Origin of the sequence: Paenibacillus athensensis (assembly GCF_004514475.2) — a bacterium.
GTDB lineage: Bacteria > Bacillota > Bacilli > Paenibacillales > NBRC-103111 > Paenibacillus_AL > Paenibacillus_AL athensensis.
The window spans coordinates 230,535-286,779 of the sequence record NZ_MYFO02000003.1; the positions used below are offsets into that span (position 1 = coordinate 230,535).

The 56,245-nt window shown below is 57.5% G+C and carries 57 protein-coding genes, 1 pseudogene and 1 riboswitch (1 of these 59 running past the window's edge); of the genes and pseudogenes, 38 read left to right on the plus strand and 20 right to left on the minus strand.

Features of this window, described 5'->3' with window-relative positions:
* Positions 1 to 140: 140 nt before the first annotated feature.
* Both B5M42_RS07500 and B5M42_RS07505 read left to right on the plus strand, forming a co-directional pair.
* Positions 141 to 2,003, plus strand: a complete 1,863-nt coding sequence (locus B5M42_RS07500) for a DUF342 domain-containing protein (RefSeq protein WP_134752570.1) — start codon at positions 141 to 143, stop codon at positions 2,001 to 2,003.
* Between the two features lie 30 nt (positions 2,004 to 2,033).
* Positions 2,034 to 2,396, plus strand: coding sequence for a response regulator (locus B5M42_RS07505; RefSeq protein ID WP_134752572.1), 363 nt, complete (start codon positions 2,034 to 2,036; stop codon positions 2,394 to 2,396).
* A gap of 238 nt (positions 2,397 to 2,634) precedes the next feature.
* Here B5M42_RS07505 and B5M42_RS07510 read toward each other — a convergent pair whose 3' ends face one another.
* The 3 genes from B5M42_RS07510 to B5M42_RS07520 form a co-directional block, all read right to left on the minus strand.
* The gene (locus B5M42_RS07510) at positions 2,635 to 3,282 is read right to left on the minus strand and encodes a thiamine diphosphokinase (RefSeq protein WP_134752575.1); all 648 of its coding nucleotides are present in this window, start codon (positions 3,280 to 3,282) and stop codon (positions 2,635 to 2,637) included.
* A 305-nt stretch (positions 3,283 to 3,587) separates the two neighbouring features.
* On the minus strand, positions 3,588 to 3,821 hold the full coding sequence (locus tag B5M42_RS07515; protein WP_134752577.1) for a hypothetical protein: 234 nt from the start codon (positions 3,819 to 3,821) through the stop codon (positions 3,588 to 3,590).
* Between the two features lie 261 nt (positions 3,822 to 4,082).
* Complete coding sequence (locus B5M42_RS07520; RefSeq protein WP_134752579.1) at positions 4,083 to 4,784, minus strand: response regulator transcription factor; 702 nt, start codon at positions 4,782 to 4,784, stop codon at positions 4,083 to 4,085.
* 110 nt (positions 4,785 to 4,894) lie between these two features.
* Between B5M42_RS07520 and B5M42_RS07525 the strand changes: the two genes are divergently transcribed.
* From B5M42_RS07525 to B5M42_RS07535, 3 genes are all read left to right on the plus strand, one after another.
* Positions 4,895 to 6,943: a sensor histidine kinase gene (locus B5M42_RS07525; RefSeq protein ID WP_134752581.1), complete on the plus strand. Its 2,049-nt coding sequence runs from the start codon at positions 4,895 to 4,897 to the stop codon at positions 6,941 to 6,943.
* 356 nt (positions 6,944 to 7,299) lie between these two features.
* The gene (locus B5M42_RS07530; protein WP_134752583.1) at positions 7,300 to 8,247 is read left to right on the plus strand and encodes a sensor domain-containing diguanylate cyclase; all 948 of its coding nucleotides are present in this window, start codon (positions 7,300 to 7,302) and stop codon (positions 8,245 to 8,247) included.
* 213 nt (positions 8,248 to 8,460) lie between these two features.
* On the plus strand, positions 8,461 to 10,089 hold the full coding sequence (locus B5M42_RS07535; RefSeq protein ID WP_167689875.1) for an S-layer homology domain-containing protein: 1,629 nt from the start codon (positions 8,461 to 8,463) through the stop codon (positions 10,087 to 10,089).
* A gap of 423 nt (positions 10,090 to 10,512) precedes the next feature.
* On the opposite strand, the gene B5M42_RS07540 is transcribed toward B5M42_RS07535, so the two are convergent.
* Genes B5M42_RS07540 through B5M42_RS07560 form a run of 5 tightly spaced genes read right to left on the minus strand, consistent with a single transcriptional unit; the run spans position 10,513 to position 12,638 of the window.
* Positions 10,513 to 10,935 (minus strand): spore germination protein GerPE, encoded by a 423-nt coding sequence (locus B5M42_RS07540; RefSeq protein WP_134752587.1) that lies wholly within the window; start codon positions 10,933 to 10,935, stop codon positions 10,513 to 10,515.
* A gap of 3 nt (positions 10,936 to 10,938) precedes the next feature.
* Positions 10,939 to 11,118: a spore gernimation protein GerPD gene (locus tag B5M42_RS07545; protein ID WP_134752589.1), complete on the minus strand. Its 180-nt coding sequence runs from the start codon at positions 11,116 to 11,118 to the stop codon at positions 10,939 to 10,941.
* The gene (gene gerPC, locus B5M42_RS07550; RefSeq protein WP_230632792.1) at positions 11,115 to 12,161 is read right to left on the minus strand and encodes a spore germination protein GerPC; all 1,047 of its coding nucleotides are present in this window, start codon (positions 12,159 to 12,161) and stop codon (positions 11,115 to 11,117) included. The genes B5M42_RS07545 and gerPC overlap by 4 nt, the downstream gene beginning before the upstream one ends.
* 41 nt (positions 12,162 to 12,202) lie before the next feature.
* Entirely contained in the window at positions 12,203 to 12,412 is a 210-nt protein-coding gene (locus tag B5M42_RS07555; protein ID WP_134752593.1) for a spore germination protein GerPB, read from the minus strand.
* 1 nt (position 12,413) lies between these two features.
* Positions 12,414 to 12,638 carry a spore germination protein gene (locus tag B5M42_RS07560; RefSeq protein ID WP_134752595.1) on the minus strand — a complete coding sequence of 75 codons (225 nt, stop codon included), beginning with the start codon at positions 12,636 to 12,638 and terminating at the stop codon, positions 12,414 to 12,416.
* 125 nt (positions 12,639 to 12,763) lie between these two features.
* Between B5M42_RS07560 and B5M42_RS07565 the strand changes: the two genes are divergently transcribed.
* Positions 12,764 to 13,228: a hypothetical protein gene (locus B5M42_RS07565; protein WP_134752597.1), complete on the plus strand. Its 465-nt coding sequence runs from the start codon at positions 12,764 to 12,766 to the stop codon at positions 13,226 to 13,228.
* Between the two features lie 199 nt (positions 13,229 to 13,427).
* Here B5M42_RS07565 and B5M42_RS07570 read toward each other — a convergent pair whose 3' ends face one another.
* Together B5M42_RS07570 and B5M42_RS07575 are read right to left on the minus strand one after the other, a co-directional pair.
* Entirely contained in the window at positions 13,428 to 14,813 is a 1,386-nt protein-coding gene (locus B5M42_RS07570; protein WP_134752599.1) for a sensor histidine kinase, read from the minus strand.
* Positions 14,814 to 14,917: 104 nt separating this feature from the next.
* Positions 14,918 to 15,610, minus strand: a pseudogene (locus tag B5M42_RS07575) (response regulator transcription factor); the annotation flags it as partial.
* Positions 15,611 to 15,796: 186 nt separating this feature from the next.
* Here B5M42_RS07575 and B5M42_RS07580 point away from each other — a divergent pair.
* The 3 genes from B5M42_RS07580 to B5M42_RS07590 are packed head-to-tail and all read left to right on the plus strand — an operon-like array spanning position 15,797 to position 20,481.
* A complete protein-coding gene (locus tag B5M42_RS07580; RefSeq protein WP_167689877.1) occupies positions 15,797 to 17,368 on the plus strand; it encodes a methyl-accepting chemotaxis protein in 1,572 nt (523 codons plus the stop codon).
* Between the two features lie 28 nt (positions 17,369 to 17,396).
* Entirely contained in the window at positions 17,397 to 17,822 is a 426-nt protein-coding gene (locus tag B5M42_RS07585; protein ID WP_134752605.1) for a chemotaxis protein CheW, read from the plus strand.
* Between the two features lie 13 nt (positions 17,823 to 17,835).
* The gene (locus B5M42_RS07590) at positions 17,836 to 20,481 is read left to right on the plus strand and encodes a chemotaxis protein CheW (protein ID WP_134752607.1); all 2,646 of its coding nucleotides are present in this window, start codon (positions 17,836 to 17,838) and stop codon (positions 20,479 to 20,481) included.
* 59 nt (positions 20,482 to 20,540) lie between these two features.
* On the opposite strand, the gene B5M42_RS07595 is transcribed toward B5M42_RS07590, so the two are convergent.
* Positions 20,541 to 21,503, minus strand: coding sequence for an aldolase catalytic domain-containing protein (locus B5M42_RS07595; protein WP_134752609.1), 963 nt, complete (start codon positions 21,501 to 21,503; stop codon positions 20,541 to 20,543).
* Positions 21,504 to 21,675: 172 nt separating this feature from the next.
* Here B5M42_RS07595 and B5M42_RS07600 point away from each other — a divergent pair, with 172 nt between their 5' ends.
* The 3 genes from B5M42_RS07600 (at position 21,676) to B5M42_RS07610 (ending at position 24,555) form a co-directional block, all read left to right on the plus strand.
* Positions 21,676 to 22,095, plus strand: coding sequence for a hypothetical protein (locus tag B5M42_RS07600; RefSeq protein ID WP_134752611.1), 420 nt, complete (start codon positions 21,676 to 21,678; stop codon positions 22,093 to 22,095).
* 293 nt (positions 22,096 to 22,388) lie between these two features.
* Complete coding sequence (locus B5M42_RS07605) at positions 22,389 to 23,681, plus strand: arsenic transporter (protein ID WP_134752695.1); 1,293 nt, start codon at positions 22,389 to 22,391, stop codon at positions 23,679 to 23,681.
* Positions 23,682 to 23,796: 115 nt separating this feature from the next.
* Positions 23,797 to 24,555, plus strand: coding sequence for a hypothetical protein (locus tag B5M42_RS07610; protein ID WP_134752613.1), 759 nt, complete (start codon positions 23,797 to 23,799; stop codon positions 24,553 to 24,555).
* A gap of 116 nt (positions 24,556 to 24,671) precedes the next feature.
* Here B5M42_RS07610 and B5M42_RS07615 read toward each other — a convergent pair whose 3' ends face one another.
* Entirely contained in the window at positions 24,672 to 25,958 is a 1,287-nt protein-coding gene (locus B5M42_RS07615; protein WP_134752615.1) for a BaiN/RdsA family NAD(P)/FAD-dependent oxidoreductase, read from the minus strand.
* A 242-nt stretch (positions 25,959 to 26,200) separates the two neighbouring features.
* Entirely contained in the window at positions 26,201 to 27,295 is a 1,095-nt protein-coding gene (locus tag B5M42_RS07620; RefSeq protein WP_167689881.1) for a metallophosphoesterase family protein, read from the minus strand.
* 233 nt (positions 27,296 to 27,528) lie between these two features.
* On the opposite strand from B5M42_RS07620, the gene B5M42_RS07625 reads away from it, so the two are divergent.
* The 12 genes from B5M42_RS07625 (at position 27,529) to B5M42_RS07675 (ending at position 37,776) form a co-directional block, all read left to right on the plus strand.
* Entirely contained in the window at positions 27,529 to 28,662 is a 1,134-nt protein-coding gene (locus B5M42_RS07625; RefSeq protein WP_230632793.1) for a S1C family serine protease, read from the plus strand.
* 27 nt (positions 28,663 to 28,689) lie between these two features.
* The gene (locus B5M42_RS07630; protein ID WP_134752619.1) at positions 28,690 to 30,567 is read left to right on the plus strand and encodes a stalk domain-containing protein; all 1,878 of its coding nucleotides are present in this window, start codon (positions 28,690 to 28,692) and stop codon (positions 30,565 to 30,567) included.
* A 253-nt stretch (positions 30,568 to 30,820) separates the two neighbouring features.
* Positions 30,821 to 31,120, plus strand: a complete 300-nt coding sequence (locus B5M42_RS07635) for a LiaF transmembrane domain-containing protein (protein ID WP_134752621.1) — start codon at positions 30,821 to 30,823, stop codon at positions 31,118 to 31,120.
* Positions 31,121 to 31,157: 37 nt separating this feature from the next.
* A complete protein-coding gene (locus tag B5M42_RS07640; RefSeq protein WP_134752623.1) occupies positions 31,158 to 31,814 on the plus strand; it encodes a PspA/IM30 family protein in 657 nt (218 codons plus the stop codon).
* Positions 31,815 to 31,821: 7 nt separating this feature from the next.
* Positions 31,822 to 32,271 carry a PspC domain-containing protein gene (locus tag B5M42_RS07645; protein WP_134752625.1) on the plus strand — a complete coding sequence of 150 codons (450 nt, stop codon included), beginning with the start codon at positions 31,822 to 31,824 and terminating at the stop codon, positions 32,269 to 32,271.
* 3 nt (positions 32,272 to 32,274) lie between these two features.
* On the plus strand, positions 32,275 to 32,958 hold the full coding sequence (locus tag B5M42_RS07650) for a PspA/IM30 family protein (protein ID WP_134752627.1): 684 nt from the start codon (positions 32,275 to 32,277) through the stop codon (positions 32,956 to 32,958).
* Positions 32,959 to 33,192: 234 nt separating this feature from the next.
* Positions 33,193 to 34,137 (plus strand): polysaccharide deacetylase family protein, encoded by a 945-nt coding sequence (locus B5M42_RS07655; RefSeq protein ID WP_134752629.1) that lies wholly within the window; start codon positions 33,193 to 33,195, stop codon positions 34,135 to 34,137.
* 144 nt (positions 34,138 to 34,281) lie between these two features.
* Positions 34,282 to 34,413, plus strand: a complete 132-nt coding sequence (locus B5M42_RS25280; protein ID WP_268999110.1) for a hypothetical protein — start codon at positions 34,282 to 34,284, stop codon at positions 34,411 to 34,413.
* Between the two features lie 19 nt (positions 34,414 to 34,432).
* Entirely contained in the window at positions 34,433 to 34,906 is a 474-nt protein-coding gene (locus B5M42_RS07660; protein ID WP_134752631.1) for a DUF3905 domain-containing protein, read from the plus strand.
* Positions 34,907 to 35,014: 108 nt separating this feature from the next.
* Positions 35,015 to 35,452 (plus strand): BrxA/BrxB family bacilliredoxin, encoded by a 438-nt coding sequence (locus B5M42_RS07665; protein WP_134752633.1) that lies wholly within the window; start codon positions 35,015 to 35,017, stop codon positions 35,450 to 35,452.
* A 190-nt stretch (positions 35,453 to 35,642) separates the two neighbouring features.
* Positions 35,643 to 36,452, plus strand: a complete 810-nt coding sequence (gene nadE, locus B5M42_RS07670) for an ammonia-dependent NAD(+) synthetase (RefSeq protein WP_134752635.1) — start codon at positions 35,643 to 35,645, stop codon at positions 36,450 to 36,452.
* Between the two features lie 484 nt (positions 36,453 to 36,936).
* Positions 36,937 to 37,776 (plus strand): hypothetical protein, encoded by an 840-nt coding sequence (locus B5M42_RS07675; protein WP_134752637.1) that lies wholly within the window; start codon positions 36,937 to 36,939, stop codon positions 37,774 to 37,776.
* Between the two features lie 125 nt (positions 37,777 to 37,901).
* Here B5M42_RS07675 and bioA read toward each other — a convergent pair whose 3' ends face one another.
* Positions 37,902 to 39,263 (minus strand): adenosylmethionine--8-amino-7-oxononanoate transaminase, encoded by a 1,362-nt coding sequence (bioA, locus tag B5M42_RS07680; protein ID WP_134752639.1) that lies wholly within the window; start codon positions 39,261 to 39,263, stop codon positions 37,902 to 37,904.
* 111 nt (positions 39,264 to 39,374) lie between these two features.
* On the opposite strand from bioA, the gene acpS reads away from it, so the two are divergent.
* Positions 39,375 to 39,761 (plus strand): holo-ACP synthase, encoded by a 387-nt coding sequence (gene acpS, locus B5M42_RS07685; RefSeq protein WP_134752641.1) that lies wholly within the window; start codon positions 39,375 to 39,377, stop codon positions 39,759 to 39,761.
* A gap of 264 nt (positions 39,762 to 40,025) precedes the next feature.
* On the opposite strand, the gene B5M42_RS07690 is transcribed toward acpS, so the two are convergent.
* Both B5M42_RS07690 and B5M42_RS07695 read right to left on the minus strand, forming a co-directional pair.
* Positions 40,026 to 40,478, minus strand: a complete 453-nt coding sequence (locus B5M42_RS07690) for a c-type cytochrome (protein ID WP_167689883.1) — start codon at positions 40,476 to 40,478, stop codon at positions 40,026 to 40,028.
* 150 nt (positions 40,479 to 40,628) lie between these two features.
* Positions 40,629 to 41,198 (minus strand): hypothetical protein, encoded by a 570-nt coding sequence (locus B5M42_RS07695; protein ID WP_134752644.1) that lies wholly within the window; start codon positions 41,196 to 41,198, stop codon positions 40,629 to 40,631.
* Between the two features lie 97 nt (positions 41,199 to 41,295).
* Here B5M42_RS07695 and mutY point away from each other — a divergent pair, with 97 nt between their 5' ends.
* Positions 41,296 to 42,447, plus strand: a complete 1,152-nt coding sequence (gene mutY / locus B5M42_RS07700) for an A/G-specific adenine glycosylase (RefSeq protein ID WP_134752646.1) — start codon at positions 41,296 to 41,298, stop codon at positions 42,445 to 42,447.
* On the opposite strand, the gene B5M42_RS07705 is transcribed toward mutY, so the two are convergent.
* A complete protein-coding gene (locus B5M42_RS07705) occupies positions 42,444 to 43,127 on the minus strand; it encodes a Crp/Fnr family transcriptional regulator (protein WP_134752648.1) in 684 nt (227 codons plus the stop codon). The two genes, mutY and B5M42_RS07705, sit on opposite strands and share 4 nt — an antisense overlap.
* Before the next feature lie 27 nt (positions 43,128 to 43,154).
* Positions 43,155 to 44,276: an HD-GYP domain-containing protein gene (locus B5M42_RS07710; protein ID WP_134752650.1), complete on the minus strand. Its 1,122-nt coding sequence runs from the start codon at positions 44,274 to 44,276 to the stop codon at positions 43,155 to 43,157.
* A 296-nt stretch (positions 44,277 to 44,572) separates the two neighbouring features.
* Between B5M42_RS07710 and B5M42_RS07715 the strand changes: the two genes are divergently transcribed.
* The 4 genes from B5M42_RS07715 to nrdF all read left to right on the plus strand — a co-directional run bounded on the left by B5M42_RS07715 (position 44,573) and on the right by nrdF (position 49,208).
* Positions 44,573 to 44,764 (plus strand): hypothetical protein, encoded by a 192-nt coding sequence (locus tag B5M42_RS07715; protein WP_134752652.1) that lies wholly within the window; start codon positions 44,573 to 44,575, stop codon positions 44,762 to 44,764.
* Positions 44,765 to 45,263: 499 nt separating this feature from the next.
* Positions 45,264 to 45,458, plus strand: a riboswitch (cobalamin riboswitch).
* A gap of 147 nt (positions 45,459 to 45,605) precedes the next feature.
* Positions 45,606 to 45,965: a class Ib ribonucleoside-diphosphate reductase assembly flavoprotein NrdI gene (nrdI, locus tag B5M42_RS07720; protein WP_134752654.1), complete on the plus strand. Its 360-nt coding sequence runs from the start codon at positions 45,606 to 45,608 to the stop codon at positions 45,963 to 45,965.
* Positions 45,952 to 48,036, plus strand: a complete 2,085-nt coding sequence (gene nrdE / locus B5M42_RS07725; protein ID WP_134752656.1) for a class 1b ribonucleoside-diphosphate reductase subunit alpha — start codon at positions 45,952 to 45,954, stop codon at positions 48,034 to 48,036. The genes nrdI and nrdE overlap by 14 nt, the downstream gene beginning before the upstream one ends.
* Before the next feature lie 215 nt (positions 48,037 to 48,251).
* Positions 48,252 to 49,208: a class 1b ribonucleoside-diphosphate reductase subunit beta gene (gene nrdF / locus B5M42_RS07730; protein ID WP_134752658.1), complete on the plus strand. Its 957-nt coding sequence runs from the start codon at positions 48,252 to 48,254 to the stop codon at positions 49,206 to 49,208.
* Between the two features lie 206 nt (positions 49,209 to 49,414).
* Here nrdF and B5M42_RS07735 read toward each other — a convergent pair whose 3' ends face one another.
* The gene (locus B5M42_RS07735; protein ID WP_134752660.1) at positions 49,415 to 50,029 is read right to left on the minus strand and encodes a superoxide dismutase; all 615 of its coding nucleotides are present in this window, start codon (positions 50,027 to 50,029) and stop codon (positions 49,415 to 49,417) included.
* A 110-nt stretch (positions 50,030 to 50,139) separates the two neighbouring features.
* The gene (locus tag B5M42_RS07740; RefSeq protein WP_134752662.1) at positions 50,140 to 50,334 is read right to left on the minus strand and encodes a hypothetical protein; all 195 of its coding nucleotides are present in this window, start codon (positions 50,332 to 50,334) and stop codon (positions 50,140 to 50,142) included.
* 466 nt (positions 50,335 to 50,800) lie between these two features.
* Between B5M42_RS07740 and B5M42_RS07745 the strand changes: the two genes are divergently transcribed.
* The 8 genes from B5M42_RS07745 to B5M42_RS07780 form a co-directional block, all read left to right on the plus strand.
* Positions 50,801 to 51,232 (plus strand): GNAT family N-acetyltransferase, encoded by a 432-nt coding sequence (locus tag B5M42_RS07745; protein WP_134752664.1) that lies wholly within the window; start codon positions 50,801 to 50,803, stop codon positions 51,230 to 51,232.
* A gap of 117 nt (positions 51,233 to 51,349) precedes the next feature.
* Positions 51,350 to 51,904 (plus strand): DUF402 domain-containing protein, encoded by a 555-nt coding sequence (locus tag B5M42_RS07750; RefSeq protein ID WP_134752666.1) that lies wholly within the window; start codon positions 51,350 to 51,352, stop codon positions 51,902 to 51,904.
* Positions 51,905 to 52,504, plus strand: coding sequence for a signal peptidase I (gene lepB, locus B5M42_RS07755; RefSeq protein WP_134752668.1), 600 nt, complete (start codon positions 51,905 to 51,907; stop codon positions 52,502 to 52,504). It abuts the gene before it with no gap.
* Between the two features lie 198 nt (positions 52,505 to 52,702).
* On the plus strand, positions 52,703 to 53,896 hold the full coding sequence (gene queG, locus B5M42_RS07760; protein WP_134752670.1) for a tRNA epoxyqueuosine(34) reductase QueG: 1,194 nt from the start codon (positions 52,703 to 52,705) through the stop codon (positions 53,894 to 53,896).
* On the plus strand, positions 53,893 to 54,462 hold the full coding sequence (locus B5M42_RS07765) for a methylated-DNA--[protein]-cysteine S-methyltransferase (protein WP_134752672.1): 570 nt from the start codon (positions 53,893 to 53,895) through the stop codon (positions 54,460 to 54,462). Before queG ends, B5M42_RS07765 begins: the two co-directional genes overlap by 4 nt.
* A gap of 30 nt (positions 54,463 to 54,492) precedes the next feature.
* Positions 54,493 to 55,527, plus strand: coding sequence for an HD-GYP domain-containing protein (locus B5M42_RS07770; protein WP_134752674.1), 1,035 nt, complete (start codon positions 54,493 to 54,495; stop codon positions 55,525 to 55,527).
* 97 nt (positions 55,528 to 55,624) lie between these two features.
* Positions 55,625 to 55,837, plus strand: a complete 213-nt coding sequence (locus B5M42_RS07775) for a YneF family protein (protein WP_134752676.1) — start codon at positions 55,625 to 55,627, stop codon at positions 55,835 to 55,837.
* Between the two features lie 85 nt (positions 55,838 to 55,922).
* Positions 55,923 to 56,245, plus strand: partial view of a TetR/AcrR family transcriptional regulator gene (locus tag B5M42_RS07780; protein ID WP_134752678.1) — the 5' portion only. The gene runs 283 nt beyond the window's last position; the window shows 323 of its 606 coding nt (coding positions 1-323); the start codon lies at positions 55,923 to 55,925; the stop codon falls past the right edge of the window.

Sequence of the window (56,245 nt, forward strand, 5' to 3'; positions counted from 1 at the left end):
ATATCTTCATGTTTACGGGATTCGAGGAAGATCATGGATTTTTTTTGCGGACAAGCTAAATAAATTCGCCAATATATCCGATACAATATATGGAAATCAAGAGGCGTTTCGTGAGGAACGAAGGACAGGGGGAGTGGGCTGTGAGCAGGTATATGAACGAAGACGAACTTCTGTCATTGATTAAAAAGATGAATCTAGCGTCCGAGCTTCAAGCAGAACCTCTTGCCGCTGGTCTGGCGTCTCCAGGAACGCAGAGCAAGGTCAAGGTCGAGAACAACAAGATTATTCTGCTGGATGGAACGGCTGAAGCCGAGTTTGCTTCGCTGGAGGCTGTATATCCGGTACAGCTGCTACGTAACGGTAAGGTGTTGCATGAGCGGACATTTTTGGAGCCTGGCGATCACATCGATTGGCAGGTGGATGAGCAGCCCCTGTTTCGCATGGAGGTGACGGCGGACAAGCAGGAAGCGTACCTGCAAATCAGGGCCAAGCAGCGCTATGGCTGGCGGTTGAAGGAACAGGAAGCGAGGGCGCATCTGATCGTCGAAGCGGAGGAAGATCCGAATGTCGTGTTGGAGTCGGTCAGCTTTGCCGAGATCATGAAGCAGCTGCAGAGCAAAGGGATCGTCAAGAATCTGCGCACGTCGGCGATTTTTCAAGAGCTGCAGCAGCCGTCAGGCGAACGCATCTTGGTGGCGCAAGGAGTGCCGCCGGAGCCGAGCGAGGATGCGCGGCTGGAGCTTTATTTTTCCGAAGAAGTCACCAGTGAGCTGAAAGAGAACGAAATGACCAAGACGATCGACTTCCGCAATCATTTGCAGATTCCGTCGGTCAAGAAGGGCGATCTGATCGCGCGCAAATTCCCGGCCAAATCGGGCGTTACCGGATACGACGTCTACGGTGAGCTGATTCATCCGGCAACGCCCAAGGATATTACGCTGATCGCCAAGGACAATGTCGAGATTACCGGGGACGGCGAGGTATACGCGCAGAAGGAAGGCCGCCCGCGCATTATGGGCAATGCGTCGATCAAATATTTTGATATCTCCACCTCTTACGTGATTTCTGGCGACATTGATCTGAAAACCGGCAATATCGTTTTCTCGGGCGATGTGATTGTGTATGGCAACGTGACAGAGGGCATGATCATCGAATCGCTGGGCAATGTGTACATATTCGGCAATGTGTTTCAGGCTACGATTACAGCGACGGGCAGTATTACGGTGAAGGGCAATATTATTAAAAGTAACCTGTACTCCGGTTATTTCGGCGTTATTTTCAACCGGCTTTACGTCAGCTGCAAGGCTTTGAGCGAACAGTTGGTGATGCTTGTGCAGGCGGCCCGCCAGCTGTCGCAAATGATCGATTCCCGCGGACAGACCGTACCGCTCGGTCAAGTGCTGCTGGTGCTGATGGAAAGCAAGTTCAAGGACATTCCGCGGCTTTCGTCGGAGGCGCTGGATACGATTCGCAGTCTGCAGCGCATTTCGGCCAAGGAATTGGAGGATTTGAAGGAAAAGGTGCTGATTTTGCAAAATTCTCATGCCATCGTTGCGTTCGATTCCTATAACCCGATCTATTCGATTCAGAATCTGGTGGAGGAAACGTATTTGATGGTGGAGCGGATGCAGGAGGTCACAGCGAATATCGATGTCGATCAGGCGCATCTGGCGAATTTGAAGTCGACGGGAGACATTCTGATCCGCAAGGAAGGCGTGCTGCAAAGCCAATTATTTTGCAAGGGCAATATTATTTTCTTTGATCGCAATTCCGTATGCCGCGGCGGTCAGTTGGAGGCGCACGGCACGATTTCGGCCATGCTGGTCGGCGGGGATTACGGCAGCGAAACGATACTCAAGGCGGGCAAGCGGATCATGCTGCAGCGGATGAATTCCGGTCGTATTTGCGTAGGCAAGTACTGGAAGGAAATTCTCACGCCGATTGTTCATATGACGGCTTATCTGCAGGACCGGGGGCTGGTGGTGGAAGGACAGCAAGGCTAGACGCAGGGCGAGCCCGTGGAGGTGAGTGAAATGGCCAAGGTATTGATTGTGGACGATGCGGCGTTCTTGCGCGCTGTCATGAAATCCATCATTGTCGAAATGGGCTATGAGGTGGTCGGGGAAGCGGGCAACGGTCAGGAAGCGGTGCGGGCTTATCAGCAATTTCGGCCCGATCTGGTGACGATGGACATCACGATGCCGCAGATGGACGGGATTGAAGCGGTGCGGGCCATTATCAGCATGGACCCGAAGGCGAAAATTGTCATGTGCTCGGCGATGGGCCAGCACAAGATGGTGCTCGATGCGATTCATGCCGGGGCCAAAGATTTTATCGTCAAGCCGTTTGACCGCGGCCGTGTTATGGAGTCCATTTTGAACGTGCTCAAGCGTTGAGAGACATAAAAAGAAAAAGACAATGATCGGCGATGCCGGTGATTGTCTTTTTTTTGTAGGTGCCGCGGCTCTAGAAGTCCGGTGACAAAGTGGCCGGAGAGTCGATAGCGAGTTGGAACAGCGTCAGCGGTCGCCTTTGTAGGCGGATTTTCACCCCAAACGGGGTCATTCCATCGAAAGCTACAACAGCGAGTGGAAACCGCTATCGACCGGCGGACACTGGATTTTCACCGGACCTCTAGGCCGGATCCGTGCTTTGGATGACCAGCAGCAGCCCGCTATCCAGCTCGATCAGTCCGCTTTCGCCCAGCAGCACGTTGCTGATGCCCAGCGATTGCCCGATCCGCAGCGTAGCTTGATTCAGCGGATATTGAAAGCCGTGCAGCGTGATGCCGCGGACATCGGGGCTGAGCGGCAGCAGCGAGACGTGCGTGAAGCGCCCCCGCGTGACCGGAGTCGGCCGATCAATCAGCCGCACCTCATTGCAGGCGTCGATAATCGAGCAGGCGATGCCGTGTGCGAGTCCCTCGTGCAGCAGGTGAACGTTGGCGAGCGAGTGATCGAAGCGCGTACCGAGCGCCCCCAGCAGCACAATGGAAGCCGGACGCCGCTCCAGCGCCCAAGCGAACGCCATTTCTGTATCCGTCCAGTTTTTATCGATCGGATCGCACGCCTCTACGCAACGGCTGCCAACGCGAATCTCGGCCATTTCCTCCGCAGTCACCGAGTCAAAATCCCCCAGTGCCACATCCGGCGTCAAGCCGTGGCGCACCAGAAACAACGCTCCCCGGTCCGAGCCGACGAGCACGTCGCTGTCGGCTATTTCCCGCAAGGCCCAATCTCCAAGCGTTCCTCCGGTAACAATCACAATTCGTTGTCCGTCCATGTTCTCTCCTCCGACCCTTATTATAGCAAAATAATCTGCGCTATGCGGACGAACTTCGCAGCCGTCAGGGAAGATCGCCTTGCGCAGCAAGTGCTGTATCCATAGCGGGTGCATAGCAAAGACGCTTCCGGCTCCACGGTTCAAGGTGGTTGCGGAAGCGTCTTGGCTCGTCCAATGCGCGTGCCTGGCTTGCTTGGCCGTCGGTACTCGCCCGCCTGCTAGGAGCCAGACAGCCGCTGCGTATCAATCCTCGCGCGCTCTAGTACGCGCTGCCGTCAACAGCGGTGCGTGAACAGTAAAGCGGCTTAACCGCCTTCAACTTGCCTGCGGACCGGCTTTCTTTCGTTTTGCGAATGGTCAATCTCCGCTTCATTCATCGAAAAGCCTTTCATCTCCCAGGTCGTGCGCCCGAGGGTCTCATCGGCGGGAAACTGGTCGCCGCGTTTGAGTGTGACTTCACGGCCGGCCTCGTTGGCGTAAACGCCGTCGGTTTCTACCTTGTCGCCGGTCATCGGATTCATCGTTTGGTCGTTGGACATCGCTGCTCCTCCTTTGTATTGGCATGCATTCCATACCATTTCCCGGGAGCGGGCGAATTATGAATCCGGCGGCCGGACCGGCGTGCGCACTTTTTTTTGCCTGCGGCGTCAAACCTTGTCCAATTCAACTGTTATATACTTTAGAGGCGCTTTTGCGCGGAAAAAATTAAGGCAAGCTTGAGCGAAACTTTATAAAAGTTTGATCAAGTTTTGCTAGACTCACCCATATAGGGCTAAAGTATGAGATGCGCGCTGCTTTCCTTACGCGGAGGAGCCGTTAAATTTGTAACCCACTCCTCGAACGGTGATAATGTAGCGCGGTTCAGCGGGATTGGGTTCGATTTTTTTTCGCAAATTGCTGATGTGCACGATCAGGGTTCTGGGGTCGCCGAGGCTGTCCAGACTCCATACGAGCTCGAACAGGTGCTCGATTTTATAAACGCGATTCGGGGTTTTGGCCATGATGGACAAGAGGTCGAACTCTTTGGAGGAGAGCGAGATGGGCCGGCCGTTCACCTTCACGTTATGGCTGACCAGATCGATGATCAGTCCGGGAAACCGCAGCTGCTGCGGTTCATCCTTTTGCTGGTCGAGAAGCAGGTTGCGGCGTAAATGCGCTTTCACCCGGGCCACAAGCTGGCTCGGGCTGAACGGTTTGGTGATGTAATCGTCGCCGCCGATGCTCAATCCAAGAATGATATCGATATCCTCGCTTTTGCAGGAAATGAACAAAATCGGGGTGTTATGCGTTTTGCGCAGCTGTCGGCACACTTCAATCCCGTCGAGGCCGGGCAGCAGGATATCCAGCAAAATCAAATCAGGCTTATGTTCGCTTACGAGGTCGAATACTTGCCGGCCGTTGCCCGTGCTGATGACTTCATACCCGTCCCGGACGAGGTAGAGGGTAATCAGTTCAATAATTTCCGGCTCGTCGTCAACAACCAGTATTTTTTCCCCAGACATTCAAGGAGTCCCCCTCAGGTACGGAAACAACACTATTGTGAAAGTAAGTGATTCCCATTTTCAAGCTTGTAACCTATTATAGAACGATTCTAGTTGTAATTTCTATCCTTTTGTTTCCAGCATGTTCAAATAGTTATGACAAATCAGCCAACGCGCAGCCGGCTGTACAGGGAGGCTTAATCGAGCTGGAGCACTGGTCGTTTGCCGAGGAGGGGCCGGTTGAGCTGAGCGGGGAATGGGATTTCTACTGGCAGCAGCTGCTGGCCCCGGAGCAGCTTCAGCTGAGCGGGCCGGAGGATACGATGCGGGTGCCTCGCCTGTGGAACGGGGTTACCGCCGCTGGGAAGGAAGTGACGGGAAAAGGGTTCGCTACCTACCATATACGGATTGAGACGGAGCCGACCTGGGAATATCTGGCTGTCAGGCTGCCGGCCATTCCCTCAGCGTACCGGATGTGGGTCGACGACAGGCTGGTAGCGCTGCGCGGAGCGGTCGGAAGCTCGCGCGACAGCTCATCGCCGTGTGCGATTGCAGAAGTGGTCAATCTGCATCGGCAGGGCGGGGCTTTCACGATCACGCTGCAGGTATCGAATTTCGATTTGCAACGGGGCGGTTTGCCCGCTGCGCCGCTGCTCGGCACGGAGCAGCAGCTGCAGAGCGGATATACCCGAGAGATGATTGGGCAGCTCTTTCTGATCGGCTGTACCTTTATGATGGGGCTGTATCATTTGGGCGTATTTGCGCTACGCCGCCGCGAACGATCCATGCTTTATTTCGGGTTGTTTTGTCTGCTGGTCGGCTTTCGCGCTTTTTTCACCGGCGGTTATTTATTGCATGCGCTGTTCAGCGACATGGGCTGGCTGACGGCCTTGAAGATCGAATACCTCAGCTCCTGCTTGAGCGTCATGTGCGGCTTCTGCTTCGTTCATGCTATTTATCCGAACGAGCTGCCGCGAATGTTCGTGCGGCTGGGCTTAACGTTCACGCTGCTGGTTGGCGCGCTTATTACGGTGATGCCGGCCCACGTCTTCACGGGCTTGGATTGGCTGTTGCAAGGCTTTACAGTGCTGGCGCTGCTGGGCGTCATGTTCGCTGTCGGCAGAGCGGTGCGCCAAAAGCGCGAGGGAGCCGGCGTTACGGCTATCGGCGTTTCCCTGTATGCCGTGACGATTATCGCGGGCATTCTGGAGCACAACGAATGGCTCCAAACCGGCGATGTAACGCCGACGGGGCTCTTGCTCGTTATTTTTTTTCATTCGCTGCTGATCTGTTTTAAATTTATGAAGTCCTACGCAACGCAGGAGGAAATGAGCGAGCAGCTGCGGGAGCTGAACAGCGGGCTGGAAGCCAAGATTCAAGAGCGGACCCTCGTGCTGGAGCAATATAACCTGAGCTTGATGAAAATGAACGAGGAGCTGGCCCGGATGGAGATGTCACGCAAGCATTTGTTGACGAACATTTCTCATGATCTCGGTACGCCAATGACGCTGATTCAGGGGTATGTGGAGGCGTTGATGGACGGCGTTGTCGAGGACCCGGGGCAGCAGCGCAAATATTTGCAAATCATTCACGCCAGAGTAAGCGGCCTGCATAGACTAATTCAAGACCTGTTCCAGCTGTCCAAGCTGGAGGCGCGGCAGGTCAGCTTTACGCTGGAGCCGATGGAGGTCGGCCGTTTCATCCGGCACGTCAACGAGCGATACGAAACGGAAATTCAGGCGTCCGGCATACGCGCGGAGATCATGAAGCTCGATCTGGGCAACGCGGAGGAAGAACGTTGTGTGCGGATCGATTTGGTGCGCATGGATCAGGTGTTCACGAATATCATTGTGAATGCGATCAAATATACGCCGCAGGGAGGCGTCATTCGCATCAGCTTTACGATCGAAGGCGCGTTTCTGCAAGTGCGTATCGACGACAGCGGAATCGGCATTGCGCCGGAGGATTTGCCCTACGTGTTCGACCGGTTTTATAAAAAGGAGAAATCGCGCAATCTCAGCTCTGCCGGAACAGGACTTGGGCTGGCGATTGCCAAGGAGATTGTCGATTTTCACGGCGGTACGATCTGGATTGACAACAGCCGCGCATCGGGGACGAGTGTTTGTTTCCTGCTGCCGATTGAGCGGACGGGCGCTGTGGCAAGATTGACAGAATCTTAATCGAATCTTTATAAAATCTTTAGGTTGGAGTGCTACGCTACGCATATCCCATTTATTCCCTGTTAGCGCATGGATAGGAACCTTCAAGCAGGGTGAACAGGGCCGGGCGAAAGCGGGCAGTCTGACAGCGGCGGCGAGTCCAAGCCGCGCTCCCGAAGCCGCGCTGCGGGCCCGACGGCCAGAGTCTGCTACCGGCAAGCCGCGAGCGGAAGCGTCGGACTGCCAGTTGGGCCATGCCGTCGGGACTGAACCGTCGGGACGTCCGGACCACGCAGGGCGCCGCAAGCCGTTAGCGGGCTCTGGGCGAAGCATGTTCACTACGCTTATCCACATAAGCATGAAAGGAGGCCGTGTGATTGTATAGAGGAGAAGCGCTTCCCCTTAACAATGCGGTCGAATCGGAATCTGCCACCTTTTTCGGGCAAATTGTGCAGCAATCCTGGGAGCTGTTCAGCGTACTGGGGCTGGACGGCGAGCTACTGCACGTATCCGCTAGCTGCCAGCGGACTCTTGGTGCGATTCTGCCCACGTCCAGGGCGTTTCTGGAGCGGGTCCACGAGGAGGACCGGCAGCTGCTGCGCCAGCTGTTTTGGGCAACGGCGCAGGGCGGAGGCGGCGGTACGCTTGATTTTCGCGTCCAGCATATGAATGGCGAATGGCTGTGGCTGGAATCGCGGCTGATTGCGATTTACAGCCCGACCGGCGAGCTAAGGCAAGTGGTCTTTGTGGCGCGGGATATTACGGCGCGCAAGCAGCAGGAGGCCCGGCTGCTGAACATGGCTTATCATGATCCGCTCACGGGCTTGCCGAACCGTCGGTTGTTCCGCGAGCATTTGAATCAGGCGCTGCTGCAAGCCAAACGCAGCGGCGGCACGATGGCGCTTTTGTATTTGGACATCGACGATTTCAAGATTATTAACGATACGATGGGACACGATACGGGCGATGCTTTTTTGCAGGTGTTCGCGGAACGGGTGCGCGGCGCGCTGCGTGAAATTGATACCTGCGCCCGCATGGGCGGCGACGAATTTACGATTTTGCTTCCTGTCGTTGACGAGCCGGCTAATGTGGAGACGGTTGCTCGCCGTATTTTCCAGAGTCTTCAGCGTCCCTGGGATGTCGGAGAATACCAATTTACGGCTACGGTCAGTATGGGGATTGCCGTCTATCCGAACGACGGGAAAGATGCGGCGAGCTTGCTCAAGCATGTCGATTCGGCTTTATATCAAGTGAAAGGGCATGGCCGCAACGGCTATCAATTTTACCGGGCACAGACGTACGAGAAGCCGGACAACGCGGGCTGACGAGAACGATGAAAGACGCATGCGGGCTGCATGTTGAAATCTGAGCTGGCGGCAGGAGCGGCAAAATGCAATTCCAGACAGGATTCACGGGATCAAGGACAATCGAGACGCCGGTTGTCCTTTTTGGGCTGTACATCCAATATTTATGCTTTGATAAGCCGCGCGGAATCTAGGATGATAGAGAAACAACTAGATTTCAGCGGGGAGCGTGGGATGACGGTGAAACGGTATTGGAGCAGGGCGGCTGCCGGGCTGTTAGCGGTGGGGCTTTTGACGATTGGCGGCTTGCAGCCGACGGCGCAGGCGCAAGCGCAAGCCAAGTTTAATATGTCCTATTTGTTTTTTGGCAGTCCGCAGTCGTACGTCTCGCAGGTGGACCGTTCGGGCCAGTCGCTGGACGTGGTCGCGCCGAGTTATCTGGATTTGAATGCCGCGGGGCAACTGGTGCTGTCCGAATCGCTGCTCCCGTCGTTTACGACCGAGATGCATCAGCGGGGCATTCGCGTCGTTCCGTTTTTGAGCAATCATTGGGACCGTCAGTCCGGCGTGCTGGCGCTGGCGAATCGGGAGCAGCTTGCTGCGCAGGTGGCTGCGGCGGTTGCCGCTAACGGCTGGGACGGCGTGAATGTGGATATCGAAAATGTGACGGAAACCGAGCGGGACGCGTATACGGACTTTGTCCGGCTGCTGCGCGAGAAGCTGCCTGCGGGCAAAGAGGTCTCGGTCGCTGTGGCTGCCAATCCGACGGGCGCGACCAAAGGCTGGCTGGGCTCTTACGACTACGCCGCGCTGGCTAAGCTCAGCGATTATTTGATGCTGATGGCTTATGATGAAAGCTATCCGGGCGATCCGACGCCAGGGCCGGTGGCGAGCCTGCCGTTCGTCGAGCAGTCGGTGCAGGCAGCGCTCAAGCTGGTGCCAGCCGACAAGCTGGTGCTGGGCATTCCGTTTTACGGTCGATATTGGAACGGCATCACCGCCTCTGACGGAGCGGGTATTGCCAATACGATGGTGGACAAGCTGCTTGCGGCTTACGGCGGCACGGTCCGCTACGATGCGGCAGCGCAGTCTCCGGTCGCAACCGTGACGATTCGGCCGCAGGATGCCGGCTTGAGCGTGTATGGCAGCAAGCTGGCTCCGGGCACGTATACGATCTGGTATGACGATGAGCAGTCGATCAAAGAGAAGCTCAAGCTGGTCGCCAAATACGGGCTCAAGGGAACGGGCAGTTGGAGCTTGAATCAGGAATCGGCTTCGACCTGGAGCTATTATGATTTGTGGCTGAACGAATTGGAATTTACCGATGCCGAGGGGCATTGGGCGCAGCAGGATATTCTCGCTGCGGGCTTGAAGGGCTGGATGCTGGGGACGGCCCCCGGTCAGTTTGCGCCCGACGCGCAGCTGACGCGGGCGCAGGCCGCGGCGATTCTCGTCCGCGCGCTGGGCTTGGAGGGGGAAGCGGCTGCAGGGACTTCCCCGTATGCGGACGTGCCGGCCGAACATTGGGCGGCAAGCGATATTGCGACGGCTCAGCGGCACGGGCTGATCCAGGGGGTTGGCGCGGGGCGCTTTGCGCCGGACCGCGCGATCACGCGGGAAGAGATGAGCCAATTGCTCACCCGCGTGTTGTCTGCGTCTTCGCCGTCCGCCGGTGGCGGTGCGGCGGCGAAGACGTTTGCTGACGTGCCGGCGGACCGCTGGTCCGCCGAGGCCATTGCGGCGATGAGCCGCATGGGCCTCGTGGACGGCTTCGCCGACGGCACGTTTCGCCCCGGCGCGCCGCTGACGCGCGCCGAGATGGCCGCGCTACTCAGCCGCGCGGCCGGGCAGCTGCCCGGCTGAGCCGCAGGCAGCCGGGTTGGGCGCTGCGGGGGCGGGCGGATGCTTGTCCGCCCCCGCAGCGAAGCTGAAGCCCGCGTCGGGGGACGCGGGCTTTTTGGCGCGCGCGCCGGCGGCTGTGGCTGCGGCTGCGGCGTCTGCCGCGGCGTAGGCGTAGGGGCGCCGTGCGCGCGGTTGGGCAGCAACGAGCCGCGCCGCGCACGTTGCTGACGCTGGCAGCAGGCGTGAGTCGGCTGGCCTGCTGGGATTTGTCGCGCTGCTGGCGCAGCGTCGCGCGAACCACGATGCGCGAACGCGCGGCCAGCAAGCGCTCCGGGAGTCGCGCGCGGTGCGGAAAATTCGCTGACGGGACAGCAGCGAGGCGTCGCCTGCATGCAAGGCGCTAGTCTGCGCCGACTCCGTTTGCCCTGCACATGGCTGCCAGCTTTATGAATTTGGTGATTTTCCAAATTCAACCATTGTCAGCTTGGGCGCTTTTTCCGGATCAGGCGAAACAAACTGGCGGAAATGCTTGATGCGCGAGACCCCTTCAATACAGCGGTTGCTTCCAACATGGAGCGCAGCCGAAGAGGAGATGCCCAAAATGCGAATACCGCCGACGCGGATACAGGAGCCCCAATTGTTGACGCACATTGTAACAGGCTCGCCGGGCTGCGGCAGCGGAATGGGCCGGCGAAAAAACGGAAACGGCTCGAGATTCCCCTCTTTTCCGGAGTAATAAGGCACTTCGCGCTGCACAGCCAATGCTTGCGAAACAAGCGTAGTGCGAATATTATCGCCGATATGTATCGCTGCGGCCGAAGAGACGTCGTTCAAATAAATCCAGTCGACGATCGACATCCTTGCCATAGCTTACGTCTCCGCCGGGAACAACACCAGCGGACTGATGATGACCGATTCGGGCGGTGTATCGAACGCCGAGGTCAGGGTTATCGTTTCCGTATCGCCGATCAAAAATACGGAGGAGCTGGACACCCCGATAATGCGCACTGCGCCGACCTGAAGCTGTTTGTTTTCCACATACATATTCATGGACGATCTCCTTTCTGAATAGGGAGCTGGGCCAAATACGCATCGAGAGCTGTGCGTATGTCGGCCTTGGTTTTTTCAACAATCCACTGCTGCGCGGCAAGGTCCCGACCGCCCCCGCCTTGCTGCTGCACATAGTGGCGGATGCGCCCGTCAATTTGTCCGCGGATATCGTCAACAAGCATGTCGCGATAGCCTTCATCCAGCGGAAAATGATACCTGGCCTCAAAGCCGAGCAAATCGTCTCGGACCTCCTGCTGCAAATAGCGGCTGATTGTGGCTTTAACCTCGCGTTCCAGCTCACTCCACGGATGAGCCGTGCCCGCCGCCGCGCCTGAGCCGCCGTTGGGTCCCGCTGAGCCCGCCGCCGCGCCCGAGCCGCTGTTGCGTCCCGCTGAGCCCGCCGCCGCGGAGCCGCCGTTGGTTCCCGCTGAGCCTGCCGCCGCGCCCGAGCCGCCGTTGGTTCCCGCTGAGCCCACCGCCGCGCCTGAGCCGCCGTTGGTTCCCGCTGAGCCTGCCGCCGCGCCCGAGCCGCCGTTGGTTCCCGCTGAGCTCGCCGCCGCGCCCGAGCCGCCGCTGTGCCCCTGCGCGCTCGCCACCGCGCCCGAGCCGCCGTGCCCCGCCGCGCCCGCACTGCCGGGCCGTGGCGGCGCATACCAGCCCTCCATGCCGGGCGGCATGCGCGTACCCGGGCCGATGCCCTCCTCGCCGGCTTCGGGCACGGCTTCCTCGGTATCAACCGGCGTCTCGCTGCCCGGCCCGGGGCCGGGAGCGAGAGGCGCTCCATTCACCGTGGCGTCCGCGATATCCTCCAGCGCTCCGGGATTGATGCCGATCGATAGCGTGCCTTCCAGCTTCTCTACCTTCAGTTGATCAAATTTATATTCGATCCGGTCGATCTGGATCGTTTTTTGCTTTTGCACGGCCGCCAGCTCGCCCTGCAGCTGACCGACCTGTTTTTCCAATTGCTCGATCCGCCGCTGTTGTGCGCCCAAAAAAGCATACAGCTGCTGAAACCACATCTCCCACGTCGTCACCATGTGCATCGGTCACCTTCCTTCCGGTAGCATAAGCCGGCCCGGGCCGGTTACGTCGGCGGCGGCAACGGCACGAGCGATACAGGGTTGACAGAGCTGCCGCCGAGCGCCGGCGCAGATTCCACGAATCCGCCGGTATTATAAAGATTGGAAAGCGAGCGGATCGCTCCGGTGCTGCCGATCTGCAGCACGGACGAGTTGGCTACCGAGTCGACCCGCAATTGTTGAATCATAATCGTCTGATGGACGGTCCAATTCATCTCAAATCACCACCCCGCTTGCGTTGGCTTCCAGCAAATCGGCGTCATTCGTTACCGTTGTGCTGTAGGTGTTGTATATGCGCGGAAAATCCCCCGTATTAAAGGAGCCTGCGCCTGAAAACGTTTTGGACGTACTGGTGGGGGAGAGAATGACGGAATCGCCGAAATGCACGATCGAGCTGGGCCCCACACTCAATATTTTGACATTCCCTACGATGGCCGGCATAATCTTCTCCTTTTTCAGCGTGCTCCTGTTCAGTATATGTGGTTATATGCCTAGAAGTGCTTCTTCTTGCGGGATTTGCGTGTCACAACCGGGCCAATGCACATATACTGGTCGGAGGAAGCGAGGTGATGGGCTTGAGCGGCTTTCATAATCGCCAGCCTTGGCTCAAATGGGAGCAGATTGAGAAGTTTCTCGGACAAAAGCTGCCGTTCGGCGTCAAGGGGCAGAACCTTTTGGACAATATGAGCTGGATCGAGGGCTACGTGCAGGATATGTTAAAAAAAGCCATGCCTCAAGGGACGGTTTCTTCCCATCAGGCAAGCGCCGTCGAGGTCGTCGAAACTCACGATCATATTATTGTGCAGGCAAAGCTTGGCAAAGAGGAGAATCCGCGCGCCATGCAGGTATTCGTCAAATCGAACGCGGTCAAAATTACCGGCTACCTCAACGGAGAACGGCAAATCGTCAAGCTGCCCGCCCTGGTGCTGCCGAGAACGGCCAAAGCCCGCTATAAACAGCGGATGCTTCAGGTGCAGATCCGCAAGCGGGGATTACAGGAAGGCTATCAGGAAACCTACATCCGGTATTGATACGCAAGGGTGTGAAGGCTGGAGAGGATAGGCCGGCTTTATCAGTAAATCGGCAAGCAAGCGGGGAACAGACGGGGAAGGGTATTCATCGTCTTAGGCGGAACGAAAGAGCAAGATGAGCGCGTGCGAGTCGCTCAAACCTGCTCTTTTTCTTTTTTTGCAGCGAAAATTTCCGATCCGGCCTAGCCCTGGTCGCCATTCATCCCTTGTCCGGCTCGACATAACGCGGCAGCGTGACCGTAAACGTGGTCCCTTCACCGACCCGGCTGGTCACGCTAATTGCCCCGCCATGCTGGGCGACGATGTCGGCAGCGATCGCCAGCCCCAGCCCGACGCCCTCTTGGGCGGCGCTTTCGCCGCTTTCCGCACGGTAGAACCGATCGAACAAATACGGCAGATCCGCTTCGGGAATGCCGATGCCGCGGTCGGTCACCTGCAGAACAAGACGCTGCGATTCGGCGCGCAGACGGACCACAACCGGCAATTCACTGTATTTCAAAGCATTGTCGAGCAAAATAACAAGCAGCTGCTTCAGCTTATGCGGATCGCCGCGCATGCGCATCGCCACGCCGCCATCCTCGGCCGCCGGCTGTACGTCGATTGTGCGTCCCGAAGCGAGCTGCAGCGAGGCGGCGCTTGCCCCAGCCAGTGCGAGCAGGTCGAACACCGCGCCTTGCGGCTTGGCTGCCGGTTCGCCGGCAATCCGGGCCAGCAGCGTATCCGTCAGCATCTTGAGACCGGCCGCTTCCGACTGAATGGCGTCGAGCGCCTCTTCGCGCAGCTGGACGTTGTCCATCGCCCAACGGCGGAGCAAGCTGGCGTAGCTTTCAATGACCGTTAACGGCGTGCGCAGCTCGTGCGACACATCGGCCACGAACTGCTCCTGCTTGCGGAAGGTCATTTCCAGCCGCTCAATCATGCCGTTGAAGGTCGCGCCCAGCGCGCTCAGCTCATCCGGCCTCCGCTGCGTCTGCTGCAGCTCGATCCGCCGCAGCTCGCCGCTTGCTTCAATGCGCTGCATGGTGGCGATCAGCCGGCTCAGCGGGCGCAAGGAGAATCGCGTGTACCAGTAGCCGCCCAGCAGCGCAAGCACGACCGCGCCCAGCGCCGCCAGCGGCAGCACCCAGCCCAGAACGCCGGCGTATTCGCTAAGCTTGCGCAAATGGCGGCCGATTTCCAGCGTGGCGATCTGATGGCCTTGCTCATAGACCGGCACCTGCACAAGCACCAGAATGCCCTCGCGGGTGTACGATACCTTCGTGGCGCGGTGCTTGACGTAGGCGGGCGCTAATCTGCGCAGCTGCTCGTCGCGGTAGATTTCATGCTGCACCGCGGCGTCCGGCCCTACATAGCGGATCATTTCCAGCGGGACGAGCAGTTCCTCCAAATCGCCGGGCGAGCTCCAGTATTCGGGATGCCCGGGCAAGTTTTTGAGCAGCAGCGTGTCGGCTTTTTCATCCAGCAGAGCCAGCTCGCTGCCGGTCGTCAGACGAATGAACAAATAATACACCAGGGAGAAAGCGGTCATGAGCAGCAACAGCAGCAGCGTTGTCATGCCGAGCGCGATTTTCAGCTTCAAGCTCATAAGGGGGCCGTCGTTTCCGCAGGGCGCTCCTCAGCGGCTTCAACGCCCGGGCTGCGGGCCGGATCGTCGTCTGCGCCGCGCTCCTCCGCTGCTTCCGCTCCGTCCTTGAGCATATATCCGACGCCGCGAAGCGTATGGATCAGCTTGGTCGGGAACGGCTTGTCGATTTTTTGCCGCACATAACGGATATAGACGTCCACTACGTTCGTATCGCCTACATAATCGTAGCCCCACACCTCATTCATAATCTGTTCGCGGGTGACGACCTCTTCGCGGCGCTCCAGCAAAAAACGCAGCAGCTCGAATTCCGTCGGCGTCAGCTCAATCTGCGCGTCCCCGCGGCGCACGGCGCGGCTTTTGGTATCCATCGTCAAATCGCCCGCGGCCAGAACGGCCGACACCTCGCCGGTCCGTTCGTCGGCTTGCGCCTGCCGCTGGCGCAGCAGGCTGCGAACCCGGGCCAGCAGCTCCTCGATAGCAAACGGCTTGCTGACATAGTCGTTGGCGCCCTGATCAAGCCCGCTGACCCGGTCGGGTACGCTGCCGCGCGCTGTCAGGAGCATCACCGGCACGGCCGCATCGGTTTGGCGGATCCGGCGCAGCACCTCCAGACCGTTCAGCCCCGGCAGCATAATGTCCAGCAGGATCAGCGACCAGGTCTCGCCCGTATCCAGCGCCGCGCGCAAGCCTTCCCGGCCGTCGGCAGCCCTTTGCACCTCATACCCCTCGTGCTCCAGCTCCAACTGCAGAACCCGCGCTATGCGTTCCTCATCCTCAATCAGTAAAATACGCTCCATCGACCGGCACCTCCAGATTTGTTTTTATTATTTTCATATCGCAGGCAGGGCCATGCATGGTTGAGCGCCGGATTACGTCTTTCGCCATCTGACGATTTATGGATGTCGAAAAGAGAAGGAGTGGCGGATATGGGAAGGGAATCCATCAAGTTAGTAGCCAGTTGAACAACGATGAGGAGGGAATTTATGAAATTTTCGATTCGAATGAAACTGCTTTCCAGCTTTGCTTCGGTCATTGTGCTGTTGATTGCTACGGGTTTGATTGCGATTGTCGAAATGAACTTCATGGGCTCCAAGGCTACACAAGTCAAAGAAAGCTGGCTGCCAAACGTCCTGACGCTGGGACAGATGCGCAACAATGTTCAAGAAGTGCGGGGCTGGATGCTGCGCTATATCGTATCGAACGACGGGGCCGCGCGCGCCGGCATGGAAGAGAAGATTCAGCGGCTGCTGGATGAGCAGGAAGCTTCCACAAACAGCTATTTGGAAGCGCTTCAAAGTGCGGAGGAAAAAAAACATTTCGATATTTTCAACAAATCGTGGAACAGCTACGCCGGACAAATCCCTACCATCATGAAAACTAGCGTTACAGGCACTAACGCTCAAGTGAACGAGCTGCTGAATCAAGCGGTTGGCGACTTGAACAAGGCATCCGAAGCGCTCGATGCCAGCATCGAGCTCAGCAATGCCGGTGCGGTGAACGAAGTCGACGATTCCGTATCCAGCTATGAGCGCGGACGGCTTGTCGTCTCGATCATGATTCTTGTGGCGGCGCTGCTGGCAGTGGCGTTGGCGTTATGGATCGCCCAATCGATTTCCCGACCGGCGCAAAAGCTGCTCGCGCTGCTGCAAAAGGTCGCAAACGGCGACTTGAAAGAACAAGCCGACATTCGCTCGCAGGACGAGATGGGCTTGCTTGCCAATGCATTAAACGAGACGGTGGCCAAGCTGCGCGAGCTGATCGCCAGAGTAGCTGTATCCGCCCAAAGCTTGTCTGCCGCTTCCGAGCAAATTTCGGCCAGCGCCGAGGAAATTGCCGGCGGTACGACGATGCAGGCTACGGCGGCGCAGACGATCAATGAGCTGTTCAAGGAGCTGTCGCGGGTTATCGATTCCGTTGCCCGCAATGCCGAGACGGCTTCGGAGCTGGCCAACGAGACCCGGACCGGGGCGGAGCTGGGCGGAACGGTTGTCCAGGCGTCGATGAACGGCATGGAGCAGCTGAACGTGCAAATGTCGCTGCTCAAGGCGGATTCCAGCAAGATTGGCGATATTATCGAGGTCATTAACGAAATTGCCGAACAGACCAACCTGCTTGCGCTCAACGCCGCGATTGAAGCGGCGCGGGCTGGGGAGCAGGGACGCGGGTTCGCCGTTGTCGCGGATGAAGTACGGAAGCTGGCTGAGCGCAGCTCGTCGGCCACCAAAGAAATCGGGCTTATCATTAAAGGCATGCAGGAGAATACGCAAAAGAGTGTGAAAGCGTTAACAGACGCGGTGGAGCTATCACAGCAGACCGGCACCGCTCTGCACGGCATTATTGGCCGCGTGAACGACTCGGCGCGTCAGGTTACGGAAATCGCTGCCGCCAGTGAAGAACAAGCGGCGCAGTCCGGCGAGGTGATGGCGGCGATTGAGGCGATTGCTTCCGCCAGTCAGGAAGCGGCTGCGGCTGCCGAGGAAACGGCTGCTTCCTCACAATCACTGGCGCTGCTGGCGGAGGATTTGAATAGGTCCGTGTCGCTTTTCAAGGTTTGATCGATTTCAGAGCGGGGAGTGGAGTACGATGGCAAGCGCCGATCACTATATTGAACTCGGTATCGCAGACGAAAGCTACGGCATCAAGCTTGGCTCGATTCATGAAATCATCCGCATGCAGGAAATCACTTTTGTACCCAATCACAGCAAGCCTTATTTGAAAGGCGTTATGAATTTGCGCGGCAGCATCGTGCCGATCGTATCGCTGCGCTGTCGCTTCGGGATGAACGAGATAACGCCAAACCCTGCCACGCGAATCATTGTGGTGAACAGCGACGGTCTGCTTGTCGGGCTGATTGTGGATAACGTGCAGCAGGTGATTGCGCTTGATGATGTGCAGGCCCCTCCTGAGCGGCTGGGCCATCTGGACGGACGTTTTATCGCGGCGATTGGCCAGAAGAACGGCAAGCTGATCGGCATTTTGCATATGGAGTACATTCTGGAAGCGGGATAAGGGGGAGCTGCCGATGGATCAGGGGATTTCCGCATATCTGGGCGTATATTTGGACGAGTTAGAGGAGCAGTTGCAGATTCTGGACGAGGAGTGCCTGCGGCTGGAGCGCGAGGGGGCAAGCCCGGAAACGATTCAGCGAATATTTCGCGCCGCCCATACGCTGAAGGGATCTTCGGCTGCGATGGGCTTTGAAGCGATCAAGGAGCTGACGCATCGCGTCGAGAACGTCTTTGACGGCATTCGCAGCGGCCGATTGGGTGTTGGCGTCGAGCTGGTCAACGTGCTGTTTGCGGCGCTGGATGTGCTCCGCGGCGGCAAAGCGGCGTTGCTTGCAGGGCGGCCGGACGACATCGAGGTCGGCGGACTGCTGGAGCGGCTGGAAGCGATTTGCACGCCGGCAGAGCCGCAAGCGAAGGCGTCAGCCGCAGAAGTACCTCAGAGCGGCGCGGCTGACCAAGCGACGCCGCTGCGACGGCTGGTTGAGGATATGTGGCCGCAACTGGACGACAGTCAGCGGCGCGTCGTTATCGCGGGCTTCGAGAGCGGTTATCGCATATACGCGGTGTATGCGCGTGCGCATCGCGAAGCGTTGATGAAGCAGGTGCGGGCGCTGCTGGTTTACAATCATTTACAGGAGCTGGGCGAGCTGATCGCGGCTTATCCGGCAGCCGAGGAAATGGAGAGCGAGCTGTACAGCGGCGAAATGGCTTATGTGCTCGCCACGTTGGCCGATGAAGCGGCGATTCTCCAATTGCTGGGGCAAATCGCCGACCTGGAGGAAGTGCGCGTCTGCGAGGTGGCTCGCGAGCAGGGCGGAGACGGAGGAAGTGTCGATGAAACTGCTGCTGCGGAGGCGGAACGGGCTGTTGCAGCGGCTTTGGAGGAGTCGGCTGGCAGGCCGCAGACGGAAACGATTGCGGGTAGTGCTGCGAGCGCGCGCACAGGGGCGGCTTCGTCTGCACCGGCTTCCGGGGAGCCCGAGGGCAAGGTCAAGATCAACCCGACCGTGCGGGTCGACGTCGAGCGTCTGGAACGGCTGCTGAATTTCGTCGGCGAGCTGATCATTAACAACACGCGGCTTCATGAGGTCCAGCATCGCTTGAACGGACAATTCCGCGAGAACGCCGATGTGCAGCAGCTGAATGATATCGCCGCGCATTTCGGGCGGGTGATCGGCGAGCTGCAGGACGGCATGATGAAGACGCGAATGCTGCCCATCGAGCAGCTGTTCAACCGCTTTCCCCGCACCGTGCGCGATATTGCCATGAAGTCGGGCAAGGACATCGATTTTGTGATTGAGGGCAAGGAAACGGAGCTTGATCGAACGCTGATCGAGGAGCTTGGCGATCCGATTCTCCATATTTTGCGAAATGCGGCCGATCACGGGCTGGAGAGTCCGGAGGAGCGGCTGCAGGCCGGCAAGCCCGCCAAGGGGCGGCTTGTTTTGAAAGCGGCACATCAGGAAAATCAAATCGTGATTACCATTTCCGATGACGGACGCGGCATTGATGCCGAGCGAATCAAGCAGTCGGCCGTGCGCAAAGGCTTTGTGACGGCCGAGGCTGCGGAGCGAATGACCCGGGAGGAGCAGATTTTCCTTATTTTTCACTCCGGCGTCTCCACGGCTGCAGCGGTGACCGATTTGTCGGGGCGCGGGGTGGGTATGGACATTGTGCGCGCGCATATTGAAAAGCTTAACGGCATTATTCACATCGACACCGAGGTTGGCCAGGGCACGGTGTTTACGATCAAGCTACCGCTGACGCTGGCCATCATCCGCTCGCTGCTGATCAAGCTCGGCCGCCAGACGTTTGCTGTGCCGCTGGTGAATGTTGTCGAAATCGTGCGATTGGCCGGCGAGGACATTCGCACGGTGCAAGGACAAGAGGTCTGTCTGATTCGCGGCGCGGTGTTTCCGCTCATTCGTATGCACAGCAGAATGCAAATCCCGAGCGGGCCGGCAACGGGCCGGCAGTATGTCGTCATTCTCGGTCACGCCGACAAGCGCGTTTGTCTGGCCGTGGACGGCTTGGTGGGCAATCAAGAGATCGTCATCAAATCGCTGGGGGCGTATGTCGGCAACGTTCCGTATATCGCCGGATCGACGATTCTCGGCGACGGCAGCGTAGCGCTGATTCTCGACGTCGGCACGATTGCCCGCGAGGAGGGCTCGATGCCGGCTGACCTGCGGGCCGAGCTCTACAGCGCGGAACGCGCGGAGAAGGACGAGCTGCAGCTCGTTACCTTCCGGCTGGCCGACGGCCAATACGCGCTGGACATTGCCCGTATGAAGGAGATTATCGCCGTGCCTTCGATTACGCGCGTTGTGTCGGCCCCGGCCGGATTGCTCGGGATGATTAATCTGCGCGGCTCGATGCTGCCGGTGTGGGATTTGCGCACCTGTCTCGGACTGCCGGCTGCTGAAGCTACAGCCCACACGCGCATCGTGGTCGTGGAGCAGCACGGCAAGGACGTCGGCATCCGGGTGGATCAGGTAACCGAGGTGCTCAAAATCCCCCGCAGCGAGCTGCAGCCCGTTCCCAAGGAGCTGCTGGGCGGTCATCCGGGGGCGACCGAGCAAGCATGCCGGCATGAGGACGGCTTTGTATTGCTGCTTCAACTGGAGCGCGTGCTACCGTGCGAAGCGACGGCACCGTAATTGTAAAAAAAGGCTGCTTTCATCCGGCGTTAAGCCTGACGAAAGCAGCCTTTGTATGCTTATTCCTTGCTCGCTACCGGGGACGTTTCCGGCGAAGTCAAACGGTCGTAGAACTCGACGAATTTGTCGCGGTCCGGACTGTTCAGGTGCGCCATCGCTACGCGCGGATGCTCGTCCAGCGCGCCAACGACCATGTATGGAATCAGGTAGCCCCAATCCCATTTTTGACGCATGGTAAGCATGTGCTTTTCGATGATTTCCAGCACCGGACGCACGTCGTAGCGCGGATTTTTCAGGTAGCTGACCAGCAGCTCCGTCGTACAGTTGCCTGCCGCGCGGCCCATGCCGTAAACGGAGGAATCGAGGAACTTTACGCCCTTCTCGGCGCCCATGATGGTGTTGGAGAAGGCAAGCTGCATGTTGTTGTGCATATGCAGGCCAAGCTCCTTTTCAGGAAGCAGGCGTTGGAATTTCGCTACCAGGTAATCAATATCCTTGTAGTCCATGCTGCCGTAGGAGTCTACGATGTAGACGACGTCTACAGGGCTTTTGTTAATTTCTTCGAAGGCTTCCACCAGCTCGTTCTCCATAACATGGGAAAGCGCCATGATATTAATGGTCGTTTCATAGCCCATATCGTGGAATTTTTGCACCAGCTCCAGACCCTTGTCCACATCCTTGATGTAGCAAGCGACGCGAATCAGGTCCAGCAAGCTTTGCTCGCGCGGCAAAATGTCATTCTCGTCCACACGGCCGATATCGACCAGCGCCGACAGCTTCGTATCCGTTTTCTTGGTGATGACGTCGCGCAGGAACGCTTCGTTCAGGAACCGCCAAGGACCGGCATCGCCGCCCTGGAGCAGCTTCTCTGAATTTTTGTAACCAATTTCCATATATTCCACACCGGCTGCACTTAAACCGCGATACATGTCCTGTACAAATTCCACGCTGAAATCCCAGTTGTTAACCAAACCGCCGTCCCGAATCGTACAATCCAAAATTTTGTGCTGATGCTGCCTCATATGCCCAAATGCCCCTTCCCAACGCCGTTAGCTCGGATGATTTTTGCTATATTATCACTTATCTGCAGGCGGCTTGTCAATGAACAGCGGGTGAAGGTTATAGAATAAAGAAACTTTGCAGAAGCTAGTAAGGACAAGAACCCATCTGATACAAAGGAAAGGATGTCTGCCCGTGACTAGCGCCGCCCCGCTATTTTTTGAATTCGAGCAGGAAAATCACGCCATCATGGCCCTCGACATGCTGGAGGAGCTCGGCTACAAGCCGCAGCTGCTGGAGCGGTTCGACAAGCCGACGCTGCATCTTCATCTGGACGGGCAGGAGGTGACCTCTGCGCTGGAAATTGCCCAAGCTTACGGAGGACAACTGGTCGAGCGTCCGCATGCAGCCAGCGGCGAAGCGGCGTTTGCGATGGCTTACGGTCTTGAAGGTTCGATTGCGATTCCTGCACATACGGTCAACGAGGATTGGCCCGACGGTTACGCTCAAGCATCCTCGGTGGACTGGCATGACGCTCTGCCTGATGACGATGAAGCATCCTTCGACCCGTCGGCGGATGATTACAACCATTTTCGCCCAGGTATTCGTTTATAGATAAGCTTCATACAAAGCCGTTACGCCAGACTGCCTTTCCGAACGATCGGGAAGCGCAGTCTTTTTTATTTTGCTCATTCACCGGATGCCGAAGTTGCATTACAATAAGTAGGGTCGGTGAATCTGCCGCTGCGCGCCGGGATCGGCAGGGATTGCCTGTCCGTTTCGATCAGGCGGCCGACGGTTAAGGATTAAGAAGCTTTTGTTCTTGCGGAAAGCAGCGGGCTGAGTTGACGTAGCCTGAGCGACGGCAGGACGATAGGATAACGGGATAACGGGAGAGAGACAGGATGATGGTGTTTGGGGCTTGTTTTATTTTTGCCTTGACCTTGGCCGTGGTTATTTGGCAGCCAAGGGGGCTGGGGATTGGCTGGTCGGCTTGCGGGGGAGCTGTATTGGCGTTGCTGTGCGGCGTAGTCGGCTTGCGCGATGTGCTTGAGGTGACCGATATCGTCTGGAACGCCACGTTGACGTTCGTTGCGATTATTGTCAATTCGCTGCTGCTGGATGAGATTGGCTTTTTTGAATGGGCCGCGCTGCACATGGCTCGGCTGGCCAAAGGCAGCGGTGTGCGGATGTTTGTATACACGGTGCTGCTGGGAGCAGCGGTATCGGGGCTGTTCGCCAATGACGGAGCGGCGCTGATTCTGACGCCGATCGTGCTGGCAATGGTGCGATCCTTATCGTTCAAAAACGCGATGGTGCTGCCGTTTGTGATGGCCGGCGGTTTTATTGCCGATACGACCTCGCTGCCGTTGACGGTCAGCAATTTGACGAACATCGTTTCTTCGGACTATTTTGGCATCGATTTTCTGACCTATGCGTGGCGGATGCTTGTGCCGAATCTGGTGGCGCTGCTGGCGAGCTTGCTGGTGCTGTATCTCTTTTACCGCAAGCTGATTCCGCGGCATTTCGACGTTTCTCTCGTCAAGCCGCCGCGCGAAGCGATTCGCGACCTGCGGCTGTTTCGCTGGGCTTGGGTGATTTTGAGCGTGATGCTGGTTGCTTTCGTACTGAGCGAATTTATCGCCGTGCCGATCTCGCTCATTACCGGACTGGCGACGCTGGCGTTTCTGCTGGCGGCGCGGCGCAGTCCGGCGGTGCGGCTGGGTGCCATTATCAAGGAAGCGCCGTGGACAATTGTTGTATTTTCCATCGGCATGTACGTGGTCGTATATGGGCTGAAAAACGCCGGTTTGACCGCGCTGCTGGGCCGGCTCATCGAAGCGGCTGCGGCGCATGGTCTGTATGCGGCGACGCTGGCGATGGGCTTTATCGCCGCTGTGCTGTCTTCGGTGATGAACAACCTGCCGACGGTGATGATCGATGCGCTGGCGATCGACGGCACGCAGACGAGCGGTTTGATGCGCGAGGCGCTGATTTACGCCAATGTGATCGGCACAGACCTTGGACCCAAGATGACGCCGATCGGCTCGCTGGCCACGCTGCTATGGTTGCATGTGCTGGCGCGCAAGGGGGTCAAGATCACCTGGGGGTACTACATGAAGGCGGGCTTTGTACTCACCGTACCTACGCTGGCAGCGACATTAACCGGACTATGGCTCTGGTTGTGGTGGACCGGCTGAGCGGGGGGCTACGGCCTGATGATTGCGGCTATACTAGCAAAGCGTAACTTTTTTGGCAGAAGCGTCGTCTGGAAGATAAAGCCACTACAGTTTACTACAGTTAGGGGAGATCAGGATGCGACGATGGATCACTTTGGTTGCAGCGGTTGCGCTGGCTTCGGCATTGGCGGGCTGCCGCAGCGGCGACGAAACGCAGACCGGCGAAGGTACGGCGTCACCTGCACCGGGCGCGTCGGCTACGCCTGCGGCAAGCGCCGGGCCTTCCGTCAGCCCGACGGCAACGCCAGCAGCTACGGTAACGCCGGCTGCAACGGCCGCACCGAGCGTCAAGCCCAAGCCGGCTTCTGTGGCGGCTCCGGCCGATGCGAAGGCTGCGGTGGAGGGGCGGGCGAACGATACGCTGGCGGCGATGAAAGCGCAGGATTTGGCCAAGCTGGCCAAGCTTGCGCATCCCGACAAGGGCGTGCAATTTTCGCCCTATGCGCATATCGACACAGCGAAGGATGTGCGGTTGAAAGCAAGCGAACTAGGCACGGCCTGGACCGACGGCAACCCCCGGACCTGGGGCAGCTATGACGGATCGGGTGAGCCGATTACGTTGACCTTTCCCGCTTATTTTGCCAAGTTTGTGTATAATCACGATTATTCGACCGCGCCTGATGTCGGCTATAACACGATCATCGGTAAAAGCACAACCCTAAACAATGTGTTTGACGTGTATCCGAAGGACAGCTGCGTTACCGTCGAATATCATTTTTCCGGTTTTGATCCGCAATTTGACGGCAATGATTGGTCAAGTCTGCGTCTTGTGTTTGAGAAATCGGGAGCCGAGTGGTATTTGACGGCCGTTATACACGACCAGTTTACAATGTAGGCAAGAGCGGAAAAACCTCCGTATCGCCCTCCATCTTCGCGGGATCAGCCGGAAGAGGAGAGCGGAACGGAAGTTTTTGTTATGTGCGGAAATTGCCGGCGATCAGTTGGCGGGCCTCAGCGGGTTTGGGTCTGAGCGCTTTGAAGCGCTTGTGCCGCTGCATTTTTACCTGCCGTATACCCCGTTGTAAAAGCAGCCGTAATATTATAGCCGCCTGTATATCCGTGAACATCGAGAATTTCTCCGCAAAAAAACAAGCCGCTCTTCAGCTTCGATTGCATCGTGCGCGGGTCCAGCTCCTTCAAATGTACGCCGCCCCCCGTGACGAATGCTTCGTCCAGCGACAACGTGCCGCTGACCTGCACCGGCACCGCCTTCAGCATACGGCACAGCTCCGTCCACGGCTGCTTGGGCAGATTGTGATACGTTTCGTCGCCGGTAAGTCCACTTCTCGCGAACAGCAGCGGCAGCAGCCGGTCGGGCAGAAAGCCCTTGAGCACGTTTTTGACCGCTTTGCGCGCTTCGCCAGCCGCCAGCTCCAGCGTCCGCTCGGTCAGCTCCTGCACGCTCAGCTCGGGAAACAGGTCAATCGTCACCAGAATATCGCGCACGGAAAATTGTTTGCGCAGCTTGACGACAAACTGCGAGCAGCGCAGCACCGCCGGCCCCGACAAGCCGAAATGGGTGAAGATCATGTCGCCCTCGTGTTCGACGATCCGCTTGCCCTTCGGACTCCACACCGTCAGCGTAATGTTGCGCAGCGACAAGCCTTGCAGCTCGCGGCTACGGATAAATGGTTCCTCCGAAGTCAACGGCACCTCGGTCGGGTACAGCTCCGTAATCGTATGGCCGGCTGCTTCGGCCCAAGGGTAACCGTCGCCGGTCGAGCCCGTGTGGGGCACCGACCGGCCCCCGGTCGCCACGACTACACACGCGCTGAGCACCCGCTCGCCGGACCGCAGCCGTACGCCTTGCACGGCGTCGTCGGCATACAGCACCTCTGCGACCGGGCTGTTGACGCGGATGTCGACGCCAAGCGCCCGTACCTTGCCGACAAGCGCGTCTACGACCGTCTTCGCTTTATCCGAGACGGGGAACATGCGGCCGCGGTCCTCTTCCTTGAGCGCAATGCCCATATCCTCGAAAAATGCGATAATATCGCGGTTGCTGAACGTATCGAGCGCGCTATACAGAAAGCGGCCGTTGCCGGGAATGTGGCCCACCAGCTCGTCCAGCTCCTTGGCATTGGTGACGTTGCAGCGCCCGCCTCCGGAAATGCCCAGCTTGCGCCCCAGCTTATCTCCCTTGTCTATCAGCAGCACGCGCGCTCCGCCTTCGGCCGCAGCAATACAAGCCATCAGACCCGAAGGGCCGCCGCCGATGACAATTACATCGTAACTCATCTCATTCCATCTCCTTACCGTCCACGGTTCCTCATTATATAGGTAACCATACACGTTTCGGAGCGGGGATACAAGCCGTTTGCGGTCGTTGCTTCGCGGCAGTCGCTTGTCGCTTGTCGCCTGGCAAGGCTCGCTCGTCACCCGCCGTCAGCCGCGCGCGCAAGCCGGACTCCCGCATTCTGCGCCGCCCGTCGGCTCTCGCGTTCCGTCCTTGGCGGCGTCCGGTCGCTGCCCGTTGCCGCTTAGCGGGCCGCCGCTGCAGATTGCTGCGGCAGCGCCGTCTTGCGCACGTATTCCGGTCCGGCCCAGCGGCGCAACGAATGCTCGCGGCCGCGGATGACAACACGGTCGGGATATACGTCTACGACGAGGCTCTGGCTGGCCGCCTGCTCCCCGGGCTCATTGCGCCCGTTCCAGATCCGTCGGACCGACGAGCTGCCGACGGCGAGGAAGCCCAGCTCCTTGATCTGCCGCGTTTTCTCCAGATTCCAGTGCGTATGCCCTGAGAACACAATCGCTTGCGGGTAACGAGCCAGCAGTGCGTTCAGCCGGTCCGCCTGAACGATGCCGCGTTCGAACTCCGTACCGTCCAGCGTATGCGGCAACGGTTGGTGGATAAACACAAAAATCGGCTTCGTCGCACTCTCCGTCCCAGCCGCAGCCAGCCTGTCGGCCAGCCAAGCGAACTGCTTGTCGGACAAATACGCATCCTCCTTCACGTCCGGCTGCACATCGCGATAAGCCTCCCCGCTGGCAAACAAAAAATGATACCCCTGCAGCGTCAGCTCATGATAGGGCTTATCGTAGCCGAGCAGCTGCGTAAACTGCTGCACCGCCTGCCGCGTCGACCAGTCCGGATTCAGACGCGTCGTATCCATCCCGCCGTCGGGCGTCCGCCACATCCGGTAATATTCGTGATTGCCCATCGTCGCATGCATCGGAGCGTGTCGGTGCTTGACCAACTCAGCCAGCAAGGTCCGGTAATCGGCCGCTTCGCCGTCCGTCAAATCGCCGTTCAACACCAGCAGCGAGCTTGCCGGCCGCAGCGCGGCATGATCGTCAAGCGCCGTAGTGAATTTACGCTGCGATTCCCCGTCCCAACTTGTCACATGCAGATCGCTCAGCACGGAAAATGATAGCGCCGGCGCTGCTTCGCCTCGGCCGGAGCGTCCGGGCCGTTGCAGGCTCACGGAGGCTGCTGCGGGCTCGCTGATCTCTTGCCGAATCCCGCTTGTCCGTTCAAGGCTGCCCGCTTGCGCAGAAGCCGTCCCCGAAAGCGCCGCCAGCAGCGTCAACGTCAAACAGGCGATGCGTACTTGGTTGCCGCCATAGTCCATTGATCGTAGTTCCTCCCTCTTATAGCCGATGGCTTCCAGCCGCGGCATTTCCGCTTAGTATATGGCACAGCGCAGCCTGCTATCCGTATTTTGTAAGCGCTTCACGGTTCTTCCTCCACCATTTTCTACAATTTTCAAGGAATAAAAAATAATTTTTACTAAACTTATCCTTGTCAGCCGACGTCCAAATATAGTACTTTAGACTTATATATATTACGGAAGGAAGAAATCATTTGAGAAAATGGAAAATAGCAGGACTGGTCGCGGCATTTTGCTTGCTGACCAGCCAGACACTCGCTTCCGCAGCGACCCCGACGGCTCCGCTGAAGCCGGCCAAGCAGCTGGAAGCCACTACGATTAACGGCGAAGTCTACGTCAAAGCGTCCTCACTCGTCAGCCAATTGGGCGGCAAGGGCAGCTATGACGCGGCTTCCGGCACCTACGCCTACCAGCCGGTCAATGAAGTCGCTCAGGCCGTGGAGAAAACATCGGCATCCGTCGTCGCCATCATCGGGCGCTACAGCAACGATGCCAGCAGCGGCATCAAGGGCAGCGAGGACCGCTTCCAGCTCGCGCACGGCACCGGCGTCGTCTGGAAAAGCGACGGCTGGATTATTACCAACGCCCACGTCGTCAAGGATTTGAAGAACATGGTCGTTGTCACCTACGACGGCAAGCAGTATACCGGCACCGCCAAATACACCGATGAGGAAAGCGACCTGGCGCTGGTGAAAATCGAGGCGAAAAACCTCTCTCCGGCCAAATTTGCCGACAACATGAACGTACAGGTCGGTGAAACCGTCGTGGCCATCGGCACGCCGATTTCCTTTGCGCTGCGCAACTCCGTCACCGTCGGCGTCGTGAGCGGCATCGACCGCTCGGTGCATTCCACCTACCGGCTGCTGCAAACCGATGCGGCAATCAATCCGGGCAACAGCGGCGGCGCGCTGCTCAACCTGCGCGGGGAAGTCATCGGCATCAACTCGCTGAAATTCGCTGCTGTCGGCGTGGAGAGCCTTGGCTTTTCGATTCCGTCGGACACGGTAATGTATGTGATGGACCAGTTTATGAAATATGGCAAGGTCAAACGTCCGTACCTCGGTTTTACCGTGGAGGAAAGCTGGGCCGCGCTGGTCGGGCTGCCGACCGACGATCCGCTGAAGATCAGCTATGTTAACGACAAGGCCGCAGCGGCCGGCATTCACAAAGGGGATGTGCTGTATTCCATCGACGACGTCAACGTTAAGACGCTGGTTGATTTGAACGAGCGGCTCAAAGCCTATTTGCCGGGCGACAAAGTCAAGCTGATGCTGCAATCCGACGGCGATCTTGTGCAAAAAGAAATCACGCTGACCGAAGAAAACTAATCTATAACCAGAAACGGAGTCCACACGATGAAAAAATTAACCACGCTGCTGCTGGCCGGCGCGCTGCTGCTGACGCCGCAGTTCGCTCATGCCGCCGACAACGACATCAACATCAAACTGCAGCTCAACAACGAAAGCCTGACGATCAACGGTGTCGACATGAAGGTGGAAAAGCCTTATTTGTCCAATGAAACCACGCTCGTACCGCTGCGCGTTATCACAACGGCGTTCGGAGCGGTGCTCAACTGGGATTCGGCCACCAAATCGATTCATTTAAAATACGGCGCGCACGCCATCACCTTGACCATCGGCAGCAAGACAGCCGTCGTCGACGATCAGACGCTCGACCTCCCGGCTCCGCCGGAGCTGGCCAACGGCACGACAATGGTGCCGATTCGTTTTATCTCCGAGAACTTCGGGGCCAAAGTCAGCTACGATGCGGCTACATCGCAGATTACGATTACAGGCAGCAAGCAGGAAACGACGCCGGACAACGATTTGAACAGCGATCTGGGCAAAACGAAGCTGGGCAACAGCTTTTACGGCTGGTCGATGAACTATCCTTCCGGTCTGGAGAAGCAGTCGATCTCCTTCAAGGAGGACGGCGCGGCTTTTACCGATACGAACGGCGAATACCGTTTTTCCGTGTATGTGGAGGAGCTTGAAGATTCCTTGTCTCAAGACGCCCTGTTGAAAAAGCTCAACGCTTCCGTGACCTCGAGCGAAACCGTATTGGACAAAAAATACGTTCGCCAAGGCTCCGGCGGCTACGCCCGCATCGTCAGCAAAAACAGCGAAGGCAAATATTACGAAGGCCGCGGCTATGTTAAAGGCGACTACTATTACCAGATCATCCTGACTGTCAATAAGGAAGAAAATTACAAAAACAAAGCCAAAAATCAGGCCTATACCGACCTGCTCGATAGCTTTAAAACCGAATTTGATAAAAAAGATCCGGCCATCAAGGACATTTCGACCGTCAAGGACGGCTATCGGACGTACGTCAACAAAGATTTCGGCTTCACCATGAAGCTGCCTTCCGAATGGAACGACGCTTCGAGCAGCAGCAGCCTCGATTTTTACGATGAAAAAACTGATGCGGCCCTGAGCATTCGCGTAACGTCGGTGGAGGACAAGGATACGCTCGCCGCTTGGGTGGACCGCGAAACGGCGCAAATCACTTCTTATTACACGAGCGATAACGTGAAAATCGACAAGCCTGTCGACATGACGGTGTCCGGCGAGCCGGCCAAGCTGTTGAAATATTCCAGCCGTACAGGCGATACGTGGACCAATTTCTACGGTCTGTACGTGTTCAAGGACGGGCATAAATTCGAAATCGACTTTGTTCAGAATAAAACCGCAGTCGACGCCAAGCTGTTTAAAGCGATCACGGATTCGTTCAAATTCGAGGGCGAAGCGACGGTCGGCTATATCGATGACGATCGCGATTTCATCGACCGCGACAAAACGTCGACGGTAACCCGCAAATCTCAGCATTTCTCCATCGACATTCCGGATTTCTGGTACCCTTACGAGGATGAGGACTCCAAGGACATGCTGGAATATAGCTTTGTCGGCGGTTTGCTTCTTGTATTTAACAACGAGGACCAGAGCTACGACAACATCGTGCAGAATGACAACAAAGTACTGGATGAAGCGCGTAAGCGTAAGAACTTCAACATAGTGATGAACGGCTCCGATACGATCGGCGGCTTGAATGCGAGCAAGCTCGTTTACGAAAACGATGCGGATAACGGCGGCAGGCTGCGAACGTTCGTCTACCATGTGAAAAGCGGTGACAACGTCTATACGATTATTGCTTCCATGTATCAAGCGGTTATGACCGATGCGAACGTCCAACGTCTCGACAAGGTAATTCATTCCTTGAAGCCTCTTCAATAGCAAAAAGCCGGTTGTACCGGCGTAACGGCGCTCCAAGCCTTAGGGCTTGCGGGCGCTTTTTGTCATGCCGGGGCAGATAAGCCGCCGCCGCTTGCCGTCGTTTCCTTGCCGGCTTGTCCCCAGGTCGGACACCCACCCCGACCAAGGTCTAGGTTCAAATACCGTCGCGGGTCCGTTTTGAACAACGGTTTTTTTCCCTAGAATAAAGACATAAGCAAGCGAACAACACGCACAGCGAAAGGCGGTGACAAAGATGAAAAGAAACACTGGTTTGGCAGCGGCTTTAATCGTATTCGGCGCTTTGATCATCCTGAGCAAATTCGGCTTTCATCTCGGACCGATTGTCGGCTCGATCATGGGCTATCTGATTCCGATTGCAATGGTGGCGCTCGGCTATGTCGGCATCAAGAACGGCAGCAAGATCGGCTGGATCGTAGCCGGATTGGGCGTGATCATTCTGATGGGCAAGCTGGCCGGATGGCTGATTATCGTACTGGCGATCGGATTGATCGCATACGGCGTATCGATGCTGAAGAAAAGCCCGCAGGCGTAAGCCGGGCGATTAAGAGAAGGGAAAAGGTGGAATGGGAATGAGCTTGATTAAGCGGATGAGAGATATTACGGTAGCGACGCTGAACGAGCATTTGGAGCGGTCGGAGGACCCGGTGCGGTTGATCGACCAGTACTTGGCCGCACAGCGCGAGCAGTTGGTCCAGTCCGAACGGCTGCATCAGCAATGCGTCACCCACGCCGCTTCGCTCCGGCAGCAGTTTCTGTCGGCGTTGGAGACGAAGGAGAAGCGTGAGCAGCAAGCGCTGCTGGCCTTGAAGGCCGGCGAAGAGCAGATGGCACGCATCGTCCTTCAGGAGAAGCTGCAGGCTGAGGAGAAAAGCGAGCAATACCGCGAGCTGTATGAGCAGGCGAAGCAGTCGATTCTGGAGCTGGACGAGGAATTGCAGCAGCTGAAAGCCGATTACAAGGAAGTTGCCGATAAACGCAGCTATTACCTGGCGCGAATGGAATCCGCAAGATTGCAGCAACGGCTGCACGCCCGGCTCGGCGGCTTCGGTCCTGACGTGGCGCCGCGGGCCTTCGGACGCCTCGAAGAGCGCGTGTCCGATATGGAACTGCACGCCAAATCATTACGAGATGTGCGCCGCATGAGCCGCGACGGCTATTATGCCGGCAATCCGGCTGTCGACGCGGAGCTGGAAGCGCTCCGCAACAGACTGAATCAGGAGGGATAACGTAACCATGAGCAAACTGTACCGCTCGAGAAGAGACAAGAAGATTACAGGTCTTTGCGGCGGCTTGGCCGAAACGCTGAACGTCGACGCCACCTTGCTGCGATTGCTGCTCGTCATCACCACGCTTTTCTCCGGGGGAACGGTCATTTTCATCTATGTGCTTGCTGCGATTGTGATTCCCAAGGAGCCGGGCTTCGAACCCCCTTACGATCCTTATGCCGGCCCCTATGGTCGCCCGCCGTATAACGGCGGAGGCTGGAATCCGCCGCCAAGACCACAAAGCGGCCCGGCTCGTCCGGACCCTTACGCCGGTGCTTATGAAGCGAACAAAGGTAGCCATATCGATGAAATGATGAAGGATATCGAGAAAAAAGCGTTGCAGCGCGAAATCGAAGAGCTGCGCAAAAAAGTTGCGCATTATGAAAATAACAACGATAAATCCAAAGGAGACGTGTAAATCATGGGAGTATTTTCGAGAATGAAGGATATGACGGTCGCATCGCTGCATGAGGTTCTGGACAAAATTGAAGATCCGATCGTGATGCTGAACCAATACCTGCGTGAAATGGAGCAGGAAATTGCCCAAGCGGAAGTGACGGTAGCCCGCCAGATCGCCAACGAGCGCAAGCTCAAGCAACGTCTGGAAGAGTCGGTTCGCCTGTCGGCTGACCGCGAAGCTAAAGCGGCTGTGGCCTTGAAAAACGGCCAGGAAGGCGCAGCTCGTCAAGCGCTGGAAGAAAAGCTGTACCACGAAGACAAAATCGTTGAATACACCGATTTGCACACGGCTTCCAAAGCGCAAGCCGAGGAGCTGACTCAACAGCTGCATGCGATGAAGGATGAGTTCTACAAAATGCGCAACAAGCGCAACGAGCTTGTATCCCGCGCTCAACTGGCCAAAGCGAAAAAACAAATGGCCCAAGTGACGTATAACGGCGTGATCGAAAGCGGTAACGCAGCTCGCGGCTTCCACCGGATGGAAGAGAAAATCATCCAAATGGAAGTTGAAGCGGAAATCGCCCGCCAGCCTTTCGTATCGACGGCTTCTGTCAGCAGCTACGTACCTGTAGACGCTGCAAAGCAAGCGAAAATCGACGAACAGCTCGATTTGCTGAAAAACAAGCTGACCAAAGCGGACGTTTAAGCAACGTCGCAAGATAAGGCCCGTTGGGCCGCGAGCCCCCGAATCCCACGTAGTGGAGTTCGGGGGCTTTTGCATGGGCGCGCGAAACGGCGGGAATAACGACACATTTCCCGGGAAATTGTCGTCCGGTGGCGAAAGCGCGCTTCATAAATCTGCCAGCATGCCCGGTGCAGGCAGATGGAGGCGACATGTCCATAATAAGTCTACCACTACGTTGAGGAGGTGACGGTGAACATGGACATGAGGATCAGGCGCAGCCAGCGGCTGGCTGCGCTGGTTGTCGCAGCCGGCTGCCTGCTGGCCGGCTGCGGGGGCGCAAGCGGCGACGGCGCGCTTGCGGGGAAGGCGGACGGCCAGCAGGGCGCTGGGATGGCGAAGACACGGGGAGCGGCAGGCGGACAGGACGGTCGGTTAATGGTGCCGTCATTTTGGCCCCCAGTGCCGTCCCCGCCTCAGCCCCTAGCGCCGTCGCCGTCACCATCCCCGGCTGCAGCGGTCTCGCCCGTGCCTGTGGAGCCGGAGGAACGGGCTCAGCCCCAAGGTCCGCGAACCGCGTATTTGACGTTCGATGACGGGCCGTCCGGCAGCACGCGGAAAATTCTTGATATTTTAAAGCAGCATGAGGTCAAAGCAACTTTTTTTGTTGTAGGTTCGGAAACGGCGGAAGCGCGGGCGCTGTATCGGCGGATTAACGCGGAGGGGCATGCGCTGGGCAATCACACTTACAGTCACGATTATCGCAGCATTTACAAATCGGCAGAGGCGTTCAAGCGCGATGTCGCTCGGCTTGACCGGCTGCTTGAAGAAACTGTGGGCGTGCGGCCCGATATTTTTCGTTTTCCGGGCGGTTCCAATAATCATCTCAGCCGCAAATCGGGCGGCCCGGGGATTATGAAGACGCTGGCGCGTGAGATGACGGCAAGCGGTTATACGTATTTTGACTGGAATGTTAGCTCTACCGATGCCGCCGCTCCGGTGCAGGACCGCGAGCTGATCATTCAATCGGTGCTGGGTGCAAGCCGCGGCAAACGCAGCATTATTGTGCTGATGCACGATAATACGTTCAAGACGACGACGCTGGAGGCGCTGCCGGTTGTGATTCGCGAGTTGAAGCAGCGGGGCTTCCGTTTTGACAAGCTGACGTCCTCCTCTTTTGCCTATCGGTTTCTGGAGCCGTAAATCACGTCTGCACAGCCTGTTTGGAGTGAGCGAATTTTCGGTGAGCGTCGGGCGCCCGGCAGCAGTCGGCATCTTGCCAAGTGCCGCATCGGTATGCGATACAGGACCGCTACACATAATACAACCCGAAGGGAGTTGATGGACATGACCAACAAGGATTCCAAAACGCAAGCGAAGCAGGAGCAGGAAAACCGCAATTGGACCAACAAAGCTTCGTCCGCAGGCGAAGGCGTCGTCGACAAAAAGCTGGACGGTCCGAACCGTCCGGCTGAATAAGCGCAAGGAGGAGCAGGCGATGAGCGAAAAGCGCGATTCTCAAAAGAAGCCGCTGCAGCAGGCCGGTAAAGGCGGTGTCTCTGGCGGCAAGCCCGGCAGCGCGTCAGACGATGTAGCGGCGGAGCAGACCGCGGGCGCTGCGCAAGCCTCCAGTCTCGATCCGTTCGAAATCGAGTTTTTGCCGCAGTTTGAGCAAGGCCGCGGGCCGCGCGAGCCGTTTGTGAACCGGCACGGCGTTGTCATCGGCGATCACGACTACGAGTCGGCGAATTCGCCGCTGGAGAACTGGAGCGCAGACACCGACCCGAGCGTGATGGCCGGCGACGAGTGGGTGCATCCGTTCAAGGACGTCGGCTTTCAGACAGACGCCAATCGCGATTTGTTTGAACGCGGCATAGCGCCGCAGGGCGGCATTTTCATGCACCCCGACAAAAATGCGGCTTACGATGCGCAAACAACGCCGGAAGAAGCGGACGGGACCAATCGGCAGTAACAGAATCCCGGTTTGGCCGATTGGCGCTTTGCTTTCATTGCTCACGGATGTATAATATGACTAAAGATACTTTTGGTTATATAAAATAGTCCAAGGAGTGAAAGTAGAATGGCGATGTCTTTTGATGCATATATGAAGGATATGGTGAAGCCGATGCGTGAGGAACTGACGCGTCTGGGCATTAACGAGCTGCTGACGCCGGATGAAGTCGACGCAGCGATTGAAGGCTCCAAAGACGGCACGATGCTGCTTGTCGTCAACTCGGTGTGCGGCTGTGCGGCAGGACAATGCCGGCCAGGCGTAGCGAAGGCGCTGCAAAACGAGGTGCGTCCAACGTACTTGTACACGGTGTTTGCCGGTCAGGAGAAAGAAGCTACGGCCAAAGCGCGGGAATATTTGGCGCCGTACCCGCCGTCTTCGCCATCGATTGCCCTGTTCAAAAACGGCGAGCTGGTGCATTTCATCCAGCGTCACCAGATTGAAGACCGTTCGGCGGAGATGATCGCGGGCGATTTGATGGGCGCGTTCAACAACTATTGTCAATAAGCTTGCTGCCGCAAGCGTTTATAGCATCAAGCGGGACCCACTCATGCACTTGCTGCCGGGTGGGTTTTTGCTTGTCCGGCGGGGCTTTTTTGCCCGAAATCTTTGAATTCGCCGCGGGCGGCGCTATACTGAAGGTATCGGGAACGCAGGGCTGCGTTCGGAACCTAAGAACAAGAGTGGAGTGGAGCTAATGAGCTTGCAGCAGGAGATTATCGCCAGACTCGGGGTAAAGCCCGAGATTGATGTGGAGGAGGAAATCCGCAAACGGGTGGATTTTTTGAAGGAATACGTCCGCAGCGCAGGAGCCAAAGGCTTGCTGATTGCCATTAGCGGCGGCATTGACAGCGCGGTGGCGACCGGGCTGTGCAAGCAGGCGACCGACGAGCTGAGCGCGGAGACGGGGCGCGAGTACAAGACTGTAGGCGTGTTTCAGCCATACGGCGAGCAGGCGGACATTGCAGACAGCTATGCGGTGGCGAAGGCGTTTGCGCTCAACTATCAGGTGGAAACGAACGTGCAGGAGGCTGTGGACGAAATTGCGCTGGAGGTTGAATACGGGCTGAAATCGATTGGCGTTCACCAGCATGTCAGCCGCGGCGGTAAAGGCAACATCAAGGCGAGAACGCGGATGGTCATGCAGTATGCGCTGGCGTTTGAGCTGGGGCTGATCGTCGTTGGCACCGATCATGCGTCTGAGGCGATTACCGGATTTTTTACCAAATACGGCGACGGGGCTGTCGACATTACACCGCTCAGCACGCTGAACAAGCGTCAGGTACGGGCGCTGGCCGCCAAGCTGGGCGTACCGCAAAGCATTTTGGACAAGGCGCCGACGGCCGGCCTGTGGGACGGGCAAACGGACGAAGCCGAGCTGGGCATTACCTATGACGACAACAGCGCTTATCTGGAAGGCAAAAAGATTGATCCGGTCGCTCAGGACAAGCTGGAAAAGCAATATTTGAAAACCGAGCACAAGCGCGCGCCGATTCCCGGTATTTAAGCGGTGGGGCGGCAGGCCGAGGCCCAAGGGCTCGGCTTTTTTGGCGTTCGGTGAGAAGGGGATAGCGTTGGCAGCCGCCAGGACGCCCCGGCGGCATAAAGCGTGTCGAGTGCAAATGGGATTGGCGACGCGGGCGATGCGTTGGATGTTATGGAGAGGGTAAGGGCAACTAGGTGGACGGCTGCAGGCAAATGGGGGCAGAACAGACTGGACGCAGACCGGGAAGGCGGACAGACCGGACAGGCGGGAGAGGCGGGAGAGGCGGGAGAGGACGGCGGGCAGAGCGGACAGGATGGACAGGGTTGGCAGGGCGCATAAGGCAGACCGGGCAGAGCGGACAGACCGGGCAGAGCGGACAGACCGGACAGACCGGACAGACCGGACAGACAATCCGCGACGTTTATCGGCGGTGGCTTACATAATTGCGAAGGGGCGGGAAATATTACTGGTGTGGCACACATTTTGACGACGAGAGGGTGTTCGAGTGAACATTCAGCCGATCATTTGGACGGCTGCGCTATTGGCTGCACTCGCTCCGTTGCCGGTTGTCCTCCAAGATGAGCCGCGCAACGCGGAGCTGGCTGCAAGCGGACAGAACGCAGCAGCGGTCGCGCGGACGGAGCAGGCAGGAGCCGGAGCAAGCCGAGCGGGTGCTGGAGGGGCGACGGGCCTTGCGGAACGCGCGCGGCCGGCGGGGCAGCATGGCGCAGACGAGCGTGGGGAGCGTGAGCGGGCCGCTGCGGGGCCGGAACGGAATGCGCAGTCGGCGCTGCACAGCGAGGAGTCGGCCGAGCCGGACGGCAGCCAGCTAACGGCGCAGGAGGCGGAAAAGGCGCTGGCTGAGCCGGCAGCGACCGTGGTGAACGCGCTGCGGGAGAAAAACATGCAGGCATTAAAGCCGCTGGTGCATCCGGATCGGGGCGTGCGCTTTTCTCCTTATGCGTTTGTTGATGTGAAAAGCGATCTGGTTTTTAAGCCAAGCAAGCTCGACAAGCTGATGGACAGCAGCAAGGAGTACGTTTGGGGCGCGTATGACGGCTCCGGCGAGCCGATCAAAATGACGTTCAGCCAGTATCTGAACGGCTTCGTTTACGGCCGGGATTATGCGCATCCGGAGCAGATGGCGTACAACACGTTTGTGCATACCGGAAGCACGACGAATAATTTGCGCGCCGCCTACCCGACGGCTGCTTTTGTCGAATACAATTTCAGTCGGGGTGCCGACGGGAATGAACTGGGCTGGAGCAGCCTGCGCCTCGTTTTTGAGCCGAAGGGCGGCAAATGGTATTTGGTGGGCATCATCAACGACCAGTGGACGACATAAGAGGGCAAAAAGGCATTCATTCTTGGGAATGAATGCCTTTTCTGTCGCTGGACAGCGTTCCCGCCGCCAGGGATGAGAGCCTGGTGATCTATCGTAGCTTGCCTGCGCTGCACAAGCCGGTCAAGCTACGCGTAAAGTCGCTGCAGCACGCGTTCTGTGCGGTCGACGATATCGTCGATTTGCTCGGGAGTCGTAATGAGCGGCAGCCAGAAATACAGCGTATCGCCGAGCGGGCGGAGCACCAGTCCTTCCCGCAGCCCTTCCTTGTAGGCGCGGAAGCCGATCCGCTCGGCGGGATCGAACCGCAGCCCGTCCTTGCGGCTGCGGAGCAAATCGAACGCAGCCACCATGCCGAGGCTGCGGATATGCGCCACGCCGTCATATGCGGCGAGGCGTTGCACCGTGTCGCGCAGATGGCCGCTGGCGGCTGCGACACGGTCCATGACCCGCTCGTCCTCGAAGATGGCGAGCGATTCCAGGGCAACCGCAGCGGCGATCGGGTTGCCGGTAAAGCTGTGGCCATGCGTGAACATTTTCTGCGTGGCATAATCGTCGTAGAAGGCGTCATAGACCGCCTTCGTGCACAGCGTCGCTGACAGCGGCAGCATGCCGGCGGTGAGGCCTTTGGACAGGCACATGAAGTCCGGCGCGATCCCCGCGTGCTCGCAGCCGAACATCCGGCCTGTCCGGCCGAACCCGACCGCCACCTCGTCGGCGATCAGGTGTACCCCGAATTGCGTGCATAGCGCCCGCAATTCTTGCAAGTACGCGGCGGGATACATGACCATCCCGCCCGCCGCTTGAATCATCGGCTCCACAATGAGCGCAGCGAGCTCGTGAGCCGATGATTCGAACAGCTGTCTCACCGCGCTGACGCAGTGAGACAGCATGGCGGCTTCGGCGTCCGCACCGAAGCCGGTAAACGCGCGCACGTCCGGCGACGGCACGGCGTGCGCGGCGAACATGAGGGGGCGGAACAACGAGTGATACTCGTCCACGCCCCCGACGCTCACGGCGCCGATCGTATCGCCGTGGTAGCCGCCGGACACGAACGCGAAGCGTGTTTTGGCCGGCGCGCCGCTTTGATGCCAATATTGGAACGACAGCTTCAGCGCCACCTCGACGGCTGTGGAGCCATTGTCGGAATAGAACACCTTGTCCAGCCCCGCAGGCGTCAGCTGGACTAGCTTCTCGGCCAGCTCAATGCCCGGCTGGTGCGTAAAGCCGCTGAACATCACGTGATCGACGCGCTCCATCTGCCGGGCGACCGCCTGACGCAGCCGCGGATGCCCATGCCCGTGCAAATTGACCCACCAGGATGAAACCGTATCGTAATAGCGGTTGCCGGCCGCATCGTACAAAAAGACGCCCTCCGCCTTGTCCACCAGCACATGATCGCGCTCCGCGTAATCCTTCATTTGCGTAAAAGGGTGCCATACATACTGCCGGTCCTTGTCCAGCAGCGCTCTTGCTTCCAAATCGTTCATGCCGTTCTCCTCCCGGTCATTCATTCGCGTGGAACCGCTTGACCATTCGTCAAGAATCATGTACATTGTACTGCAAAACCGTACCGGAAAAAAGTGGAGGGACAAACGAGGATGATCGTAGGAATCGGCACCGATCTTGTAGAGATCGCCAGAATGCAGGCCATTGTGGAGCATTCGACCGGGGAACGCTTTTTGCAGCGCGTGCTGACGCCTGCGGAGCGGGAGCTGGCTGCGGCCCGCAAAGGGCGGTTGGCCGAGTTTGCCGCCGGACGTTTTGCCGCCAAGGAAGCGATCGTCAAGGCGATCGGCTGCGGCATCGGCAAGCAGGTCGGCTTTCAGGATATGGAGATCCTGCCGGATGCGCTCGGCAAGCCGGAGTGCCGGCTGTCGGACGGCGCGCGTGAACGGACGGGATTGGCCGCAGAGGCTCGCATCCATATCAGCATTACCCATTCAGAAACGATGGCTGCTGCTTACGCCATTGTCGAGCAGCTGTGAACCGGACAAGGGCAGGCGGGCCGGGAGCGACCGGCGGTTGGAGTCAGGGAATCCGCACTGCGCGCGACGGCTGTACGACAGCATCAGATCAGCGGCGAGCCCATCGTCAGCCCGGAAGCGGGGCTTGTTCTAACACAGCACGGCAACGGCTCACCCCTCCATGCAAAAAAAGCTGCCCGCAGGCAGCTTCACAGGCAACCGCTCTCGCTGCTTGGCAGCGCAGAGGGCGGTCGCTGGCCCGCGTCTTGCTTCAAGACGGCGGGCTTATTTTTTCGAGCTCAGCCAATCGGCCAGTTGGTTCACTTCATCTTCGGACAGCTTGCTTTTGTAAGCCGGCATCCCGCCGCCGCCGTTGCGGATTTGTTCGGCGATTTGCTCCTTGGTTTGGGTTGCGCCGATTTTCTGCAAATTGGTCGACGGGCCGACCCGGCCGGCCAAATCGACGCCGTGACAGCTGATGCATTTGTTGGCGGTAAAAAGCTCCTGCGCCTTCGCGCCGGCGTCGCCGCCTTCGCTGGCTGGCACGGCGGCAGAAGGCGACGCTGTCGGCGCTACGCCCGTTCCGCCGCCGGCGCAGCCAGTCAGTCCCGCGGCCAGCAGCAGGACGCCGCTCAGCGCAACGGCGGCGCGCAGCCGTCGGCGAGATGCGTAGACGGCCGCACGGCTGCGTCCAGATTCGTTGTGTCTATGCGCAGGATCGCGTTGTGTTTCCAACATCAATAAGCTCCTCCTTGATTCATCATCTGTTCGTCCGTACATCGGTGCGGGCGCTGAGGCACAGGCGATGCAAGCCCCGGCACCATGTCCATTCCCGGCTCCTCGGCAAGCTTTGCTGCCAGTACCGGATGGCTTGTTGGGCTTACCCGGCTATCCGGCAGCTGCTTTGCCCCATACGCGCAGCAGCCAGCCGCATGCAAGCAGGCTGAAGCCGCTCATGCCCTCCAGCACGGCTCCCGCATAGCCCAGATACCAGATGCCGACAATCGCCGTCAGCGCGAGCAGCCACAGGCCCAGCCAGACGAGCTGCGAGCCGAGCAGCCGGCCGAATACGATGTAGGCCGCAGCCAAGCCGCAAGCGCCCAGCAGCGGGCTGTAGAGCAGGGACAGCACGCCTGTGTTTTGCAGCATCAGCACCAGCATCGGCAGCACAACCCACGGCCAGATCAGCGCCAACGAGCGGCCTGTCCATGCGCTTGCAGTCTTTCCGTCCCCTTCGCCCAGTCGCTGCCAGGCCCGCCACAGCAGGGCAGCGCTCCCAGCTGCAGCAGCCAGCAGGCTCAGTAGCTTGATCAGCCCGGCCGTTCGTCCGGCGGGCAGCGCTTCGCTGGCCGCCGCCAGCACCCATTGTGCGCCCCATAGGTACAGCAGCAGCCAATACGTCTGTCTCCGCTGACCGCCCAGCCAGCTCAGCCGTCGCTTCGCATAGGCTTCCTTCATAGATTCACCTCTAGTCGCAGGTTGCCGAATTCTCGTATAATGAACACATATCTTTTTCATTATACCTGTAACCTTGCCTGGAGAGAAGGAGAGCGAGATGAACGCGGAAGAGCAAAAGCATTATTTTTCCATACATTTATTGGACTGGTATCGCGCCAACAAGCGGGATTTGCCTTGGCGCCGGAGCAAAAACCCTTACCATATCTGGGTGTCCGAGGTGATGCTCCAGCAAACGAGAGTAGATACGGTCATTCCGTACTTCCATCGCTTCACGGAGCTGTTTCCGACTGTAGAGGCGCTGGCGGAAGCGCCGGAGGAGGAGGTGCTGAAAGCCTGGGAGGGCTTAGGCTACTACTCGCGCGCGCGCAATCTGCAAAGCGCGGTCCGCGAGGTCCACGAGCGGTACGGCGGCGTCGTTCCCAGCGACAAGGCGGAGATTTCCTCGCTCAAGGGCGTTGGCCCGTATACGTCAGGCGCGATCCTCAGCATTGCCTACAACAAGCCGGAGCCTGCGGTAGACGGCAATGTGATGCGGGTGCTGTCGCGGTATTTTGTGATCGAAGAGGACATTATGAAGCCGGCGACCCGCGTGAAGATGGAACGGCTGGCGCAGGAGCTGATTCCCGAGGGGGCTGCCGGCGATTTCAATCAGGCGCTGATGGAGCTGGGCGCAATGGTCTGCACGCCGCGTTCGCCGTATTGCTTGACCTGCCCGGTCCGCCTCGGTTGCGCCGGCCGCGAACAAGGGATGGAGGACAAGCTGCCGGTCAAAAAGAAAGCCAAGCCGCCCCGTCCCGAGCTGCGCGTCGTGGCGCTGATCGAAGGCGTCGGCGAGCATGCGGGCAAATGGCTGATTCGTCAGCGTCCGCAGGAGGGCTTGCTGGCTCGCATGTGGGAGCTGCCGCATGCCGCATGGCCGGAGCCGGTCTGGGGCACGGACGAGAACAGCGCCGCAGCCTTGTGCGAAGCGCTTTTAACGGAAGACAATGTGCGGGTCACGCTTGGGAAATGGTTCATGGATACGGAGCATACGTTCAGTCACATTCAATGGAATATGAAGGTGTTTCGCTGCCGTTTGGGCGATGAAGCGGCCCATCCGCGGGGGGCTGGGGAATGGATTCCGTTCCGGTACCGCTGGGTCGGGCCGGAGGAGTTGGAGAGCTATGCGTTTCCTAACGTATTCGTGCGCATCATGAAGGCTTGGCAGGAAGTGCAGGAAGAGCGGGAGACGGGCTCTCCGGGGAACTAACGGATTTCTTTTTTGATCGCGTCGGTGTCGATCAGGGTGATCTTCTTTTTATCGATGACGATAGAGCCTTCGTCCTGCAGCTCCTGCAGCACCTTGGTCACGGATTCGCGCACGGTGCCGACGATGTTGGCCAGTTGTTGATGGGTCAGCTTGACGTCGATCAGCAGACCGTTTTTCGATGGGACGCCGTATTGCTCGGACAAACGAATAATCGATTTCAGAATCCGCGAGCGCACGCCGAGAAAGGTCAAATCGTAAATTTGCTCGTTCGCTTTGCGCAGACGCTGCATGGTGGATTCCAGAAGCTTCAAGCACAGCTTGGGGCTTTTTTCCATGTATTGGACGAAAGAGGAGCGTTTCAAGGAGTACAACACGCACATTTCCATAGTTTCCGCGGTTGCGGAGCGGGTTAACCCCTCATGGATCAGCGACATTTCACCGAAAAAATCACCTTCGCGAAACAAGGCCAAAATGATTTCTTTGGCATCGTCGAGACGGTAAATTTTGACTACACCGGACTTGATCAAATAAAACTCTTCGCCCGGGTCGCCTTCCAGAAACAAAATGCTGTTTTTCTTGACTTTCTTTTCGGTAAACAGCGGGGCAATGGCAAACAAATCTTCTTCAGGAAGAACTTGAAAGATCGGAACGTTTTGAAGAAGCTGAACGATGGTTTTCAACGGGCACTCATCTCTTTTCGGTCATAATCAAACGACCAACTGTTCCCCGATTTCCTCAACCATGATGTTTAGCGTGCGCGAGAGGTCGATTTCATAAGGCTCCTTCAGCTCTAGCCCGCCGGCGTCGCGGAGGACGCGGACAATCGGACGCTGCATGCTGTGGTTGTTCAATCTGGACACGATGCCTTTCTCCCCTGTGCTTAGCGAAACGCTGAGGCCTAGCGGGTAAATCGCGACGTTATTGCGGAACAGCTTGACCATATCTATATCGTACAGTTTTCCGGCGTTGGCGTAAAGCACTTCCAAAGCGGTGTGAGGAGCCAAGGCCTGACGGTAGGTACGCGAGTGAATCATGGCGTCGTAGGAGTCGAACAAGCCAACCCAGCGGGCGTAGGGGTGAATCTGATCGCCCTTGAGCCGGAACGGGTAGCCGCTGCCATCCATCCGCTCGTGGTGCTGCAGCGCGCATTGCGCAGAAAGCAGGGGGATGCCGATTTCATCCTTGAGCATCATAAAGCCGTATTCGGCGTGTTTTTGAATTTCGGCAAATTCGTTGGGGGTCAGCTTGGCATTTTTTTGCAGCAATTGAGCGGGAATTTGCACGCTGCCCACATCGTGCAGCAGAGCGCCGAGACCGATGGTCATCAACTCGTCGCGGGAATAGGTGCCTTGCATGATCGCCAGTCTGGTCGCATAGACGCACACATTCAGCGCATTCTGGCAAAAATGCTGCTCCAGATTGGCCGCAGGCACCATGTTAAGCGTAGTCAGCATGACGGCTTCGTGTCGATGCTGCTGCAAATCGTCGATGACGCGCGACATGCCTTCAAGAAACAGCTTGCCCATAGAGTTGGACGAGCTGCGCTGCATGCCCGACAAGCCGGACGTTGCGCCGAATTTCTCAAACACCCGGCCCAGCGAGCCGCGAAGCAGTCTGCGGGTTTCCTCGTGAATCGGATCTTCAATGTGGATGTCCTCTGTGCGGGGATCCTCAATATATAGATAATCAATGCCCAACTGGCTGAGCTTGCGCAGCATGCCGGCCGTCAGTTCTACGCGGTAGCCAACCAGCACCTGACCTTCTTCGGTGAAGATGGCTTTGCCTAGTCGCATTCCCGGTTGGCATATAGCGGTTGGAATAATTCTCATAGCCGATGGTCCCTGCCTTTCCGTGCAAATTTACCATTTGTATAAATAAGTATTAAGTCCCTTGAAATAGTAGGGTAGGAAATAACGTATAGGTCTCGTATTTACGATTATCCCACAAAAGCTGTTTTTTTTCTGTGAGCTAGGTAACAAAACGGGACTAAATCTTACAGGAACCGTTTGCGTGAAAAAAATGACAGTTCCGCTTGTCCTTGGAACCGTGGGATGGCGGCAGCCAGACTAACAGCAGCAACGCAAAGCCTTTGCTTATGGATCGTTACAAACAAGGAGGTTATCAGATGCGGACACACGGCAAGATGAGAAAGCGCCTGTCGTTAACTCTCGTGTTGGCCATGATCGTCTCGATCACGAGCCTTTTGTGGACGATGCCGGGACGCGAAGCTCACGCAGCCACGCAAGCCGAATTGATGCACACAGCTAACGATCGCTTGGTCGACAATCCGGCAGCCGAAACGAGGCCGGGCCAATGAACCTCATGCACTTTGAACAACGTACACCACCGATTTCTCATTCAAGCCGGCGAGCCGTACGGGCTGCGCATTGCTTCCAAAAAAGGCAAGGGGACGATTATTCGCATCATTGCGCCTTATTTGACATAGACGGCCGGCGGCGTAGCTGCAAGCTGCGGCCCTTACAAGCGACGGCTTCCACTGGATGAAGGAGCAAGGCAAGTGCCCACGACATAGGCGCTTGCCTTTTTGGCGTGCAGACAGAGCGCTGCACCGGCGTCTTTTCGACCTGTCGGGAAGGGGGATTCCCCCTTGAGCGCCGTTCCACAGCAGGAGCCATACACGAATTTTTAGCTGCATTCAAGACAAAATTTTGACAATTTCAGAACAGCGGATGTTGAAAAAATAGTAAAACCGCGACTCTCTTAGAGCCGCAAGGGAAGTCGCCGTTTGGTAGGCCGGGATGGTAGAGTAGTCCCTTGACAAACACAATATATAGATTATTATTAAAAGAGCTTAACTACATATAGTTTGCCAGGGTATTGCGCCGCTAGATAGGCTGCGCAGTTTAAAAGGGAAGTCCGGTGCGTAAACCGGCGCGGTCCCGCCACTGTAAGGCCGATCCGCTTTCGACATCAGCCGCCGACTTGTCGGCGAACGGCTATCGGAATCGCGAACGGCCGAGCCAGATACCTGCCCTGCCGCAACGACGCGATATCGCGCTTACGGAGCATAAGCGGGAGTCCGACTCGTCCTTTGCTGCGCTACGCAACAAGCAACCGGGCGTATCCGGCCCTGGCTCCGGGTACGCTCTTTCTATGCCCCGCAATAGCGATTTTTAACTCAAGGAGTGTTCGACCGCATGCTGATTGCCTATGATTCCAAGACCGGCAACGTTCGCCGATTTATCGAGAAGCTTCATTTGCCCGCCGTCCAGATCGAAGAAGCAATGACGCTGGAGGAGCCTTTTGTGCTGGTTACGTATACGACCGGCTTTGGCCAAATCCCCGACAGAGTGCAAACCTTCCTCGACCGCAACCATAAGAAGCTCAAGGCCGTATCGGCCAGCGGCAACCGCAACTGGGGAACCGGCTTTGCCAAAAGCGCGGATACGATTTCCCATCTGTACGATGTGCCGGTGCTGTGCAAATTCGAATTGTCGGGAACCAAAAGCGATGTCGAGCGTTTCAGAGAGGGGTTGAAATCCGTTGCGGTATATTGAACTGAACAATGAATTGATGCAAAGAGACAGCGACGGTTTTTTCCGTCTCGATAAAGATAAAGAAGCCGTAGCGGCGTTCATGGAAGAGACGCGGGCGCGCAGCCTGAGCTTTGCGACCATTCGCGAGCAGATCGACTACATGATCGAGCACGACTACTATGAGAACGTATATGAGCATTACACGCCGGAGCAAGCCGAAGCGGTGTTTGCGGCCGCCCGGGCCGTTCCGTTTCAATTTGCGTCCTACATGGCCGCATCGAAGTTTTATGTGGATTATGCGATGAAAAGCAACGACCGCTCCTTGTATCTGGAGCATTACCCGGACCGGGTGGCGATTGTGGCGCTTTATTTGGCCGACGGCGACGCAGAGCTGGCCAAGACGCTGGCCGTCTCGATGATGGAGCAACGCATGCAGCCGGCGACGCCGACCTTCCTGAACGCCGGCAAAAGCCGTCGGGGCGAGATGGTGTCCTGCTTCCTGCTGGAGATGGACGATTCGCTCAACTCGATCAACTATTGCCTGGCGACCTGCATGCAGCTGTCCAAAATCGGCGGCGGCGTAGCCGTCAACCTGTCGAAGCTGCGCGGACGCGGCGAGCCGATCAAGGATGTGGAGGGCGCAGCCAAGGGCATCATGCCGGTGCTCAAGCTGATGGAAGACGCCTTCTCCTATGCCGACCAGATGGGTCAGCGCAAGGGCTCCGGCGCGGCCTACTACAACATCTTCGGCTGGGACGTCATGGAATTCCTCGACAGCAAGAAGATCAATGCCGACGAGAAAACGCGTCTCAAGACGTTGTCCATCGGCCTGATCGTGCCGAACAAATTCTACGAGCTGGCCGAGAAGGATCAGCCGTTGACGATCTTCGCCCCGTATTCGGTGTATCGCGAATACGGCCGTCATCTCGACGATCTTGATATGGACCAGATGTACGATGAGCTGCTCGCCAACCCGCGCGTCCGCAAGAAAGCGATCATGAGCGCGCGCGACATGCTGGTGAAAATTGCCGGCATCCAGCTTGAATCGGGTTATCCGTATATCATGAACAAAACCAATGCCAACCGCAACCATGCGCTCAAGGAAATCGGCGCGATCAAGATGTCAAACTTGTGCACGGAAATCTATCAATTGCAGGAGACGTCGGAGATCGGCAACTACGGCGAATCGGATACGATCCGCAGAGATATCAGCTGCAATCTGGCGTCGCTGAACATCGCCAACGTCATGGATCTGGGCAAGCTGCGCGAGTCGGTGCACGAAGGCATGCTGGCGCTCACCGCGGTCAGCGACAAGACAACCGTCGCCAACGCCCCGGGCGTTGTTAAAGCGAACGCCGAGCTGCACTCGGTCGGTTTGGGCGCTATGAACCTGCACGGCTATCTGGCCAAAAACAAAATCGCCTATGAAAGCGACGAAGCGAAGGAGTTCGCGCGCGCGTTTTTCATGGCCGTTAACTATTATTCGTTGGAAAAAAGCATGGAGCTTGCGCGCGACCGCAAGACGACGTTTGTCGGCTTCGCCGAGTCCGAATACGCCAAGGGCGCGTATTTCGACAAGTACTTGGCCACCGACTACCGTCCGGCCAGCGAGAAAGTACGCGTATTGTTTGCCGGGATGGACCTGCCGGGTCCGGCCGAATGGGCAGCGCTCAAGGAGCAGGTGCAGCAGCACGGCTTGTACCATGCTTATCGCCTGGCTGTAGCCCCGACGCAAAGCATCTCTTACGTGCAGAACGCAACATCCAGCGTCATGCCGATCGTTGAGCCGATCGAAACGCGTACGTACGCCAACTCGACGACGTATTATCCGATGCCGTATTTGTCCAAGGACAATTTCTTCTTTTTCAAATCGGCTTATCAAATGAATCAATTCAAGGTGCTCGACCTGATTGCGGAAATTCAGGAGCATGTCGATCAAGGCATCTCGACGATTCTTCACGTCAACAGCAACGTCACGACGCGGGAGCTGGCCCGCTGCTACCTGTACGCCGCCAAAAAGGGGCTTAAATCGCTGTACTACACCCGCACGAACCGACTGAGCGTCGAAGAATGCGTTAGCTGCGCCGTATAACGAACGACTGTAGAAGTCCGGTGAAGAAGTGGCCGGAGAGTCGATAGCGAGTTGGAACAGCGTCAGCGGTCGCCTTTGTAGACGGATTTTCACCCCAGCGAGGTTATTCCATCGAAAAATCCGGCTACAACAGCGAGTGGAAACCGCTATCGACCGAAGGACACTGATTTTTCACCGGATTTTAGACAAAGACAAGGAAATGGAGTGGCATAAGCATGCAAGCCGTGAATTGGAACCGCCCGGACGACGATTTCACCCTGATGTTCTGGAATCAGAACATTATGCAGTTCTGGACCGACGAGGAGATTCCGCTGTCCGACGACAAGATGTCGTGGATTGCGCTGAGCGAAGCGGAGCGGGAGTTGTATAAAAAAGTGCTCGGCGGTCTCACGCTGCTCGACACGATTCAGGGAGGCGTCGGCATTCCCAAGATTCTCGACCATGTCGGCGGCTTGCAGCGGAAGGCGGTGCTGAGCTTTATGGGCATGATGGAGCAAATCCACGCCAAGTCGTATAGCAGCATCTTCACGACGCTGGCGACGACGGAGGAGATCGATCACGTCTTCCAGTGGGTCGAAGCCAATCCGCGGCTGCAGCGCAAGGCCGAGATCATTTCCGGCTTTTACCGGAGCATCGGAACGCGCAAGGAGCTGTATTTGGCAATGGCGGCGTCGGTGCTGCTGGAGAGTTATTTGTTCTATAGTGGCTTCTTCTATCCGCTGTATTTGGCCGGACAAGGCAAAATGACCAGCAGCGGCGAAATCGTCGATTTGATCCTGCGCGACGAAAGCATTCACGGCTTGTACATCGGCATGCTGGCGCAGGAAATCTACAATAAAGAGCTGTCGGAGACCGAGCAAGCCGACGCTTCGCGGGAGCTGCAGGAGCTGCTCCAGCAGCTGCACGCCAATGAACTGGCGTATACCGAGGAATTGTACACAGGGCTGGGCTTGACCGACGAGGTGAATCGCTTCGTGCGTTACAATGCCAACAAGGCGATGATGAATTTGGGGCTGGAGCCGGTGTTCGAAGAGGAAGAGGTCAATCCGATCGTCTTGAACGGGATCAGCACGCATACAAAGCAACACGACTTTTTTTCGAAAAAAGGCAATGGCTACGTCCGCACCATCCATATTGAACCGCTGCGCGACGAGGATTTTATTTTTGCCTAGAACGCGGCAGCGTCTTTACAAACAAAAGCCGTCTTCCGAGCAGCTTGGCTGCTACGGGAAGACGGCTTTTATGTCGTCCGCTCGCGGGGGCGCGCTCCGGTGGTCCGGCGGCTGCGCCCTGCGGGGCGGATATGCGGTAAGGGCGAGCGCTCCAGATAGCCCATCCGGTCGTCCGGTTGGCTGCTGGAAGCGCTGGGGCGCGTGAATTACTTCACGGCTGCTTCGTAACGTTTGCCCACTTCATCCCAGTTCACTACGTTCCAGAACGCAGCGATGTAGTCAGGGCGTTTGTTTTGGTATTTCAGGTAGTAAGCATGTTCCCATACGTCCAGACCGAGGATTGGCGTTTCGCCTTCCATGATCGGGCTGTCTTGGTTAGGCAGGCTGTATACTTTCAGCTTGCCGTCTTTCGTTACAGCGAGGAACGCCCAGCCGGAGCCGAAGCGTGTAGCGCCTGCAGCTGCGAAAGCTTCTTTGAACTTGTCAAAGCCGCCCAGCTCGCTGTCAATCGCTGCGGCCAGTGCGCCGCTTGGTGCGCCGCCCGCGTTCGGGCCAATCGTTTCCCAGAACAGGGAGTGGTTGGCGTGTCCGCCGCCGTTGTTGCGAACTGCGGTACGGATATCTTCAGGAACGCTGTTCAGGTCGCTGATCAGATCGTTCAGCGATTTCTCGTGCAGCTCGGGATGCTTGTCGAGCGCGGCGTTCAGGTTAGTCACATATGCGTTATGATGACGGTCGTGGTGAATCATCATAGTCGTTTCGTCGATGTGAGGCTCTAAAGCATTGTTGGCGTAAGGCAGTGCCGGTAATTGATGGGCCATGATTCTAAATACCTCCTACGATTATATGTAATTTTTTTCATCCCCATTATGACCGATATTTGATAATAAATCAACATGTATGTTTACTAAGTCGGCCGGTTCTGGAGCTGCTAGGCGTCCATCCCGCCGCGGCGGGTAATTTCCTGAACGATCTGCCCGTGAATGTGCGTCCCTTGCGCATTCAGCCAGGGCGAAAGCTCGCTCATCGTCCGGTGGTGGTAAGCCAGCTCTTGCGCCGTCCACTGCGCGGTGTCCAGCGAGCTGAGATCGTGCAGATTGCGTTGTGTGCCGGTGGTTCCGTCCAACCTGATTCACCTCCTTGCCGTCAAGCCGCCGGAGCGGATCAGCGCCCTTATACACTCGTAACCGCTGAGGCCGCCAATGAAACGAATATGCGACTTTGCCTTCCTTAAATTCCGATTTTTTCTTGTTTTTTATACATGTCCTGTTAAATCGCGCTAGTCGCGGCTCTGAAAGGGGCGGACGAAGCCAGTCGCGGGCAGCAGTTTTTTCATCAAACGGCAAGCAGTCGTTTAAATCGGTCGGGACAGGCGTACAGATGTCGAGAAAAATAATGGAAAATTTTATTTCATTTATGTCTTTTTTATCATGTAAGCGTTTCATATTAAGCGTTTTCATGAGAAATCACAAAAAAACCTGATTTTTTTGTGACTTTCGCCACATTTTTAGCAGGATTCTGGTGGTTTTTGTCGTATTTCATATGTTACCGAAAAACAAATATTTAAAATTAAGAATTTGGGAGAGAAACGTATGCACGTTCGTTCATTTCAGCTTGCGGATACATCTTCGGTAACGACTCTTTTGCAAGAGGTTTTGTCGGAAAATTGTTATGAGGATACGATCGAGGCGTTTGCCCGTCAGCTTTCCTGGGATACCGATCTGGTGCTGATTGCCGAGGAAGCGGATCAGATTGTAGGCCTTATCATCGGTACGATCGATAACAACAACGGTTACTATTATCGAATTGCAGTGGCCGCGCCGTTTCAGCGCCAAGGTATCGGCAAAGCTTTAATCGAAGCGATGAAGCAGCGTTTTCTCCAGCGGAAGGTTAATAAAATCATGGTCACCGTGGATGCGCACAACGAAATGGTGCTTCCCGTCTACGAGTCGGCCGGCTACAGCAGCTCGGATTTCTCGCGGGCCGCGCATCGTCTGAGCATATTGAAAAAAGTCAGCGTATAGGCAAGTCGCTGGTTCACGTACAGGCATATCTTTCCCGCCGTTGCAATTGGCGAAAAGATATGCTTTTCTATTATTATCGCAAAATTGGCGGCATGCTGAGCAGAGGAGCTTTGAAGGATGGATTTATTTACCCCGCATTTGATCAAAAGCTTCAAGCATGACGGACAATTGCACCGCATGTGGCTGGAGAATTGGCTCGTTCCCGAAGCGCATCTTCATCCCGATCATTTGCGGGAAGGGATGCTGGTGCTGATCAACAGCCAGACCAAAATTCAGGAAGCCGACGGCAAGGAGTGGACGAGCCGTATTCCGGGCGTGTCTTTTTTCGTGCCCAAGCTGTGGTTTAATGTTGTTGCGCTGCTGGAGGACAGCGGTGTCCGTTATTACTGCAATATCGCGTCGCCGCCCTATTTGTCACAGCGGGTGCTTACTTATATCGATTACGATCTCGACGTAATCCGGCTGTCGACCGGCGCGGTGCATATCGTGGATCAGGAAGAATACGAGCGGCATAAGTCGCTTTATCATTATTCAACGCTTGTGGAGTCAAAGGTGCAGTCCGGGCTCGACGCCGTGCTCCAACGGATCCAGCTGGCGCAAGCGCCGTTTAATGACGAGCTGGTGCTGCATTATTACGAGCTGTGGGACAAGCAAAGGAACGGAGGGGCCTAAGTGAGCTTCCTGGCGCCTAAAAAGGGACACAGCGGGCTTGCTCCGCAGCGCGCGGGAGGAGCCGAAGCCAAGACGCTCCCGATGGAAATATGGGATTGGACCAAATCGACGCTGGTCGCGGTAGGCGTCGTGCTGCTGCTGCACCGCTTCGGCTTTTATTTGTCCGCGGTGAGCGGCAGCTCGATGCAGCCGACCTTGCAGGACGGCGAGTGGCTGCTGGTCAACAAGGCGGTGACGTATATGCACGAGCCGCGGCGCGGCGACGTGGTCATCGTCAGCGAGCCGCAGGAGGAGCGGGCCAAGACGCATCCGTTCCTCGTCAAACGCGTCGTTGCGGTGGCTGGCGACCGCGTTGAGGTGCGCGGTGGACTGTTGTGGATCAACGGCGAAGCGTTGACCGAGGCTTACGCCGATTCGCCGATTGAAGGCAGCGATATGAGCGCTGTGACGGTCGCGCCCGGCCGGTTGTTCGTGATGGGCGACAATCGCCACTTCGGAGCGAGCTCGGACAGCCGGGCATTCGGAGCGGTTGCGGTCGAATCCGTACAGGGCCGCGCCGAATGGATCGTCTGGCCGCCGAATCAGGCGGGCCCGCTATAGCCGCGGCGGGAGCGCGGGCTCCTCGCTAGAGAGCGCCGTAAAGGCGCGCACAGGCGGCAGAGCGGGCTGAGGTGCGAGCATTCAGAGCAAGCGGCGGGCGATCCGCCTTGCGGCCCGGATTGGATTGCCGCTGCGCAGGCCGTATGCGCGCTGTATGGCGCAAATGCAACCTATGAGAAAAGCGAGGTGACGACGGGCATGGCCCTTTCTGTAAGCAAGGCGACGCCGGCCGATTGGCTGCGGCTCAAGCGCGAGCTGCTGGAGGCCGCACCGGGACTGGGCATCGACAAGCTGGGCTTTGCATCGGCGGAGCCGTTCGACGAGCTGAAGCAGATTCTGCTGGCGCACCGGGCGAAGGGCTATGAATCCGGCTTCGAGGAGCCGGACATCGACAAGCGCGTCGATCCTGCGCTTAGCCTTGAGGCCCCGGCTTCGCTGATCGCCATAGCCGTTGCGTACCCGTCGAAGCTGGCCGATCCGCCGCGCTCGGTGCCGGGCGCTTATCGCGGGATCATCTCGCGCTCGTCGTGGGGCCAGGACTACCATGACGTCCTGCGCGACCGGCTTGCCAAACTGGAGGCCTTTCTGGCCGAACGGGTCGACGACGCGCGCGTGTTAAGCATGGTAGACACCGGCGTGCTGGTGGATCGCGCCGTCGCCGAGCGGGCCGGGATCGGCTGGAGCGGCAAAAACTGCGCAATCATCACACCGGAGTTTGGCTCCTGGGTTTATCTGGGTGAAATCATTACAAATCTGCCTTTTCCTGCCGATACATCTATTATGGATCAGTGCGGAGATTGCACACTGTGCATAGACGCCTGCCCGACCGGCGCGCTCGTTGGTCCCGGGCAGCTCAATGCCGGACGCTGCATCTCGTTCATTACCCAGACGAAGGGCTATATCGAGGACGAAATGAAGCTCAAAATCGGCAACCGCTTGTACGGGTGCGATACCTGCCAAATCGTCTGTCCGAAAAACCGCGGCAAAAACTGGACGCATCAGCCCGAGCTGACGCCCGATCCCGAGAAGGTCAAGCCGCTTTTGCTGCCGCTGCTTACGATGAACAATCGCGAGTTCAAAGAGCGTTATGGGCAAATAGCGGCATCCTGGCGCGGTAAAAAGCCGATTCAGCGCAATGCAATCATTGCGCTCGGCAACTTCCGCGACCGCTCGGCGGTCCCGGCGCTGGCCGAGCTGCTGCGGGATGATCCGCGCCCGGAAATCCGCGCGACGGCCGCTTGGGCGCTGGGCCGCATCGGCGGCGAGGAAGCGTCGGCAGTGATCGCCGAAGCGCTGGGCAGCGAAAGCGAGCCGCGCGTCCGCGACAATCTGGAGCGGGCGGCGGCGGTCGTGAACGAGCGGGCGTTTCCCTTAGAGGAGGAGCAAAGATGAACGAGCCGCATACGCTTTATTATCGGGAAATCGCTTCTCCGATTGGCCCGCTGGTGCTGGAAGCCGACAACGGCCGCTTGTGCGGCGTCGAATTCGGCGCGGCGGAGGCGAATCTGCCGCGCATGGAGGCATGGGCCGACCGCTGGCTCGGCCCCCACGTCTGGACGCCGCAGCCCGCAGGAGCGCCGGCTGTGCCGGAAGCCGCGGTGCTCGATGCGGCGGCCGGGCAGCTGGCCGAATATTTCCGCGGCGAGCGGACGCGCTTTGAGGTGCCGCTGGTGCTGCACGGCACCGACTTCCAAAAGCGCGTCTGGCTGGCGCTGTGCGAGGTCGGCTACGGCCGGACCGCCTCGTACAAGCAAATCGCCGAAGCGCTTGGCGATGCGAAGGCGGTCCGCGCCGTCGGCGGCGCCAACAATCGCAACCCGATTGCGATTATCGTACCTTGCCACCGGGTGATTGGCGCCAACGGTGCGCTGGTAGGCTTTGGCGGCGGACTCGATATCAAGATCAAGCTGCTGGACCTGGAGGCTTATGGAGGCTCGGCAGCAGGCGGGCTTTTCTGATCAGAAATCAACGCGTTGGAGTGATCGTTAATGATATATGTTCACGTAGATTCCGTAGAGCCGGGCCAATATCTGGGGAGAACGATTTTCTCCAGCAACGGCGCTGTGCTGTTGTCCGAAGGCGTGCAGCTGACCGTTTTTATGATTACGACGCTGCGGCGCATCGGGGTCACGATGCTCTACATCAAAGACCCGAACATGGCGGACGTGGAAATTCCCGAGGTTATTTCCGAGGAAACGAAGCGCGCTGTAATGAAGCAGATGGGCGACACGTTTGATTCGATCCGCTCCGGCAAGGAGTTCAATACGCGTTCGATCAGCGTGAGCATCGATCAATTGCTGGAAGACGTCATGAAAAACAAGGACGTGCTCGTTCAGCTTTCCGATATCCGCACAAAGGATAACGAGATGTACGTGCATGCGACGAACGTCTGCATGATGTCGGCGCTGATCGGGATCAATATGGGGCTGACGCCGGTGCAGCTCAAGGAGCTGGCGATTGGAGCGCTGCTGCACGATATCGGCAAAATCGAAAATATTTGCGACGACACCTGCGGCGATTTGAAAAAGCACCATACGTGGCGCGGCTTCGAGGTGATCAAAAACAAACGCGAATACAGCTTGCTCATCGCACATGTGGCGTTCCAGCATCATGAGACGATGGACGGCACCGGCATACCCCGCGGTCTGAACGGCGATCAGATTCATCTCTATGCCAAAATCGTCGCTGTCGCCAACATGTACGACAACCTGCTGTTCGATCTGTCGCAAGGTCGCCGGATGCTGCCGCACGAAGCGTGCGAGCATATGATGGCTTTGGCCGGCACGGGGCTTGATCACGACGTGTTGGTCCATTTTCTCAAGTCGGTATCGGTTTATCCGACGGGTGCATCGGTAAAGCTGTCCACGCGGGAAACCGGCGTGGTCGTCGGACAGCATCGCGGGCTGCCGGGCCGTCCGATCGTCCGCGTCGTCAAGCAGGACGGCGACGACAAACAGCTGGAAATCAAGGAAATCGATCTGGCCAAGCATACGACCGTTTTTATCGAGCAGGTGCTGCTGTAGGGCCGATTGCCGATTTGTACAGGCGGTGCAGAAAATGCTATGATGGAACAGTCGCAATGCAAGCAAAACTATTCACGGCAAGCGGGGGGAAAGAGTCATGTGGAGTTATATCATCCCGATTATTACCTTGATCGTCGGCTTGGTCGGCGGTTTTTTCATCGGGGTCTTCTATTTGCGCAAGCAGCTGGAGAAAATGCAAAGCAACCCGGAGATGCTGCAGCAAATGGCCAAGCAAATGGGCTACAATTTGAACAAGCAGCAATTGAATAAAGCGCAAACGATGATGAAAAACCAAAAATGGAAAAAATAGCTCCAGAGCGTTCTGGAGCGCACGCAGCGGCACAACGTTCGGTATGAGTAGGACAGACCAGTACTTGCTAGGGGTGGGCTCGTTCATGACGAACAATAAAGACAAAATTATGGAAGCGGCGATGGGCCTGTTCCATGACCTTGGCTTTCAGGCAACCGGAGTGGAGGAGATTTTGTCCAGCAGCGGCGTCTGTAAAAGCAATTTTTATTATCATTTTAAAAGCAAGGAAGAGCTTGGCGTCAAGGTCATTGAGCGTATGGTACAGCAAATGCGGCGCACGCTGCTGGAGCCCAGTCTCGATAATGTGGAGCTGACGCCGGCGCGACGCATCGAGCGGCTGTTTGAGCAGATGCTCGAATTTTGCGAGGAGCACGGCTTGCGCAAGGGCTGTTTTTTCGGCAATTTATC

Coding starts and splice junctions, on each gene's coding strand:
- B5M42_RS07505 (WP_134752572.1), top strand. CDS start 2,034: ATGGCCAAGGTATTGATTGTGGACGATGCGGCGTTCTTGCGCGCTGTC.
- B5M42_RS07510 (WP_134752575.1), bottom strand. CDS start 3,282: ATGGACGGACAACGAATTGTGATTGTTACCGGAGGAACGCTTGGAGAT.
- B5M42_RS07515 (WP_134752577.1), bottom strand. CDS start 3,821: ATGTCCAACGACCAAACGATGAATCCGATGACCGGCGACAAGGTAGAA.
- B5M42_RS07520 (WP_134752579.1), bottom strand. CDS start 4,784: ATGTCTGGGGAAAAAATACTGGTTGTTGACGACGAGCCGGAAATTATT.
- B5M42_RS07535 (WP_167689875.1), top strand. CDS start 8,461: ATGACGGTGAAACGGTATTGGAGCAGGGCGGCTGCCGGGCTGTTAGCG.
- B5M42_RS07540 (WP_134752587.1), bottom strand. CDS start 10,935: ATGGCAAGGATGTCGATCGTCGACTGGATTTATTTGAACGACGTCTCT.
- B5M42_RS07545 (WP_134752589.1), bottom strand. CDS start 11,118: ATGAATATGTATGTGGAAAACAAACAGCTTCAGGTCGGCGCAGTGCGC.
- gerPC (WP_230632792.1), bottom strand. CDS start 12,161: ATGCACATGGTGACGACGTGGGAGATGTGGTTTCAGCAGCTGTATGCT.
- B5M42_RS07555 (WP_134752593.1), bottom strand. CDS start 12,412: ATGAATTGGACCGTCCATCAGACGATTATGATTCAACAATTGCGGGTC.
- B5M42_RS07560 (WP_134752595.1), bottom strand. CDS start 12,638: ATGCCGGCCATCGTAGGGAATGTCAAAATATTGAGTGTGGGGCCCAGC.
- B5M42_RS07570 (WP_134752599.1), bottom strand. CDS start 14,813: ATGAGCTTGAAGCTGAAAATCGCGCTCGGCATGACAACGCTGCTGCTG.
- B5M42_RS07580 (WP_167689877.1), top strand. CDS start 15,797: ATGAAATTTTCGATTCGAATGAAACTGCTTTCCAGCTTTGCTTCGGTC.
- B5M42_RS07585 (WP_134752605.1), top strand. CDS start 17,397: ATGGCAAGCGCCGATCACTATATTGAACTCGGTATCGCAGACGAAAGC.
- B5M42_RS07590 (WP_134752607.1), top strand. CDS start 17,836: ATGGATCAGGGGATTTCCGCATATCTGGGCGTATATTTGGACGAGTTA.
- B5M42_RS07595 (WP_134752609.1), bottom strand. CDS start 21,503: ATGAGGCAGCATCAGCACAAAATTTTGGATTGTACGATTCGGGACGGC.
- B5M42_RS07605 (WP_134752695.1), top strand. CDS start 22,389: ATGGTGTTTGGGGCTTGTTTTATTTTTGCCTTGACCTTGGCCGTGGTT.
- B5M42_RS07610 (WP_134752613.1), top strand. CDS start 23,797: ATGCGACGATGGATCACTTTGGTTGCAGCGGTTGCGCTGGCTTCGGCA.
- B5M42_RS07615 (WP_134752615.1), bottom strand. CDS start 25,958: ATGAGTTACGATGTAATTGTCATCGGCGGCGGCCCTTCGGGTCTGATG.
- B5M42_RS07620 (WP_167689881.1), bottom strand. CDS start 27,295: ATGGACTATGGCGGCAACCAAGTACGCATCGCCTGTTTGACGTTGACG.
- B5M42_RS07630 (WP_134752619.1), top strand. CDS start 28,690: ATGAAAAAATTAACCACGCTGCTGCTGGCCGGCGCGCTGCTGCTGACG.
- B5M42_RS07635 (WP_134752621.1), top strand. CDS start 30,821: ATGAAAAGAAACACTGGTTTGGCAGCGGCTTTAATCGTATTCGGCGCT.
- B5M42_RS07640 (WP_134752623.1), top strand. CDS start 31,158: ATGAGCTTGATTAAGCGGATGAGAGATATTACGGTAGCGACGCTGAAC.
- B5M42_RS07645 (WP_134752625.1), top strand. CDS start 31,822: ATGAGCAAACTGTACCGCTCGAGAAGAGACAAGAAGATTACAGGTCTT.
- B5M42_RS07650 (WP_134752627.1), top strand. CDS start 32,275: ATGGGAGTATTTTCGAGAATGAAGGATATGACGGTCGCATCGCTGCAT.
- B5M42_RS07655 (WP_134752629.1), top strand. CDS start 33,193: ATGGACATGAGGATCAGGCGCAGCCAGCGGCTGGCTGCGCTGGTTGTC.
- B5M42_RS25280 (WP_268999110.1), top strand. CDS start 34,282: ATGACCAACAAGGATTCCAAAACGCAAGCGAAGCAGGAGCAGGAAAAC.
- B5M42_RS07660 (WP_134752631.1), top strand. CDS start 34,433: ATGAGCGAAAAGCGCGATTCTCAAAAGAAGCCGCTGCAGCAGGCCGGT.
- B5M42_RS07665 (WP_134752633.1), top strand. CDS start 35,015: ATGGCGATGTCTTTTGATGCATATATGAAGGATATGGTGAAGCCGATG.
- nadE (WP_134752635.1), top strand. CDS start 35,643: ATGAGCTTGCAGCAGGAGATTATCGCCAGACTCGGGGTAAAGCCCGAG.
- bioA (WP_134752639.1), bottom strand. CDS start 39,263: ATGAACGATTTGGAAGCAAGAGCGCTGCTGGACAAGGACCGGCAGTAT.
- acpS (WP_134752641.1), top strand. CDS start 39,375: ATGATCGTAGGAATCGGCACCGATCTTGTAGAGATCGCCAGAATGCAG.
- B5M42_RS07690 (WP_167689883.1), bottom strand. CDS start 40,478: ATGTTGGAAACACAACGCGATCCTGCGCATAGACACAACGAATCTGGA.
- B5M42_RS07695 (WP_134752644.1), bottom strand. CDS start 41,198: ATGAAGGAAGCCTATGCGAAGCGACGGCTGAGCTGGCTGGGCGGTCAG.
- mutY (WP_134752646.1), top strand. CDS start 41,296: ATGAACGCGGAAGAGCAAAAGCATTATTTTTCCATACATTTATTGGAC.
- B5M42_RS07710 (WP_134752650.1), bottom strand. CDS start 44,276: ATGAGAATTATTCCAACCGCTATATGCCAACCGGGAATGCGACTAGGC.
- B5M42_RS07715 (WP_134752652.1), top strand. CDS start 44,573: ATGCGGACACACGGCAAGATGAGAAAGCGCCTGTCGTTAACTCTCGTG.
- nrdI (WP_134752654.1), top strand. CDS start 45,606: ATGCTGATTGCCTATGATTCCAAGACCGGCAACGTTCGCCGATTTATC.
- nrdF (WP_134752658.1), top strand. CDS start 48,252: ATGCAAGCCGTGAATTGGAACCGCCCGGACGACGATTTCACCCTGATG.
- B5M42_RS07735 (WP_134752660.1), bottom strand. CDS start 50,029: ATGGCCCATCAATTACCGGCACTGCCTTACGCCAACAATGCTTTAGAG.
- B5M42_RS07745 (WP_134752664.1), top strand. CDS start 50,801: ATGCACGTTCGTTCATTTCAGCTTGCGGATACATCTTCGGTAACGACT.
- B5M42_RS07750 (WP_134752666.1), top strand. CDS start 51,350: ATGGATTTATTTACCCCGCATTTGATCAAAAGCTTCAAGCATGACGGA.
- queG (WP_134752670.1), top strand. CDS start 52,703: ATGGCCCTTTCTGTAAGCAAGGCGACGCCGGCCGATTGGCTGCGGCTC.
- B5M42_RS07765 (WP_134752672.1), top strand. CDS start 53,893: ATGAACGAGCCGCATACGCTTTATTATCGGGAAATCGCTTCTCCGATT.
- B5M42_RS07770 (WP_134752674.1), top strand. CDS start 54,493: ATGATATATGTTCACGTAGATTCCGTAGAGCCGGGCCAATATCTGGGG.
- B5M42_RS07775 (WP_134752676.1), top strand. CDS start 55,625: ATGTGGAGTTATATCATCCCGATTATTACCTTGATCGTCGGCTTGGTC.